The organism is Streptomyces sp. JN8, from assembly GCF_055808075.1.
Genome location: NZ_CM147852.1, coordinates 1 through 56,713, shown reverse-complemented (window position 1 = coordinate 56,713; position 56,713 = coordinate 1). Strand labels below are relative to the sequence as shown.

The 56,713-nt window shown below is 69.1% G+C and carries 53 protein-coding genes, 1 tRNA gene and 7 pseudogenes (1 of these 61 cut by a window edge); 46 read left to right on the top strand and 15 right to left on the bottom strand.

Going from position 1 to position 56,713, the window contains the following annotated elements:
* A protein-coding gene (locus ACY0MR_RS00305) for a hypothetical protein (protein WP_473558113.1) crosses the window boundary here: on the bottom strand, positions 1–711 show its 5' portion. The gene continues 309 nt to the left of window position 1, outside the view; 711 of the gene's 1,020 nt are visible here — the first part of the coding sequence; the start codon lies at positions 709–711; the stop codon falls past the left edge of the window.
* Between the two features lie 357 nt (positions 712–1,068).
* On the opposite strand from ACY0MR_RS00305, the gene ACY0MR_RS00300 reads away from it, so the two are divergent.
* Complete coding sequence (locus ACY0MR_RS00300; RefSeq protein ID WP_473558110.1) at positions 1,069–1,950, top strand: SMI1/KNR4 family protein; 882 nt, start codon at positions 1,069–1,071, stop codon at positions 1,948–1,950.
* Positions 1,951–2,044: 94 nt separating this feature from the next.
* Here ACY0MR_RS00300 and ACY0MR_RS00295 read toward each other — a convergent pair whose 3' ends face one another.
* The gene (locus ACY0MR_RS00295; protein WP_404080470.1) at positions 2,045–4,084 is read right to left on the bottom strand and encodes a hypothetical protein; all 2,040 of its coding nucleotides are present in this window, start codon (positions 4,082–4,084) and stop codon (positions 2,045–2,047) included.
* 694 nt (positions 4,085–4,778) lie between these two features.
* Between ACY0MR_RS00295 and ACY0MR_RS00290 the strand changes: the two genes are divergently transcribed.
* Entirely contained in the window at positions 4,779–5,366 is a 588-nt protein-coding gene (locus ACY0MR_RS00290) for a S1 RNA-binding domain-containing protein (RefSeq protein ID WP_403314802.1), read from the top strand.
* An 859-nt stretch (positions 5,367–6,225) separates the two neighbouring features.
* Here ACY0MR_RS00290 and ACY0MR_RS00285 read toward each other — a convergent pair.
* Positions 6,226–6,846 carry a hypothetical protein gene (locus ACY0MR_RS00285; RefSeq protein ID WP_473558106.1) on the bottom strand — a complete coding sequence of 207 codons (621 nt, stop codon included), beginning with the start codon at positions 6,844–6,846 and terminating at the stop codon, positions 6,226–6,228.
* Between the two features lie 1,032 nt (positions 6,847–7,878).
* Between ACY0MR_RS00285 and ACY0MR_RS00280 the strand changes: the two genes are divergently transcribed.
* The 4 genes from ACY0MR_RS00280 (at position 7,879) to ACY0MR_RS00265 (ending at position 13,029) form a co-directional block, all read left to right on the top strand.
* A complete protein-coding gene (locus ACY0MR_RS00280; protein WP_473558104.1) occupies positions 7,879–8,205 on the top strand; it encodes a PH domain-containing protein in 327 nt (108 codons plus the stop codon).
* Between the two features lie 513 nt (positions 8,206–8,718).
* Positions 8,719–9,042: a hypothetical protein gene (locus ACY0MR_RS00275; protein WP_404087019.1), complete on the top strand. Its 324-nt coding sequence runs from the start codon at positions 8,719–8,721 to the stop codon at positions 9,040–9,042.
* Between the two features lie 490 nt (positions 9,043–9,532).
* On the top strand, positions 9,533–12,820 hold the full coding sequence (locus tag ACY0MR_RS00270) for an RHS repeat-associated core domain-containing protein (RefSeq protein ID WP_473558102.1): 3,288 nt from the start codon (positions 9,533–9,535) through the stop codon (positions 12,818–12,820).
* Positions 12,821–12,846: 26 nt separating this feature from the next.
* Positions 12,847–13,029 (top strand): hypothetical protein, encoded by a 183-nt coding sequence (locus tag ACY0MR_RS00265; protein WP_392864242.1) that lies wholly within the window; start codon positions 12,847–12,849, stop codon positions 13,027–13,029.
* 184 nt (positions 13,030–13,213) lie between these two features.
* Here ACY0MR_RS00265 and ACY0MR_RS00260 read toward each other — a convergent pair whose 3' ends face one another.
* Complete coding sequence (locus tag ACY0MR_RS00260) at positions 13,214–13,609, bottom strand: hypothetical protein (protein ID WP_392864241.1); 396 nt, start codon at positions 13,607–13,609, stop codon at positions 13,214–13,216.
* Between the two features lie 1,112 nt (positions 13,610–14,721).
* Between ACY0MR_RS00260 and ACY0MR_RS00255 the strand changes: the two genes are divergently transcribed.
* The 8 genes and pseudogenes from ACY0MR_RS00255 to ACY0MR_RS00220 all read left to right on the top strand — a co-directional run bounded on the left by ACY0MR_RS00255 (position 14,722) and on the right by ACY0MR_RS00220 (position 20,582).
* Positions 14,722–15,231, top strand: a complete 510-nt coding sequence (locus ACY0MR_RS00255; RefSeq protein ID WP_473558098.1) for a DUF6924 domain-containing protein — start codon at positions 14,722–14,724, stop codon at positions 15,229–15,231.
* 3 nt (positions 15,232–15,234) lie between these two features.
* On the top strand, positions 15,235–15,654 hold the full coding sequence (locus tag ACY0MR_RS00250) for a transposase (RefSeq protein ID WP_473558096.1): 420 nt from the start codon (positions 15,235–15,237) through the stop codon (positions 15,652–15,654).
* Positions 15,655–15,670: 16 nt separating this feature from the next.
* Positions 15,671–15,968: pseudogene (locus ACY0MR_RS00245) on the top strand (transposase); the annotation flags it as partial.
* 167 nt (positions 15,969–16,135) lie between these two features.
* Positions 16,136–16,306, top strand: a pseudogene (locus ACY0MR_RS00240) (transposase); the annotation flags it as partial.
* A gap of 271 nt (positions 16,307–16,577) precedes the next feature.
* Positions 16,578–17,456, top strand: a pseudogene (locus ACY0MR_RS00235) (erythromycin esterase family protein); the annotation flags it as partial.
* A gap of 44 nt (positions 17,457–17,500) precedes the next feature.
* Positions 17,501–17,923, top strand: a complete 423-nt coding sequence (locus ACY0MR_RS00230) for an erythromycin esterase family protein (protein WP_473558093.1) — start codon at positions 17,501–17,503, stop codon at positions 17,921–17,923.
* Positions 17,924–19,033: 1,110 nt separating this feature from the next.
* Positions 19,034–19,558, top strand: a complete 525-nt coding sequence (locus tag ACY0MR_RS00225; protein WP_392864238.1) for a peptidylprolyl isomerase — start codon at positions 19,034–19,036, stop codon at positions 19,556–19,558.
* Between the two features lie 274 nt (positions 19,559–19,832).
* On the top strand, positions 19,833–20,582 hold the full coding sequence (locus ACY0MR_RS00220; protein WP_473558091.1) for a hypothetical protein: 750 nt from the start codon (positions 19,833–19,835) through the stop codon (positions 20,580–20,582).
* On the opposite strand, the gene ACY0MR_RS00215 is transcribed toward ACY0MR_RS00220, so the two are convergent.
* Positions 20,534–20,917, bottom strand: coding sequence for a transposase (locus tag ACY0MR_RS00215; protein ID WP_473558089.1), 384 nt, complete (start codon positions 20,915–20,917; stop codon positions 20,534–20,536). The two genes, ACY0MR_RS00220 and ACY0MR_RS00215, sit on opposite strands and share 49 nt — an antisense overlap.
* Before the next feature lie 74 nt (positions 20,918–20,991).
* On the opposite strand from ACY0MR_RS00215, the gene ACY0MR_RS00210 reads away from it, so the two are divergent.
* From ACY0MR_RS00210 to ACY0MR_RS00180, 7 genes are all read left to right on the top strand, one after another.
* Positions 20,992–22,941 carry a hypothetical protein gene (locus ACY0MR_RS00210; RefSeq protein WP_473558086.1) on the top strand — a complete coding sequence of 650 codons (1,950 nt, stop codon included), beginning with the start codon at positions 20,992–20,994 and terminating at the stop codon, positions 22,939–22,941.
* A 227-nt stretch (positions 22,942–23,168) separates the two neighbouring features.
* On the top strand, positions 23,169–23,330 hold the full coding sequence (locus ACY0MR_RS00205) for a hypothetical protein (RefSeq protein ID WP_473558084.1): 162 nt from the start codon (positions 23,169–23,171) through the stop codon (positions 23,328–23,330).
* Between the two features lie 49 nt (positions 23,331–23,379).
* Positions 23,380–23,467, top strand: a tRNA-OTHER gene (locus tag ACY0MR_RS00200).
* Positions 23,468–23,664: 197 nt separating this feature from the next.
* Positions 23,665–24,657, top strand: coding sequence for an RNA-binding protein (locus tag ACY0MR_RS00195; protein WP_473558081.1), 993 nt, complete (start codon positions 23,665–23,667; stop codon positions 24,655–24,657).
* On the top strand, positions 24,644–24,952 hold the full coding sequence (locus ACY0MR_RS00190; RefSeq protein WP_473558079.1) for a hypothetical protein: 309 nt from the start codon (positions 24,644–24,646) through the stop codon (positions 24,950–24,952). Before ACY0MR_RS00195 ends, ACY0MR_RS00190 begins: the two co-directional genes overlap by 14 nt.
* Positions 24,953–25,196: 244 nt before the next feature.
* Complete coding sequence (locus ACY0MR_RS00185) at positions 25,197–25,967, top strand: tyrosine-type recombinase/integrase (protein ID WP_473558077.1); 771 nt, start codon at positions 25,197–25,199, stop codon at positions 25,965–25,967.
* A gap of 48 nt (positions 25,968–26,015) precedes the next feature.
* A complete protein-coding gene (locus ACY0MR_RS00180) occupies positions 26,016–26,255 on the top strand; it encodes a recombinase (protein WP_473558074.1) in 240 nt (79 codons plus the stop codon).
* Between the two features lie 14 nt (positions 26,256–26,269).
* Here ACY0MR_RS00180 and ACY0MR_RS00175 read toward each other — a convergent pair whose 3' ends face one another.
* Positions 26,270–26,644, bottom strand: a complete 375-nt coding sequence (locus ACY0MR_RS00175) for a hypothetical protein (RefSeq protein ID WP_473558071.1) — start codon at positions 26,642–26,644, stop codon at positions 26,270–26,272.
* A 108-nt stretch (positions 26,645–26,752) separates the two neighbouring features.
* Here ACY0MR_RS00175 and ACY0MR_RS00170 point away from each other — a divergent pair, with 108 nt between their 5' ends.
* The 7 genes and pseudogenes from ACY0MR_RS00170 (at position 26,753) to ACY0MR_RS00140 (ending at position 32,050) form a co-directional block, all read left to right on the top strand.
* Positions 26,753–26,956, top strand: coding sequence for a hypothetical protein (locus ACY0MR_RS00170; RefSeq protein WP_392864760.1), 204 nt, complete (start codon positions 26,753–26,755; stop codon positions 26,954–26,956).
* A 30-nt stretch (positions 26,957–26,986) separates the two neighbouring features.
* Positions 26,987–27,349, top strand: a pseudogene (locus ACY0MR_RS00165) (hypothetical protein).
* Positions 27,350–27,657: 308 nt separating this feature from the next.
* Positions 27,658–27,912 carry a DUF6332 family protein gene (locus ACY0MR_RS00160; protein ID WP_473557202.1) on the top strand — a complete coding sequence of 85 codons (255 nt, stop codon included), beginning with the start codon at positions 27,658–27,660 and terminating at the stop codon, positions 27,910–27,912.
* A gap of 39 nt (positions 27,913–27,951) precedes the next feature.
* Positions 27,952–28,751, top strand: a protein-coding gene (locus ACY0MR_RS00155; RefSeq protein ID WP_473561965.1) for an IS5 family transposase whose coding sequence is annotated in 2 segments (ribosomal slippage) — positions 27,952–28,297 and positions 28,297–28,751 — 801 coding nt in all. Because the reading frame shifts where the segments join, the coding sequence is not laid out codon by codon here.
* Positions 28,752–29,825: 1,074 nt separating this feature from the next.
* Complete coding sequence (locus ACY0MR_RS00150) at positions 29,826–30,458, top strand: RNA polymerase sigma factor (protein ID WP_403319558.1); 633 nt, start codon at positions 29,826–29,828, stop codon at positions 30,456–30,458.
* Positions 30,455–31,447, top strand: coding sequence for a CU044_5270 family protein (locus tag ACY0MR_RS00145; RefSeq protein ID WP_473558069.1), 993 nt, complete (start codon positions 30,455–30,457; stop codon positions 31,445–31,447). The genes ACY0MR_RS00150 and ACY0MR_RS00145 overlap by 4 nt, the downstream gene beginning before the upstream one ends.
* A gap of 165 nt (positions 31,448–31,612) precedes the next feature.
* Positions 31,613–32,050, top strand: coding sequence for a peptidase inhibitor family I36 protein (locus ACY0MR_RS00140; RefSeq protein ID WP_473558066.1), 438 nt, complete (start codon positions 31,613–31,615; stop codon positions 32,048–32,050).
* A 1,659-nt stretch (positions 32,051–33,709) separates the two neighbouring features.
* Here the strand turns inward: ACY0MR_RS00140 and ACY0MR_RS00135 are convergent.
* The gene (locus ACY0MR_RS00135) at positions 33,710–34,369 is read right to left on the bottom strand and encodes a GlxA family transcriptional regulator (RefSeq protein WP_473558064.1); all 660 of its coding nucleotides are present in this window, start codon (positions 34,367–34,369) and stop codon (positions 33,710–33,712) included.
* Positions 34,370–34,543: 174 nt separating this feature from the next.
* Here ACY0MR_RS00135 and ACY0MR_RS00130 point away from each other — a divergent pair, with 174 nt between their 5' ends.
* The 5 genes and pseudogenes from ACY0MR_RS00130 to ACY0MR_RS00110 all read left to right on the top strand — a co-directional run bounded on the left by ACY0MR_RS00130 (position 34,544) and on the right by ACY0MR_RS00110 (position 39,108).
* A complete protein-coding gene (locus ACY0MR_RS00130) occupies positions 34,544–35,569 on the top strand; it encodes a hypothetical protein (protein WP_473558062.1) in 1,026 nt (341 codons plus the stop codon).
* Positions 35,570–36,304: 735 nt separating this feature from the next.
* On the top strand, positions 36,305–36,595 hold the full coding sequence (locus ACY0MR_RS00125; protein WP_451061770.1) for a hypothetical protein: 291 nt from the start codon (positions 36,305–36,307) through the stop codon (positions 36,593–36,595).
* Between the two features lie 67 nt (positions 36,596–36,662).
* Positions 36,663–37,111 (top strand): annotated as a pseudogene (locus tag ACY0MR_RS00120) (zeta toxin family protein).
* Positions 37,112–38,161: 1,050 nt separating this feature from the next.
* On the top strand, positions 38,162–38,488 hold the full coding sequence (locus tag ACY0MR_RS00115) for an FG-GAP repeat domain-containing protein (protein WP_451060670.1): 327 nt from the start codon (positions 38,162–38,164) through the stop codon (positions 38,486–38,488).
* 119 nt (positions 38,489–38,607) lie between these two features.
* Positions 38,608–39,108 carry a hypothetical protein gene (locus ACY0MR_RS00110; protein WP_473558023.1) on the top strand — a complete coding sequence of 167 codons (501 nt, stop codon included), beginning with the start codon at positions 38,608–38,610 and terminating at the stop codon, positions 39,106–39,108.
* Here ACY0MR_RS00110 and ACY0MR_RS00105 read toward each other — a convergent pair.
* Positions 39,091–39,582 carry an NUDIX hydrolase gene (locus ACY0MR_RS00105; protein WP_473558026.1) on the bottom strand — a complete coding sequence of 164 codons (492 nt, stop codon included), beginning with the start codon at positions 39,580–39,582 and terminating at the stop codon, positions 39,091–39,093. The genes ACY0MR_RS00110 and ACY0MR_RS00105 overlap by 18 nt on opposite strands.
* 545 nt (positions 39,583–40,127) lie before the next feature.
* Positions 40,128–40,526, bottom strand: coding sequence for a hypothetical protein (locus ACY0MR_RS00100; protein ID WP_473558028.1), 399 nt, complete (start codon positions 40,524–40,526; stop codon positions 40,128–40,130).
* Between the two features lie 422 nt (positions 40,527–40,948).
* Between ACY0MR_RS00100 and ACY0MR_RS00095 the strand changes: the two genes are divergently transcribed.
* Together ACY0MR_RS00095 and ACY0MR_RS00090 are read left to right on the top strand one after the other, a co-directional pair.
* Positions 40,949–41,707: a DUF6426 family protein gene (locus ACY0MR_RS00095; protein WP_403319658.1), complete on the top strand. Its 759-nt coding sequence runs from the start codon at positions 40,949–40,951 to the stop codon at positions 41,705–41,707.
* Entirely contained in the window at positions 41,701–42,780 is a 1,080-nt protein-coding gene (locus tag ACY0MR_RS00090; RefSeq protein WP_473558031.1) for a Fic family protein, read from the top strand. Before ACY0MR_RS00095 ends, ACY0MR_RS00090 begins: the two co-directional genes overlap by 7 nt.
* A gap of 526 nt (positions 42,781–43,306) precedes the next feature.
* Here the strand turns inward: ACY0MR_RS00090 and ACY0MR_RS00085 are convergent.
* The 4 genes and pseudogenes from ACY0MR_RS00085 to ACY0MR_RS00070 all read right to left on the bottom strand — a co-directional run.
* On the bottom strand, positions 43,307–44,011 hold the full coding sequence (locus ACY0MR_RS00085) for a hypothetical protein (protein WP_473558034.1): 705 nt from the start codon (positions 44,009–44,011) through the stop codon (positions 43,307–43,309).
* The gene (locus tag ACY0MR_RS00080; RefSeq protein WP_473561991.1) at positions 44,008–44,628 is read right to left on the bottom strand and encodes a hypothetical protein; all 621 of its coding nucleotides are present in this window, start codon (positions 44,626–44,628) and stop codon (positions 44,008–44,010) included. The genes ACY0MR_RS00085 and ACY0MR_RS00080 overlap by 4 nt, the downstream gene beginning before the upstream one ends.
* Before the next feature lie 51 nt (positions 44,629–44,679).
* Complete coding sequence (locus tag ACY0MR_RS00075) at positions 44,680–44,886, bottom strand: hypothetical protein (RefSeq protein ID WP_473562001.1); 207 nt, start codon at positions 44,884–44,886, stop codon at positions 44,680–44,682.
* Between the two features lie 94 nt (positions 44,887–44,980).
* Positions 44,981–45,675: pseudogene (locus tag ACY0MR_RS00070) on the bottom strand (transposase); the annotation flags it as partial.
* Positions 45,676–46,161: 486 nt separating this feature from the next.
* On the opposite strand from ACY0MR_RS00070, the pseudogene ACY0MR_RS00065 reads away from it, so the two are divergent.
* Together ACY0MR_RS00065 and ACY0MR_RS00060 are read left to right on the top strand one after the other, a co-directional pair.
* A pseudogene (locus tag ACY0MR_RS00065) lies at positions 46,162–46,333 on the top strand (IS5 family transposase); the annotation flags it as partial.
* Positions 46,334–46,405: 72 nt separating this feature from the next.
* Positions 46,406–46,732 carry a hypothetical protein gene (locus ACY0MR_RS00060; RefSeq protein WP_392864217.1) on the top strand — a complete coding sequence of 109 codons (327 nt, stop codon included), beginning with the start codon at positions 46,406–46,408 and terminating at the stop codon, positions 46,730–46,732.
* Between the two features lie 51 nt (positions 46,733–46,783).
* On the opposite strand, the gene ACY0MR_RS00055 is transcribed toward ACY0MR_RS00060, so the two are convergent.
* Together ACY0MR_RS00055 and ACY0MR_RS00050 are read right to left on the bottom strand one after the other, a co-directional pair.
* A complete protein-coding gene (locus tag ACY0MR_RS00055; RefSeq protein ID WP_473558037.1) occupies positions 46,784–47,248 on the bottom strand; it encodes a hypothetical protein in 465 nt (154 codons plus the stop codon).
* Positions 47,235–47,387 (bottom strand): hypothetical protein, encoded by a 153-nt coding sequence (locus ACY0MR_RS00050; protein ID WP_473558039.1) that lies wholly within the window; start codon positions 47,385–47,387, stop codon positions 47,235–47,237. Before ACY0MR_RS00050 ends, ACY0MR_RS00055 begins: the two co-directional genes overlap by 14 nt.
* A gap of 197 nt (positions 47,388–47,584) precedes the next feature.
* Between ACY0MR_RS00050 and ACY0MR_RS00045 the strand changes: the two genes are divergently transcribed.
* The 9 genes from ACY0MR_RS00045 to ACY0MR_RS00005 all read left to right on the top strand — a co-directional run bounded on the left by ACY0MR_RS00045 (position 47,585) and on the right by ACY0MR_RS00005 (position 56,034).
* Positions 47,585–47,965 carry a hypothetical protein gene (locus ACY0MR_RS00045; RefSeq protein WP_473558042.1) on the top strand — a complete coding sequence of 127 codons (381 nt, stop codon included), beginning with the start codon at positions 47,585–47,587 and terminating at the stop codon, positions 47,963–47,965.
* A 146-nt stretch (positions 47,966–48,111) separates the two neighbouring features.
* The gene (locus tag ACY0MR_RS00040; RefSeq protein WP_451059959.1) at positions 48,112–48,777 is read left to right on the top strand and encodes a hypothetical protein; all 666 of its coding nucleotides are present in this window, start codon (positions 48,112–48,114) and stop codon (positions 48,775–48,777) included.
* 492 nt (positions 48,778–49,269) lie between these two features.
* Entirely contained in the window at positions 49,270–50,991 is a 1,722-nt protein-coding gene (locus ACY0MR_RS00035) for an acyltransferase (RefSeq protein ID WP_473558045.1), read from the top strand.
* Positions 50,991–51,590 (top strand): hypothetical protein, encoded by a 600-nt coding sequence (locus tag ACY0MR_RS00030; RefSeq protein WP_473558048.1) that lies wholly within the window; start codon positions 50,991–50,993, stop codon positions 51,588–51,590. Before ACY0MR_RS00035 ends, ACY0MR_RS00030 begins: the two co-directional genes overlap by 1 nt.
* A 523-nt stretch (positions 51,591–52,113) precedes the next feature.
* The gene (locus tag ACY0MR_RS00025; protein WP_473558050.1) at positions 52,114–52,242 is read left to right on the top strand and encodes a hypothetical protein; all 129 of its coding nucleotides are present in this window, start codon (positions 52,114–52,116) and stop codon (positions 52,240–52,242) included.
* Between the two features lie 303 nt (positions 52,243–52,545).
* A complete protein-coding gene (locus ACY0MR_RS00020; RefSeq protein WP_473558053.1) occupies positions 52,546–52,734 on the top strand; it encodes a hypothetical protein in 189 nt (62 codons plus the stop codon).
* 502 nt (positions 52,735–53,236) lie between these two features.
* Positions 53,237–53,830: a hypothetical protein gene (locus ACY0MR_RS00015; RefSeq protein ID WP_473558056.1), complete on the top strand. Its 594-nt coding sequence runs from the start codon at positions 53,237–53,239 to the stop codon at positions 53,828–53,830.
* Complete coding sequence (locus ACY0MR_RS00010; RefSeq protein WP_473558058.1) at positions 53,824–54,693, top strand: ATP/GTP-binding protein; 870 nt, start codon at positions 53,824–53,826, stop codon at positions 54,691–54,693. Before ACY0MR_RS00015 ends, ACY0MR_RS00010 begins: the two co-directional genes overlap by 7 nt.
* 894 nt (positions 54,694–55,587) lie before the next feature.
* Positions 55,588–56,034 (top strand): hypothetical protein, encoded by a 447-nt coding sequence (locus ACY0MR_RS00005; RefSeq protein ID WP_473558059.1) that lies wholly within the window; start codon positions 55,588–55,590, stop codon positions 56,032–56,034.
* Positions 56,035–56,713: the final 679 nt, after the last annotated feature.

Below are 56,713 nucleotides of genomic sequence, written 5' to 3'. Positions count from 1 at the left end.
CGACAGCCGCAGCGCCTGCCGCTGCGTCCGCAGCACCTCCTCCACCCGCGAGCCGGAGGCGTCCCCGGCAGCGGTGCGCACCCGCTGCGCCAGCCGGGTCAGCTCGGCCAGGCGCTGGGCGATCTCGTACTGCTGGGCCGGCAGCGTCACGTCGTTGGCGATGTCGTCCAGCAGCCCGTCCCGGTCGACCTGCGACCGGAGTACCGCCGTCACGGCGGCCTGGGCGCGCTCCATCCGGCGCAGCGGCGAGTGGCCCAGCAGCTCGCGCAGGGAGTCGTCGCCGAAGTCCTCGGCCAGGTAGTAGCGTCCGTGGCGCAGGCGGGCCACCCGCTGCCGCTCGTCGGTCCCGCAGCCGAGGACGACGATCAGCAGCCAGGCCAGCAGGTGCGCGCCCACGACGGTCAGGACGAACACCTCGAACCCGAATCGGACCCCGACCCAGATCAGCCCCGCCTGCGCCGCGAGCCCGACGGCCAGGCCGGGCCACACGCCGATCAGAGCCCACAGGATCGTCACCGGCAGCGTCGCGCACACCGCGGAGGCTCCCAGGGCCGTCCAGATGTCCGCCTTGGTACGGCCGCCCAGCCCCGGCTCCTCGGGCAGCGGCAGCGTGGCCGGGAAGAGTCCGTGGGCGGACTTCTCCAGCAGCGCGCGTTCCGCGTCCTCGAGTGCCGGATCAACCACCGGCCGCAGCGCCATGTCCTGCGCCATGAGCAACACCCCCACAAGTCGGGGGAGATCGTGACACACGCAGGAGGGCCTGCCCCCGCCACCCCTGTTCCCGGCCGCCGACTGGGACGGAAACCACCGCAGCCGTCGGTCGATCCGGTACGCGGGCACGGCATCCGGCCATGCGGCGATCACCGCAGGCAGGAGCTTCGGTTCAGGCCGCCGACACCGACACGGCCCTCCGGTCACCGCTCGGACACCCGGGGAGCAAGTAACCGCGGTGAGGTCCTGAGGGGTCCCGGTCCGCCAGTCCCGCTACCGCGACCTGTCACCCCCGCCCCTGTCACCCCCGCCCCTGGCATCCTTGCCCGGTATCCGCCCGCCAGGAAAGGGACCCCCGTGACCGTCACCGTCCACATCCCCGAAACCCTCCGCGACGAAGCCACCGCCATCTCCGCCGGCGCCGCCTACGCCCTGAAGACCCTGGCCCTCCAACTCGCCGAGAACCCCCGCCTCGGCACCCGCCACGGCCGCCTCGGGCTCTACCAGGCCGTCATCGACCACGAGGCCTTCGACGACTGCCCCGAACTCACCATCAGCTACGCCTACGGCCCACCCCTCACGGCCCTCGACCACGTCGAGATCCGCGGCCTCGAAGCCCATGCCCCCCAGCACGCTCCCCGCCCCGCACCGGCGCCGGTCCACCTCGCCGACCCCCGCACCGGCGAGCCGGCCGCCCGCGAAGTCCGTGCCGCCTTCGCGAGCATCATCTCCTGGCTCACCCGCAACGCCCCGGCCACCCACCACTCCCTCCTCCCGCCGGTCACCGACACCGAGCTCTACGACCTGAAGGCCGACCTCGGCGTGCACATCCCCGCCGACCTCGACGCCCTGTGGTCCCAGTGCGCCGGACAGCGCGACGAACCCGGCACCGGCTTCCTCCCGGAACACGGATGGGCCCTCATGCCCCTGGACTCGGTGCGCGAGGTCTACCACCGGCAGATGGCCTGGCAGGCCGAACACGCCGACGAAGCCCCCTTGTGGAAGCCCTCCTGGGTGCCCTTCGCCTCGTGGACGGCCACCGACACCAGCTACGGCCTCTACCTCGACACCGAAACCGGCGAGATCGGCTCCTGGGACAAGACCGCCGCCCGTACCGCCCAGGCCCGCACGCTCACCATGCTCCTCGAAGAGACCGCCGACCGCCTGAGCCGTCCCACCCTCCACCCCGGGCCACAGCCTCGCGTCGAGGGCGGCGTCCTCATCTGGGACAACCCCTGAGCGCCTGACCACACCCGCGAACAGGCCGAAGGCCCGGACAGGAAGAAACCTGTCCGGGCCTTCGACACACGCAGAGGCGAGCGCTACATGGGCCCTACTTCTGCTTCCACTGGCACGTCGTGGCCACGCCCGTACAGTGGTTGAACCCGGGGGTGTCGATGAAGAACCCGTCCCCGTCGGTCAGACGCCAGAGCTGCGGCTGAAGCTTGTGGAACGCCCCCTGGTTCTCCGAGGCGTTGATCGCAGCCCGCCCGCACCGCTCGGTGCCCTGCGGACCCTTCGTCGCGGTGCGGATGTCCGCGAACAGACCGAACGACGTCGAGCCGTCACCGACCCCGTTGAACGACCAGTCCGTATAGAGCTGCGCGCACTGGTCGCCGTTGGTCACCTGGTTGACGCCGCCGGGGAAACCGCCGGACTCGTGCGTGGAGGCGGGGGCGTACTCGTCGCAGTCGGTCGCCGGGATCACCGGATCGGCCGCGTGCTTCGTCCACGTCGTCGGGCACACCACCTTGCGCGAGTCGGTCGTCGACCACGGCTGCCCGGACGCGTTCTTCACCTTCGTGTCCGTACCGAGGTAGTGCACGAGGCTGTCCCACTTCACGGAACCGGCGTGGTCCGGCATCATCTCCTGCATCAGCCAGTAGTAGCCACCGGCCGACGGGTAGGAGTTCGTGTCGACGGTGAACGTCGGCTTGAAGTACGGCAGGACACAGCCAGGGGTCACCGAACCGCGCGAGATGTCGTCGCAGCGCGGCGCCAGCTCCTGCACCGCGGGTATGCCGGAAGACCCGAAGTCCGCGGTGGCATCCACCGAGTCGGACGCGTCGACGGTCGCGGTGATCTTCCACTCCAGGTCGATGGTCTCCTTGCCCGTACCCAACCAGCGCGTCACCACGGTGCCCCACGCACCCCGGTAGTCCTGGGCCGCGTCGTAGTCCCAGTTCGCCTCGGGGATGGGGTTGGCGCCGTCGTCGGTCCACTGCACCGGCGCCACGTCGCACGCCGAGCAGGAGGAGTCCACGTCCCAGGTCATCGTGACCCCTTCGAGGGCCTGGTCGATGAACGTGGGGATGATGACGAGCTGCTGGTCGAACTCCGCGAAGTCGCTCTGCGACTCGCTTTTGTTGCGGTAGGTCTTGATCCGCTGTTCGAACAGGAAGGTGCCCCTGCCGATCGCGGGCTTCTTCGGGTCGGCGTCGAAGAACCACAGCTCACCCTCGCCCAAGGTCTTCAGGCAGGCCTCGGTGCGGTTCATGTAGTCCTTGCCCTCGGGCGCATCGGTGCACCACTTGACCAGGTCCACCGCCTCGTTGCCGCCCGGCGTCCCCGCGGCGGCTGCGGCACCGACCGTGCCCTTCGCCGCCTTCTTCGACACCGGGGCGCCGTCGTCACCGTCGAGGTCGACGGCCGTCTTCCTCGACTTCCCCGGCGCCGGCGCCTTCGGGTCCCTCGGGGCATCCGCCTCGGACAGGGTGAAGCACACCGTCCTCCCGGAGCCGTCGACCTTCGAGCAGTCCTCCTTGTCGAAGTCGGACAGCTTCGGCTCCTCCTCCGCGGAAGCCGGCGCCGACGGGGAAGCGGACTTCGCGGCCGACGCCGCAGCGGGGGTGGCCGAGCCGTCCGGGTCGGTCCGCGTGAACTCGATCGGCTGCTGCTCGGTCGAGTCGATCGGCGCGTCCGTCATCCCCGAGGGGAACATGACGTACGGCTCGATGCGGAACTTCGCCCACGGCGACCAGGTCGTCTCGTACAACGACCCGTCGAAGGCGTTGGTGTGGAACAGATAGTCGGTACGAGGCTTGAGGACGCCGTAGTCGACCTGCATCTTCGCCGTCGCACCCGAGGCCGTGTACGGCGAGACGAGCACGCCGTAGGGGTTGGCGTCGGTGAGCTTGACCTTCGTGTCCGGTGTGCCGTCCGCCTTCGCCGTCCAGACCTCGAACGTCAGCGTCGACTTGTCCCCGTCCGCGTCGGTCACCGTGTTCTGGAGGACGACCTCCGGCGCGATGACCCGCCACGTGGATCCGACCTTCTTGAACTGCGGACCGGCCGACGGCGCGGTACCCGACTTCGGCCGCGACCCGGCCAGAGCCGCCCGCGCTCCCTTCTGCGCCTTCTCCGGCCCGTGCACCTGCGGGGGCGCCGGAACCTCGGTGGCCGCCTGAGGTGCGGCCGTGGCGGTCGTACCGCCTGCCAGAACGGCAAGGACGGCACCGGCTGCGAGGCAGCGTAGTGTCGTCGTTAAGCGTTGGCGTCGCAACGATCCTCCTGATGAGGTCATGACAATATCGACGCCAAGATCATCACGAGGGGACCCGCCGGCCAACCCACAAGATCACCATGTTGCGCGGCCCGCACTCGTAGAGTCACACAACAAGCCCGGCAGACCTCACCTGTTGGCCAGGAGGAGGCTGCCAGCGGCAAGACCGGACTCGACGACGCCGACGGGGGCGAGGGTCAGGACGAGGGAACCCGCCGAGCCCGGAGAAGGGCGACCGGAGCTCCGTGCAGGCCACGTGCCGGTGCTCGCAGCCGGCCGTCCTCCGGATCTCGCTTACGGCCCGTACCGGCGGAAAACATGTGAGGCGACTGCATGCAGAGAGAGGTGCACTGTTCCGGAGTCCGGAGACCAGCTGACCATTTCGAAGTCGAATGATCCGGAACGTGTCGCCCTCGCCTTCCGGCAGTGATCGACTGGCTGGGCACTGCATGGCACCTGCCAGGACTTGTCCGGCCGCTCATGGGTCCGGCTGCTGGGGGCCCGGCGGGGCTTCAGTCTGTCGAGCTCATGGTCGGCCCGCGATGTCGTGTGCCAGGGTGACGGTATGGATGGGCAGTCTGAGAGCCCGGAACTCTGGGCATTTTTGGAGACCTTGCACCGCGGCGACATCTTGTCCGGCACCGTTGCGGCGATCGAGCGGTTCGGGGTCTTCGTGGCGCTGGACGACGGACCTGCCCATCCCCTCTTCCCCGGTGCCGGGTTCATCGTCATCCCCGAACTGTCCTGGCGCCACATCGACGCTCCCACTGATGTCGTTCACGTAGGCCAGAGGGTCTCGTGCGAGTTCCTCCAGTTCGACACCTACAACCTGGAGGCCAGACTCTCCTTGAAGGCGCTGGAGCCCGACCCCCTGCGGGCTTTCGCCGACCGCACGCCGGTGGGTCAGGAAATCCGCGGGACAGTGGAGAGGACAGTTCCCATCGGCGTCTTCGTCGAGATCGAAGACGGGCTCGTCGGGCTCATCCCCTCCAGGGAGATCGACGGTCGGCCCGCGGTGAGTCCGGTGGAAGACTGCGAGGCCGGAGAGGAGATCACCGTCGTCGTCACGGAGATCGACCTGCCGACCCGCCGAATCCGTCTTTCCAGGCCGAAGAACGCCCAGTACGAAGGTGTCGTGCATGGGGCGGGGTGATCCGAGTGATGCCGAGTGGGAACGGCTGCGGCCTTCCCGCCGATCGGTAACGGGCGTTGTGGCCGCTGGCGGGATCACCGACAGGTGACCGACGGGAGCCTGCACCGGGTGCGGACCGGAGTGCGGTGGCGTGACCTGCACCTGGGAACGTCTCCTCCAGCAGGTCCAGGCGGTGGCCGACGCCGGAAGCGAGATCCACTGGGACATCTCGGTCGACTCCACCATCGTGCGGGCGCACCAGCATGCGGCGGGCGCTCGCACCGACACACCGACGGAGCCCGGGTCAAAGGAGGTCGAAGAGCCAGAACATCAGGACGAAGCGCCGTGGCAGACGCCCGCCTGGTGGAGGTGGTACGGGAGGCGAGGGCCTGTGCCCCTCGCGCGGCGGGTTCACCACCAAGCTCCACCTGAGTGCGGGCGGCCGCTGTCGCCCGATGTTCCTCATCGTCACACCGGGTCAGCGAGCTGACTGCACCTAGTTCATCGCGGTGCTGGAGAAGATCCGAGTCCCCAGACCGGGCCTGGGGCGACCACGCAAGAAGCCCGAGAGCCTTGCGGCCGACAGGGCCTACAGCAACGGTCCCGTCTGCGAGTGCCTGCGCGGCGGGGCATCCGCCACACGATTCCGGAGAAGAGTGACAGCCGGGCCGCCCGCCTACGCAAAGACGCACGCGGTGGCCTGGCGAAGAGCCCATCGATGATCCTGTCACCGGCGACAACGCCGTTCACTGACCAACAGGAACGGCCCCAGCCGTTCCCACTCGGCATCCCTGAGATCACCCCGCCCCATGCCCACAGGAACGAGTCGGGCACGGAGCAGCCAGTCGGCTCCACCCCGCGCGAAGCTGCGGCAGCAGGGTCAGGCCCGCGTCTGCCGGGCGGGGTCGGCGTGCGACAAGAGGAACTCGGTCGCCCCGGCGATGGCCTCGGCGGAGGAGGCGTGGACCGCCTCGGACTCCTTCTCCTGCTGGTCCGCGGCAGTGGCGGTGAACCACCAGGCGCCGGCATCCGGGTCATGGTCGATGACGGCGATGCCACCCGCGTACTGAAGCGGAACGGACTCGCCGGCAGCCTTCTTGGCCACTGCGTGCGGCCACTTGAGGCGGGCCGACTGGCGCTTGATGCCGCCCCAGGCCGCGCCCAGCTGCGCGTAGTTGGCTCCGCTGCGGCCGGCGACGGTGGCTGCGCTCTCGGCCAGGCGGTCGACGGACAGTTTGGCTTCGTACAGCGACCTCAGCATGGCCAGCTGCACATCGGGAGCGGCCATGAGCGCGGTGTCGAAAGGCTTGCCGGCGTCTCGATAGGCGAGAGCGCGGGTCGAGATCCCCTCTGCCAGCGCCCGGACCGCCACCAGCACCTTGTCGTCCATGGCGAACGAGTCGCCCTCGGCGGGCTCGGACCATGCGGGCTCTACCAGAGTCATCACGGCGGTCCAGAAGTTCTCGTCGTTCCTGTCAGGGGTTGGGATCACATCGTCCATGCGACAAGAATAACTGTCGAGATCTGAAGTGACAAGCAAAACTGTCGATGTTCGATGTGGGGATGCTCAGGAGGAATCTCCCGGCGACAGGCCGCCTCGCCCCTCTGGTCGATGCGGGCGGCGGGGCCGGGAGTGACTCCGGCTCCAGCATCGGGGAACGTAGGTTCAGCAGCGCCTTTCAGATGCACCACGACCAGGGTGTGAGGCCGCTGACCCGATTCTCGTACCCGTGGGTGGGCTTTGCGCAAGGCCGGAACCAAGGTGAGCCCTGGCCGCGTCGTCGAGTGACTGGCATTGGGGGAGGGGCTTGGTGGGGTACGACGGGGAGGGAGCCGACACCCTGGACCCCTTCCTGGCCCGCCGGGTGCACGGGAACATCGACGACTCGGTCCGCTGTCCGGCGAGCGCCTACGGCGCCCCTCACCTTGCAGGCCCACGCCGCCCTCGCCCTCTCGCATGGCGGCCGGCCGCTTAGTCGACCCGCCGGAGACCGCCTGATTCTCGGAATGTGCCCTGGAAGGTACGGCGGCGTGGGTGTCCCCGGCGTGGATGCGGACGAACGGGCGGGACCGGCGACTCCTCAGCTGTGGGCGGACCGAGTTCACCCCTGCTGTGCGCGACCGGCCGCCCGCCCTCGCACAGGAACGACGGCACCCATCCGGGACCCGCCGACAGCGGTGGCACGGGACGCAACGCGGCCAAGGGGGTTTCCACCCCCTCTCTCTCAGCTCCCTGGGGTTGACAGCTTGCGAGGCAGGGTCCGGGGCACCTCCCTGACAAGGCGCAGCCGCCAGAGACTCGCACCTCTGATAGGGACGGACTGGTCCCTGAGCCTATGAAGGTGAAACGCCTACAGGGTGTACAGGTCACGGCCTAGGGTCAGGGCATGGATTCCACGCCACCACCCTGATACCGACTCAAACCCTCCACGGACCGGGGCAGCGCATAACCCTGTTCACCGTAGGGAGTGTCTTTGCGCTGCTGGGCGCGGGAGCGACGATCAGCGGGAGGGTTGCTGCGGATCCTGCAGGCTTGGTCATCTACGCGGTGGTTCTTGCCGGCGGTGCCTGGATGGCGTTCCGCAGTTGTGTCATGGGAGTGCGGATCGATTCCAAGGGGCTCACCGAACGAGGCCTGGGACGCTCGAAGGTCGTTCCGTGGTGCGTCATCAGTGCGATCAACACCGCCGACGGCTTCGGCCTGGCCCCGGCTGAGGCTCCCGGGTTGATCCTCAAGAACGGTGAACACAGGAGCCTCGCCGCCCTGGCCTCGTACTCCAGTGGTGCCGTCGACTCCGACTACACCCTGATCAAGTCCGCGCATACCAACCACGTTGCTGCGTGCCCCGACTGCGCGTGACGCTGCTCTCGCCCAGGGCCGCCCGGACCGCCGGAAGGGGGCTGGCTCGCGGTGGTCGACTGCCCGGCCCAGGCGGTATCCGGCGGATCGCGAGACCGACGGGCACGAGACGGGGTGGCAGCATGAGCTGATGTCCGGCTTCCTGCGTGAACTCTGGCTGCGGGGCCTCGCCTTCCATCCGGCGGCGCCCTCCGATGCGCTGATACGCCTGATGGATCAAGCCGCCGGCGAGCTGGGCCAGGTGATGTGCAGGGACCGTGACTTGCCCGACGCGGTCATCGACGCAGCTCTGCGCCGCCCCGACTGGCGGATCCGTGGCGCGCTCGCCCGCAACCAGCACGTAGATCCTTCGCGCCTGGGCGCCCTTGGCGACGGACCCGCCAGATCTCGTTCGCGCGCGGCTTGCCAACCCCCACCTTCACCCGTGGCCGCGCTGGGTCCGACCACTACCGGAGGGCATGGACCGGCTGGACCGCGATCTTCAGTGGGACCGACACGGAGGTCGGCCGCCTGGTGCGTAAGGAGGGCTGGGATCAGACGGCCGGACGGCGCTGGTCGTCGATCCCCGACGAAGCCTTGCGTGCGGTGACGGACTGCGAGGACTTCTCCCACCTGGAGCGAGCCGATCAGGTCGTGGCCGCGGTGCCTGGTGGCGGGTGGAAGGTGCACTGGAAGGACGAGGGCCCGGGTGGAGCGCCGCTGACGGAACCGGTGCTGGCCTGGTTGATCACAGCGCAGGGGCGGGCGACGGCGATCACGGTCGATGCCCAGGGGCATGTCGAGGATGCCGATCTGGCTGACGCCTTCCTCCCACCCGGTGAGAACCCGATGCCCTGATCACGGCCGGTCAGGCCATCGGTCGGTCTGCACGACCACAGACCTGGCCACCCGGGGAGCCGCGAGGGGCACCAAGATCCCGGCGCTTGCCCTCGATGCTGCCCTCGGCGAAACGGGCCGTCACGCTGCTCGTCGTCCTCGAGACCACGACACCGACGGGACAGCGGGGGAGAGGGAAGCGAGAGCGGCAGGGCACTTTGCGCCTGCAGTTTTCAGCCTCGCTGTGCGCCCCTCGCTGTGCGCCCCGCCCCTGCCCGCGGCGCCCCCGGGGCCCGCTTGTCCCGGCCTGCGCGCCCCACGAGCAGGACGCCGAACTCGGCCGATTATCGTCCGTGTGTTCGGCAAGATCGCGGGCAGGCCCCGTTCCCCGTGAAGAACCTGTGGCAGCGTGTGCGTCTCCGGTGGCCGCTCTGGCCGCCGTGGCGAGTCTTCTCGTGGGGGGAAGCGTATGCATCCGCGTGCCTCGGGCACGTCTCTTCGACGTGCCCGCATGTCCGCAAGAACCTCTTTCACCGCGGTGGTGGCCGCGCTCGCGCTGGGGGCGGGCACCTTGCCCGCGCTCGCCGCGAACTCCACCGACCCTGCTCCGGGTTCGGCCTGGGGCCGCGCGGCCGAGCCGTTGGCTGTCCCGCCGGTGAAGGTGGGCGTCACCAAGCCCGTCGCAGGCGAGCGGGCCGCTGTGCCTTCGGCCGACGAAGCCGCCTGGCGCGCGCAGCAGGAGAGGCGCGCGACGCCGGGCGGCGCCAAGGCGGCTCGTTCCGCCGTCGGCGTCCTGTCCTGGATACCCGAAGGCCAAGGCGCCGTGCCCTGGCACCAGTTGTCCGACGTGCGGATCACCGACAACCTGGTCGCCCGGATCAACCTCTCCAACGGCAATCTGATGCTGGCCGCGACCGACTTCGAGATCGCCGGTGTGGGGAAGTCGCTGCGTCTGGCGCGCACCTACAACTCGCTCATCGGGCCGTACGGCAAGGTGTCCGACCCGTGGTGGCAGGAGTATGAGCGCTATCTGAGCGCGTTCCTCACCGACGAGGTCGTCGTCTACGACGCCACGGGCGCCTCCGTCCGCTTCGCGAAGAACGCCGACGGCTCGTTCACGACGCCCAAGGGCTACGCCAAGGACCTGAAGAAGAACGCGGACGGCACCTACACGCTGACCGACCGCAAGTCCGGCCTCAAGGACACCTACGACGCGAACGGCACACTGACGAAGGTCACGGACCGGAACCACGGCACGGTCACCGTCGACCAGCACGACGAGAGCGGTGAGAACAAGGGGTTCAAGGTCACCGAGACCCGTTCGGGGCGATGGGTGGATCTGGTCAAGACGTACCCGAACCAGTGGCAGGCCAAGGACCACACCGGCCGGACCGCCGTGTTCGACCTGGACGCCGACGGCAACCTGACGCGTACGGCGGACACCGAGGGCAAGGCCACCCAGTACGCCTACGACGCCGACGGCCGCGTCACCAAGGTCATCACGCCCGAAGGCCGTGTCACCGTCTTCACCTACGACGCCCAGGGCCGCGTCACCTCCATGCTGCGGGCGACGGCCCTCGGCGGTTCCGGGCACACGGGTCCGACGTTCACCTACGCCCACTCGGCCGCGTCGCCCTCCGCTGCGGGCACGACGACGGTGACCGACCCCGAGGGGCACGCGACGAAGCACGAGCACGACGCCGACGGCCGGATCACCAAGGTGACCGACGCGCTCGGGCATGTCCGGGCGAAGTCCTACGACGCGAACAACAACGTCCAGACGGCCACGGACGCCATGGGCACCGGCGGAACCGGCGGCAACGTCACCGCCTACGGGTGGGACGCCCGTTCCAACCCGACGTCGGCGTCGCTGCCGACCGGCGCGACCGCCTCCCTCACGGGCTACCAGACGCTCTCAGGGGCCGATCTGCCCGGCTCGATGACGTCCATGGACGGCGAGAAGACCGACTACACCTACGACGCGGCCGGCAACACCACCTCGGTCGCCGTGACCGGCACCGGCGGCGGCACGCAGACCTTCGACCACAACCCCGCCACACCGACCTGCGGCGGCTTCGAGGGCCAGCGCTGCAAGGCGACAACGAAGATGAGCACCTCGAAGTCGGTCTCCACCGCCTTCACCTACGACGCCAAGGGCAACCTGACCAAGGTCGCCCCGCCCTCCCCGCTCGGTGTCACCACCTACACCTACGACGGCCTCGGCCGCCCGGCCACCGTCAAGGACGGCCGGGGCGTGACCACTCTCTACGAGTACGACGAGCGCGACCGCGTGGTGAAGGTCGACACCTCCGGGTACGCCACCGTCACCTACGCGTACGACGGCGACGGCAACCTCACCCAGCGCTCCGACGGCACCGGCGTCATCGACTACGCCTTCGACCCGCTGTCCCGCGAGACGGTGCGCACCCTCCAGAACGGCTCGCAGACCCGGCTGACGTACACCCCTGCGGGCAACGTCGACACCTACGAAGACCCGGCCGGCGTGACCGACTACACGTGGAACGGCGTCGGCAACCTCACCCATCTGAAGGACCCGTCGGGCAGGACCACGACCTACGCGTACGACAACAACGACGCCCGCACCACGACCACCTACCCCGGCGGAACGGTCCAGAAGGTCACCCTGGACGAGTCCAACCGGCCCGAGCGGATCAAGGCCACCTCGCCCAAGGGCACCCTGGTCGACCTCGCCTACACCTACAGCAACGCGGGCAAGGACGGCGCCAAGATCCGCACCAGCACCGACGCGGTCGGAGGGCTGAAGACCAGCTACACCTACGACGACGCCGGACGCTTCTCCTACGCCAAGGAGGAGAAGGGCACCACCCTCACCTCCTCCTGGCAGTACTGCTACGACCTGGCCGGCAACCTCACCTCGCAGGGCGTCGACCCGGGCTGCCCGCGCGGCACCACCTACACGGTCAACGACGCCCAGCAGATCACCGCGAAGAACGGCTCCACGACGGGCTGGTCCTACGACAAGCTGGGCAACGAGACCGCCGGCGCCTCCACGCCCGAGGGCGCCCGGACGGCCGCGAAGTGGTCCGACCACTCGCAGATGACCTCCCTCACCGTGGGCGGCAAGACCTACGCGGGCCAGTACGGCTCCACCGACCAGAGCGAGCGGATCAAGCTCGGCGACACCTTCTTCCACAACGGCCCGCTCGGCCTGTCCGCGCAGAGCACCGGCGGCGTGGACACGGGATTCAACCGGGAGCCCGGGGGCACCCTCAACTCCATGACCACCGGGGGGAAGTCCTTCTACTACCTGACCGACGCGCTCGGTTCGGTCGTCGCGCTCGCCGACGAGTCCGGCACCAAGATCAACAGCTACTCGTACAGCCCCCGCGGTGTCCAGCGCTCGTTCACCGAACAGGTCCCCCAGCCCTACCGGTTCGCCGGCGGCCACCAGGACCCGACCGGGCTCTACCACTTCGCGGCCCGTTACTACGACCCCAACATCGGCCGCTTCACCAGCCCCGATCCCTCCGGCCAGGAGAAGAACCCCTACCTCTACGCCGAGGGTGACCCGGTCAACCGCATCGACCCCCAGGGAACCCTCAGCTTCGGAGGCATCGCGGACTTCCTCGACGACACCAACGACATCTGGGGCGCCGTCACCGGATGCGTCGGCGGGATCGGGGCCGCGGCCGAGACCGGCGTCATCGCCACGGCCAGCACCTTCGGCCCGTGGGGCACGGGAGCCGCGGTCGTCGGAAGCTGCGCCGTCGGCGGGTTCCTCGGCTACAACAACGCGGACCTCATCACCTACGGCTGACAGACGCCAGAGCAGGAGCACGAGCAGTGAGCGCCAAGACCAAGATGCAGCTCTTCATGGGCGTCGTCGCCCTGGTGACGGTCCTCGCCCTCATCCAGGGACTCATGGCGGAGGGGTCGGGCAGAACCGTTCCGCTCGTCGTCGCCGCTCTGGGCGCCCTCTCGCTCGTGATGTGGGGCATGGCCCTACGCGGCTCACGCCGAGGCTGACGCCCCGGGCGGTCAGCGGCCCCGCGCTTCCCCGGCACCTGCCGGGGAAGCGCGGGGCCGCGGGCGAGGTCCGCCGCCGAAGCGGAGAATCAGGCGACAGTGCTGGCGGTGTCTTCCACCACGCCTCGACCGAGTCGCCGTTGCGTTCTGCTGGGACGGGGCCGGGGTGTGAGGGAGGGCGTCACTACCCGCCGACCCACGAGAAGGGCGCCACCGCCGCTGCCAACACGAGACCGGCCCCGATCAAGAGCCCAGGGGTCTTCGGGTGTCGCCGCGGGTCCGAGAGCGCTGCGAGGAGCAGCAGAGGGGCCGAGGGGTAGAAGACGAGCATGCCGACCCAGGAGCCCAGCAATGACCACGGCAGCAGCACCGCCGAGATGATCCCGGCGGTCCACTGGAAGGCGGAGGGCCGGGCATAGAGGAGCAACGGCACGGCGGTCAGCGCCGCGGTCGCGAACACTAAGGGGAGCAGGAAGAACGGCTCCCCGGAGGCGGTGACGAGCACCAGCGGGGTGACCACGGCACACGCGGCCAGGCCGATCTGCCACGGATAGACGATGTCTCGCGCGGCGACGCGCATAGCCCCCTCCTCGATCCAGCACCTTGAACGCGTTCAATTTACCATGACGCCGAGCCCCGACGCGGTCTCTCGCAGGCCAACTGCCGGTGCCGCAGCGGGATTCCCACCCGCGACCGCACCCGCCCCTCCCAGACACCCGGGGCCCGACTTGGCGCAGAAGACCGCGTCGAGCGCCAGCGCAGCGACGCTCGTGGACGGCAAAGCTCCCCGCCGGCTCCCGCTCCACGCCCTGGCATCCGGGGCATCGACGGCGCCGCAGCCGGGGGCTACGCCCACGCGGGCCGCCGGTCGAGCATCCAGCCGGGAGCTGAGCCGCCGGGCTCGGCGTACCGCTGTGGAGCCCATCGGCCCTGCACCTCGCAGGAGGCAGCTGCGTGCTCATCAGCCCGGGCAGGAAATCAGGCAGGTGCAGGCCCGTCGCTCGCAAGGCCAAGGGCGGTGGGCCGCGAGCGGAGCGCTCTGATCGACACACACCCTGGAGGGCCCCTACCGTCCCATTCACTAACGACACAGGGGACGTCGCCCTGAGGCGACTCAGGCCGCGCTGATAGGTGTGGCCGCCTTTCAGATCAGGGTCAGGGCAGCTCGGGTCAACTGCTGCCGATGCCATCGAGCAGAGACAACCCCTCTACAGCTCTCCGCCCACCCCGAGGACCGGCGCAAGGTCACCTTCCGCCCTCGGGATGTCATGGCGCGCCAGCCCTCCCGCGTCCGCCGCCCTCTGGACCGGGCCGGCCGGCGCCTGGTTGATGAGGCCTTCTGCGGTCGGCCAGTTCCGCCCCTCGTCTCCGCTCGGCTGATGGGGGCCAGGGCGTCGAGCCCGCGCAGCGTACGGGCAGGTTGGTCGGTCGCGGGCGGCGCGTGCTCCCACGGAGCGCGGAACCCGAGCGCACTTCCAGCGCACAGTCCGACTCTCGTCCAGCGGTCAGCCGGTCCGACCGTCCGCCACTGCTTTGTGCGATATGCGGTAGACGATCGAATGGCGCCTGTCACACCTATGACCTCCGCGACCGGATCGCCAAGACGGACACCTCCGGTACGGCACTGGGGGGTTTCCTCTGGACCACTCCCGAGGGAGCTAGTTGTCGGTGAGGCGTGGGAGAGTCCTGAGCATGGAGATGCCGGAGGGTCTTGAGCGAGTGCTGCCTGAGATCGTCGGACGCGACATGTTCGACGCTCTCGTCATCAGGGCCGACTTCAGCGACGACGAATCGTTGACTGCGGTGGTCGGGGAGCTTCGCCGGCCCTGGGGGCCGGACGGCGAGTTTCCCGCACGGGTGCAGGTGGTCGACGCGCCCGATTGGTCAGGGGCGACAGCTGATGAGGTTCTTGCTGCGGTGGACGAAGACCAATACTTGAGTGTCGTCATCGTCGCCGACCGCCACACGATGGAGTCGGCGACGCGAGGTGTGCTGGCTCTGTCGACGGTCTGGGAGGACGACGGTGACCTTGATCCCGTCTACTACCAGGAACTCATCGAGTCGCCAGAGCCTCGGGAGTTCCGAGCCGCGCCCGCCGAGGTGCACGCGGTCCATGTGAACGTGACGCTTGGCAACATGGGCTTCACCGAATTCGCCGCGGCCGCTTCCGCAGAGCCTGATCAGGTCCTGCGGCCCGTCTGACGGGTGCAGCGGGCAGCCGTTGCCTCGGAAGGGCGGGTCGTTCGTCGGGGCGTGTCGTTGAGTAATGCGCAGTGGGCGCGGATCGAGCCGTGGTTGCCGGATCGGACGGCGAGGCGGGGCGGGCGCTGGTGGGATCACCGGCAGGTGATTGACGCGATCGTGTTCAAGTACCGCACGGGGATCCCTGGACGGCCCTGCCCGAGCACTTCGGTTCGTGGGAGGGCGTCCACAACCTGCTGCGACAGTGGGCGGCCGACGACACCCGGAAGAGAGTCTTCACCGCGTTGCGCGCCCGAGCCGATGCCGAGGGTGATCTCGACTGGGTCGTCGCGGTCGACTCCACGGTCGTTCGTGCCCACCAGCACGCGGCCGGAGCCCGCAAGACGGGGGCGCTGGCCGGCGAGCCGGACCACCATGCGCTAATGCGTTCGCGTGGCGGGTGACGATGAAGATCCGGGTGCCCCGTCCGGTCGGCAGGCCGCGGACGACGCCTCATGTGGTCCTTGCGGACAGGGCGTACTCATCCCGCGCGATTCGCACCTACCTGCGGCGTCGTGGGATCCGGGCGGTGGATCCCCCAGCCCGTCGACCATACAGCGAACCGCAAACGGCTCGGCCGTCGTGGTGGGCGCCCTCCAGCTTTCGAGCGCGAAGCATACGAACAGCGATACACCGTCGAACGGTGCATCAACAAGGTCAAGCAATGGCGCGGCCTGGCCACCCGCTACGACAAGACCGCCACCGTCACGGAACCAAGATCCGACCCGCAGGGACAACACCACTCGCCTGATCATCGCCATCGTCACCCTCATCACGGGCAACGCGGCGGGCTGGGTGATGGTCGGCCTCGCCGTCATCGTGTGGGCAGGCATGTTCCTGTTAGGGAGGAATCCGGTGCCAAGTCTGGCGAGGGAAGCACAGCACGTCGCACAAGCAGGTTCGGGCCCGGGTCGAGCACGTCTTCGCCCGCATGAAGACCTGGAAGATCCTCCGCGACTACCGCCTCAAGGGCGACGGTGTCCACCAGGCCGTGCTCGGCATCGCCCGGATGCACAACCTCGCTCTCGCCGGATAGGACGGCGGGCCGGGGCGACGAACCACGCCCGAGACGACGCGAAGGTCATAACGGGACAGCTCTCAGTCAGCAGCACTCTTGGAAACGCCTTGTCTCCGGCTGGGAACGGCACTGTTGGCGCAGCAGATCCGTCTCGTGGCGTGGGGCGCTGCCGTGCGGTTGTCCCGGATGACTCTGCCGCCGGGTGTGGTGGGCAAGATGGCCAGGCTCACTGAGGGCATGGCGGTATGGATAGTGTCGTCAGGCGCGGCGGCGACGGAGGGGGAGAGCCATGTCTGATGAGGTGACGAGTTGGTTGGCCCGGAACGCCTTGCCTCTGAGCAGCCTGACCGCGGGCATGCCCACTGCCGACCTGCAGCCCCTGAAGAGCGTCCTCGACGGCGTGCGGATTGTGGGCTTGGGGGAGGCTACCCATGGGACGAGTGAGTTCTTCCGGCTCAAGCACCGCCTGCTGGAGTTTCTCGTCGAGGAGATGGGTTTTACGGTCCTGGCCATGGAAGCCAGCGCATCGGCAGGCCCCGCAGTGGATGCCTACGTCCGTCAAGGCGTCGGTGACGCCGCGCAGGTGCTTGCCGGACTTGGGTTCTGGACGTGGCGGACCCGTGAGGTGCTCGGGGTGATCGAGTGGATGCGCGCGTACAACCGGGGCCGCCCAGAGGGTCAGAAGGTGCGTTTCGTGGGCATCGACCCACAACGGTGCGACAGATCCCTGGCTGTAGTCGGCTCCTTCCTGCGTAAGGTGGCACCGGATCGCGAGGCCGGACTTCTCTCCACGCTCCGCGTTCTGGCCGATGCGTATCAGGGATCGCAGCCTGATCCTCAGCGGCGCCTGGTGAGGGATGCGGAAGAACTGCTGGCGTTCCTCCGTGGACACGGACCCGGAGCCGCCGACGCTATCCGGCATACCCGGATTCTGTTACAGGCCGCCGACTTGGTGACGCGAGCCAGGCAGCACACTGATGCAGAGCACACTGTCTTCGCCGCGCGCGACCGGTTCATGGCCGAGGCTGTCGAGGAACTTCTCGATGATCCATCCACCAGGATCGCTCTGTGGGCGCACAACGGGCACATCGCCAAGAGCCGTCACGGTGACGCGATACCGGCGATGGGGCAACACCTGCATGCACGGTACGGCGACGCCTACTACGCACTCGGTCTGCTGTTCGGTAGCGGTTCCTTCCGTGCCCGTCGGATGTGGCCGGCCCTTGGTCGCGCCCCCGCGCCGGCGCCCCCGTCGCCAACAGAGTCGGCCCTGCCCGCCCCGGCACCGTGGAGGCCTGGCTCGCCGCCGCCAGTCCGGGCGATCACCTCGTGGACCTGCGCAGCGCAGCCACCGCGCCGAAGGCAGTACGGGAATGGCTCAACGGTGCGCATCACATGCGAAGTTTCGGCGCCATGGTGCCGCGCTGGTCTTACCGCTTCAACGTGAGCCCAGCCACCCTGGCCGAAGAGTACGACGGGCTGGCCTACGTCGCGGTATCGACCAGTTCTCAGCCTCTCTCGGCCTCCTACACGCCCTGTTTCCGGCCGGAGCGAGCTCGCAGCCGTCTGCGGAAGCAATGCGGACCGCTGATCTGCTGCCGTGACTACTCGAGGGCCCGAAGGGCTGCCAGGTGAGGCATGCGTGTGCGGGCTCGCGGGGTTCCTGTCCACCGGGGCGTTGAGGCGGTGGAGGTTCATCGCGGGGCGGTGAGCTGCTGCAGCCGGGCCTTGGCTAGGCCGTGACAATGCATCGCCGCAGGCAGAAGGCTCGCACTCCCTGGGAGATCGTGCCGTCGATACCACCCGGTGTGCGTCTCACTCCTTGCACTCCGGGAGGTCTGCATGCGCTCGCGCCTGCTGGATGACCCTTTGCTTCGTCTGCGAGCGCAGGGTGGTTCGGCGCCCCATGGCCCACTTGCCGGCGGCGCGAGAGCACTGCGCTCGGGCCGTGCAGGGACGACAGGCGGCCGTCGGAAGCTGTGCCCGGACCGCGGTCCGAGCGTGCTGAGGGTGGTTTTCCTGCCAGCGGTTTGTGGTAGTGCCATGGGGCCAGGTCACCTGGCAGGTGACCTGGCGGGTCTCCCTGCCGACCGTGAGGTCGGCTGGGAGAGTTGCCGCCGTCCTTGGTCTGCCAGCTGGTGGAAGCGAGGATCGGGCCCACCAGGAGAGTCGCGAGTTCGAGGCCGAGATGATTTCCGGCTACGAAGATCTCGCCAGAACACAGACGAGTACGCCGACATCACGACCCCAACCACGTCTGCTCTCTGCAACCTGCGGGGATGGTGCCGTCTGCGGCTGGCTCGCCGCTCCGGCGCCGTCCTGCCCTCTGCATGCGCTGGACGTCCGAGGCGGGACGGTACCGACTTCGGCATGGGGCAGCACCTACGGAGCGTGCAGCGCGGCCTGGCCGCTGCTGGTGGCGACTCCCGCTACCTTCGCCGATCGACGATCCCGCTTTCCACCGTCCGCTCCCGCGAACCGGTTCGGCGTCCTAGGCTGCGATCGTTTCCGAACCGGGTGAGCATGGGGAGGGCGTTCGAGATGAGTCGATTACTGATGAGCGTGTTCGCGGCCGTGGCATTGGTCGTGTCAGGGGGGAGCGTTGCCGCAGCTTCCTCGAACGCGGCTCCGCCGCGCACCACGCACGGTCCGTGCCAGTACACGCAGACCCCGGACGAGCCGTCCGCCCGTCCCGTTGGACTGCCGCCCGACCCGCGGCGCACTCCCAGCCGCGGCACAGTCGCCGTGGCCGTGCCGACCAGCCAAGGCCAGCTCCCACTTCGGCTGGACCGGGCCAAGGCGCCGTGCACCGTCCAGAGCTTCCTGCACCTGGCCCGCCACCGCTTCTACGACCGCACGGTATGCCACCGCCTGACGGCGTATCCGACACTGAAGGTCCTCCAGTGCGGTGACCCGACCGGCACGGGGGAGGGCGGGCCCGGCTACAAGTACAAGGATGAACTCCCGGTGGATCTGCCGCCTGCACCGACCGATCCGACCGGCACGCGCCGTGTGTATGAGCGCGGACTGCTGGCGATGGCCAACGCCGGCCCGAACACGAACGGCTCACAGTTCTTCGTCGTCTACGGCGACTCCGCACTGCGGCCGAACTACACGGTGTTCGGCACCGTCGGCCCCGAAGGCCTGACAACCCTCGACAAGATCGCCGCCGCAGGCATCGCACCGACCACTGAGGACCCGGCGCCTGTCGACGGCACCCCCGCACTGCGTACCGAACTGCTCCGGGTCCGGCCGTCCTGCCCCCACTGACGCGCCACCACGAGACGACGGCCTCGCCGCATGCGACTCGCACCCTGCCGGCCCCCGCAGCCGACGGCCGTGGGCTTGCCCCCTGATTCCCCGCACCGGCAGGGATGGTGCGTCGCTTCTTCCGCCATGGTGCGGTAGGCCGGGATGTTTGCGGGTCGGCTGATGGGCTGGTAGCGGTGTGGCACGGTCGGGGCTCGGCAGTCTGGGCTCTGTGGAGTTCGGATCGTGCGGTGTTCTCGATGCGTTGTCGGTGCCTGCGGCTAGCGTGCACGCCATGAGTGTTTCGCGTCGTCCCGTGTCGGAACTTCCGGGCGATCCGGCTTGTTTGCGGCTGGTCTACACCCACGACCGTCCTGTGATCCCCTACGACTTCGAGGACACCCTCGAGCGCTGGGGTGTTTCCGCGCGCTGGTTCCACGACGAGGACGCGCAGTGCGCCGGAGGCTGCACGCAAGCTTGTGAGGGGGCGAAGGACGAGGGCAGCGAGGTTGGCCGCCTGAGCCTGTGGCGGTTGCGGGACCATACCGGAGCGGATCGCGGGATGGTGGCCGATGCCGAATCGGGCGGCCTGGGAGGCATCGTCTCGACGGTTCTGGACCGTGACGAGTACTCGGCAGCCTTCGAAGAGGCCATCGAATGCCCGGTGGGCGATCTGCTCATCCTGGACCGTGTCTTCCTCGCCGAGCCGTGGCGAGGGTTCGGCCTTGGCCCCGCGTTCGCCGCTGAAGCCGTCCGCCGGCTCTCCGGCGGCTGCTGCGCGGTCGCAGCAGAACCCGGGCTGGGGGAGTGGCCCGACAACAGAGACGACATCACCGACGCCTACCGCGCAACCGCAACGAAGAAGACCGCCGCTCTATGGGAGTCGATCGGCTTCCACTCCTTCCGAAACGGCGTACACCTACTCGACACCAGCCTGCAAGAGCCCGACGACCTGCTGCGCCGGCGTCGGAACGACCTGATGGAACTCTCCGCCGCCTACCGACAGCACGCCGCCGGCGGACCACAGCTGCAAGCCCCGCCGTAACTCTGCCTTCGCCGGCCGTTGGACCGCGCCGAAGCCGGACAGGCCAGTGTGAAGCCGGCCGCGGCCGTGCCTGTCGTCCCCCTCCCCGCACGATCGTGGCATCGATCGGGACCAGCCAGTCCACTTCCGCCCGGGACTGAGCCGCAGCGAAGAGGCGGTCGAAGGTTCCCTCGACGGCCCAGCGGGCGAAACCGTCCGTGGACGGTCTGCCAGAGTCCGAACCGCTTGGGCAGGTCCCTCCAGGGCAGACCGGCCCGGAACCCGAGCACGATGGCTTCTGCCACCTGGCGGTGATCCCGCCGCCTGCCACGAGCCCGACCGGCAGGTGGCAGCAAAGGCGTTCATCACTTCCCACGCAGCGTCAGAACTCGGCGGCAGGAACCGAAAGAGACGGCATAGGCTCCGTGCCATGGACGTACGGGGGGCCGGGCCGGTGGCCTGGCATGTGCTGGAAGGCGTACCGGCGGGCAGCGAGGAGACACCGGGCCTGCTGCGGGGACTGGTGGCCCCCGGACACCGCCAGAAGTCGTGGCTGCGGTTGGAGCACAGGCTCGGCTGGGACAGGGACACCCCGCTCTTCGCCCACACGGTCACCCACCTCCTCGCCCTGCTCCCACAGCTCGACGATCGACGCTTGGTGCAGGTCCTCGACTTCCTCGCCCGACGCGGCCACGGCGCCTGCCGCAGCCCCGTCGGTGTGCACCGCGAGGCGTACGAGGTGTTCACCCGGGCCTGGCCGCAGGTGCTGCCCCTGGTGGGGCACCGGGCGCCCGGCGTACGGACCGGCGCGGCCTGGGTCCTGCGCTCGATCCGCTGCACGGATCCGTCGGCGCTCGATGCGCTGCGGCAGCGGGCCGCCGTGGAGGACGATCCGTCGGCGCTCGTGTCCCAACTGCTGGCCGTGGGGATGCTGGCGCAGGACCGGGAGTGGCTGCTGTCCTGGCTGGAGCACACGCACCCGCTGGTCGCGCTGGCCGCCGCGAGGGGTGTACTGGCCCGGGGCGGCGCACATCCGGCGACTGCGGGCCCGGCCGCCGTGGACCCGGCCGACGGTGCCGCGGGTTGGGCCGTGGCCCGGGGCCTTGCGGCCGCCGGGAAGCAGCGGCTCCCGGACGTACCGTGGTGGCCGCTCGGCTACGAGCCGGACAAGCGCTTCGCGACGCGGTCGGCGCCCCACCCGCACGCGTCCGCGGCACTGGTCGAAGCGACGGCCGGCCATGTGCGCGTGGAACTGCGCCGCGTGGCCGTGCTCGCCGCCGGCGCCCGGCTACGGTACTCGCGCGACCCCGCGCCGGGACTCTGGGAGACCGTCGCTGGTGGACTCGACGACGAGCGTGAGGTGGCATCCGCGTCGGTCGAGGTCCTGGCCAACGGTGGCACCGCGGCCGCCCCCTGCGCCGACAGGCTGGTCCGCCACGTCGAGCGGTCCGGGGGAGCCGCCGTCGCGGACGATGCCGACCTGGCGCTGCGGGCCCTCGTCGGCATGGCCGACGACCGAGCCGCGGACTGGTACGCCGCACGCCTGGGACGCCTCTGGCTCAACACCCCCGCCCCGCTGCCCGCGCGCTGGGCCCCGCGGCTGCTGCCGGCCTTCCGCCGCACCCTCGCTGACGGCGGCGGGCGCCCCGACACGACGGCCCGGATCCTGCACACCCTCGCCCTGTGGGGCCCTGCGGCAGCGCCCGCGGTACCCGATCTGGTCGCCCTGCTGCACACCCCGGCCGCCCGCGCCGCAGCCGAGGCGCTCGGCGCGATCGGCCCGGCCGCCGCCACGCGCAAGGCGGTCAAAGGGCTCGGCGCGCTCGTCACCGCCGAGCCCGGCCCGGGCCGCCACCCCTGGCACGGCGGCGCGCAGACCGCCGCCTGGGCGTACTGGCGACTCACCGGCGACCCGGAACCGGCCCTGCGGGTCTGCGGCGCGGCGGCCCGCGCCGGCCTCGGGCAGCCCGTGCTGCGCCACCTGGCCGACCTGGGCCCGCAGGCTGCCCCGTACGCCGACGCGGTACGGCCGCTGCTGACGTGCCCCGGCGCATGGAGCCGGGTCGGCGCCGCCGAGGCCTGGTGGCGGATCACCGGTGACGCGGCGCCCGCCGTGGCGGCCCTGCTGCCGCAACTGGCGCCGCTGGCCCAGCACACGACGACCCCGCTGGTCCTGCGGACCGTGCGGATCCTGGGCGCGGTCGGCAGCCCGGCGGCTGCAGCCCTGCCCGTCCTGCACGAAGTCACGTCCTCGTCCCGCCGCTACGGCAGCATCCCAGTGGACGAGGAACTCCACCGCGCCGCACGCCAGGCACTGACCGCCATCGCCCCGCCCCCGACCCAGGCGCGCGGAACCGGGCCTGAGACTGACCTACCTTGATCCGCCGGCCCCCAGCGGCATCTCTTTCTGGTCCTGTCGGGCCCGCGCCGCCCGGCATCGCATCTCGCGGAGCCGTCGGAGCTTGCGAGTACGTCCGTGGGTTCTGTCCATGAGGAAGGACAGCGAATGGTCACCACTTTGGGGAGACCCGAGATTCGGACAGCCCGCAGCCCGCAGCCTGCAGTCGATCAGTACAGAGCGTTCAGTCCTACCTACTCGTTGCCAGTGTGCCAGTGCCGCGCCGGCCGATCGCCGAGAAAGTCCGCCTGCTCCGCGCGGCCGCCGACGCCGCCCTCCCGGGCTTCACCGGCGCAGACCTTGCCGAGCAGGCCCGCGCGATCAGCATCGGCGCCCGGTACGAGCTCCGAGTCCGCGTCACCGGCCCCTGACCCTACAACTCCGGTGCGACGCGGGACCTGCGCCGCCTAGGCTGCCGGGGGCTCCTCGTCGTCCAGTTGGCCAAGGCCACCGACCGGTCGCCAGTTCGCCGGAGCCGGAAACCCGGGTTCGAATCCCGGCGAGGCCATCCGCACGCCTGCCTCCAGCACCGGTCAGGCGATCACGGCGCGAGTCTGCTTAGCCTCAGGTCACAGCCGAGGTCTAGCGATTCGTCGTCGTTTGTGGCCTAGCACAGCACGTATCTGGGTTGTCTCGCAGTGCGGGTCGACGTCCCTTCTCTCAAATCCGTGGCACTTTCTCAGGGCAGCGCTGGAGGATGTCGGTGTGCAGCTCTCCCACGTCTATCGCGTCACCAAGTACGACCCCGCAGACCGTGACGATCACGGGCACTACACGGGTGTCGAGGACGTGACCAGCGATCATGGCAAGGCCGAGGCGGCCTACCTTCAGGCGGTTCGGGCAATCGCCGTTGATACAGGCGTCGACCGTCTGTCTGTGCGCGAGCCGGAGGTCTCGTCGTTCGTCCACTTTGGCGTCGAACCGCCACTGGATGGCTTCGGTCTCGGCACGCTTCTTCCGGGCGGTCTTGCCGGCTTCCACGACGGAGCAGAGGTGCCGCTGGACACCGGGTTGGAGCTGGTGCGGCTCATGCTGAGGGACAGTGGCGCCTGGTGCCGGCTGGAGGCCGAGGGGGCGTTCGCCGTGCACGTCGGATGGGACCAGTACGTCTACATCGGCAGCAGCCGGCCCTGCCACGGGGCACTGGCCCGCACCCGCGAGCTCGGACTGTTTCCGGAACGCCTGGACGCTTCCCCCTACGACTTCGAGCCCGACGAGGACGGCGTTCGACGGCCGGGTGACGACGAATTCTGGGACAGCCTGCACATGGCAGTTGCCAGCGGCCGCGCGGGACTCCTGGAAGAGATCTACGTCCAGAACGCCTCACGGTGGCATCGCCTCACCAGCGCCACCATTGACACGGTTCGCGCCGCCCTCGCTCCTCGCGCGCGTCTGGCCGTGTGGCCAGACCTTTCCTACGACACCTCCGCCGTCCTCGACGCCCTCCCCACCGAGGGTCTCGTCGAAGGTGTCTGGCAGGACACGGACGGCCAGATCCACAGCGCCGTCGCTGACGAAGATGAGTTCCCGGAGCTGGCTGCCCGAATCACCAGCGCGCATGCTGCGGCGCTTCTGTCTATGTACGCCGAGGAACGCGTCCCCCTGCTCTCCGCTGTCATGCCTGACAGCGACGGAGTCGTGCGGGCCCGCTGGCAGGCTGAGTCATCCCTCAGCGATTCGGCTCTTGACGAGACGTAGAGCGGAGACGGACTACGTCACGCTGGAAACCCTCACCCGCCATCTGAGCGGCCTGTTCTGGTCCGTGATCGAGGAGCTCAACCCCGGGCAGAGGGACCTGCACCTGAGCCAGGAGCTCTACGACCAGTGGCGGGCCGAGATCCACTACTGGCGGAAGGACGGCAAGACCGACCGGACCGGGTTCCTCAACGACATCGCGTCGGTTCTGCTGAGCGTTCGCAGCCTCTACGTCGATTCCACAGCTGGGCCATCGCGGAACCGGAACGGTGGGCCCAGTGGGTCGCGCCCTGCCTGATCATGCCGCGGGACCTGAAGGGGTTCAGCAAGCGGTTGCGTGACGTCAACCGGCGGATGGCCGACCGCGCCCGCGTCCGCCAGCCCTTGCTGCCGGTCCTTGTCCGGCATGTCGAGGACCGTTACGAGCGTGTGGCCGGTCTGCTGGAGGCTGCCCGGGAGGTCCCGCTGGGGGAACCTTCGAGCACGAGGGCCGCCGCTACAGCCGCACCGACTCCCGGGAGGACCGCCGCCGAGCGAAGCTCGTGGCCGAACTGGCCGTGAGGGTCGTCGACCACGAGACGGGCAAGGTGACCCACGTGACCATGGCCGAGGAATCAGCGTTCTGGGAATGGGCGTCCGTCGAGGTCCTGCGGCACAGCGGCATCCGGGTCGAGGAACTCGTCGAACTCACCCACCTGAGCATCCGGCAATTCGAGCGTTCCAACGGCGAGGTTATCGCCCTCCTGGTCGTCGCCCCCTCGAAGACCGAGCGCGAGCGTGTCACCCCGATGTCCACCGAGCTCTTCCACGCCATTGCCCAGATCATCCGGCGCCAGACCCCCAATGGCCGGCCCATCCTCCTTCTGACCCGCTACGACGGTCACGAAAGGACCTGGTCAGAACCCATGCCGTTCCTGTTCCAGCGGCGTCGGGGCAGCATCCGCACGGTCACGTCACCCGGCACCGTGCTCGAAATGCTCGGACGCACCTGCGAAGGGATCGCCGAGAAAACCCGCTTCGCCGGGACCAAGTTCAATCCGCACGATTTCCATCGGCTCTTCGCAACCGACATCGTCAACGGCGAGCTGCCGATCCACATCGGCGCGGCCTTGCTCGGACACTTGAACCTGCGGACCACACAGGGCTACGTCGCGGGCTTCCCCGGCTACATCATCAAGCGCTACCAGGAGTTCCTGAACCACCGCCGGACTCTGCGTCCCGACGACGAATACACCGATGTCACGACCCAGGAGTGGGCCGAGTTCGAGGAACACTTCGACAAGCGAAAGGTCGAGCTCGGGAACTGCGCTTGACCCTACGGATCACCCTGCCAGCACGAGCATGCCTGCATCCGATGCCCGATGCTCCAGGTAAACCCCAAGATGCTGCCCAGCCTCGCGGAGATTGAGAGGGACCTGGTCCTCCGCCGCGAACGCGCCGAGGAGGAACAGTGGCTCGGCGAGGCCGAAGGCATCGATCTGACCCTGACCTTCGTCCGCTCCAAGCAGGCCGACGCCGCGCGACTCGCGCAGCGGTCACCCGTCGCACTCGGCATCCCGACCACCCGCCCCAGCTCGGCTACTGGCGAATGTCAGCGATGATCGCCCATCCGAGGTCACGCTTGGGACAGGACCTCTGCGCGAAGACGCTCGTATTCAGCGCCGGCAGTTGGCTCGCCGTCGAAGTAGTCCTCCCAGAAGCCTGGACGCTGCCATTCCTTGGGAGCGAGCGTCACCTGGCCATCCTTAAGGCCTGCGACCCAACAGTCCGGCAGCTGACTGCTGACCACGGTGAACATGGCGGCATCCCACAGCCCAGGGGTGTCTCGCTCCACCAGGACGTCAGGCCGCTCAGGAATCCGGAAGAGGACCCGGCCTGTAGTCGTGATGACCTCCAGAACTGGATACTCGGCGTCAACCCGAACCCCTGGATGATCACTCACCACTTCTCCGCTTGTCGGGCTGATGATCTGGAAACACTGAACGATCATGCGGGCACCCTACGCAAGCTCCAGCAGTGCCCACGCCTCAGTTTGACTTAGTGCAGAGAAACTACGCCAAGGCTAAGGGCGCCGTCGCCGCGAAGCCCCTTCACGCTCCTGCGTCAGGCCCTCAGCCGCACCGACAAGGTCGCTGCGGTGAAGTACGCTCTGCGCGGCCGCGAGCGCCTCGGTCTCCTGCGCTCGGTCGGCGAGGCCCTGAGTATCCAGGTGTCGGCGTACGGACTTTTCTCCCCAGTTGCGTACGGACCAACGTCCCCAGCTCTGACCGCGGGCAGCAGTCCGGCAGGGGATCTCGGTTGAGGTCGATGCCCGACCATGGACACTCGCGCGATGAGCCACAGCACATCGTCTGAACCGATCGAGCGAGAGTGGGACGGGCCCTGGTATCGGGTCCGTAGCGAGGGTTTCGAGGCGTCGTTCCTACCCAGCGACGGCGAGGTCTGCAACGTCGATGTCTTCGTGGCTTTGAAGGATGGGTCTCGTTAGACCGCGACCGTATGCACCGTCGCGGAAGTCGAGCGCCTGATGAAACTCTGGGCAGGGACCGACGAGGCCCTCGGGGGCCGGTACTTCTGGGTCTCGGACGGTCTGATCGTCAGGGATCCCGGCCTCGACAGCATGACCGGCGTGATCGCCGGACTGATCGAGAACGGCGAGTTGTCCGAGATCTTTCAGCGGGCGATCAACAGGTGACCAAGTGCTCGGCCGCCGGAAACAACATGGGTCGTCAGGACACGTCGTTGTCCCGCTCGATCGCCTTGAGGCGGTTTTGAGCCGTTACCTGGGGCAGGCGCACGGCCATCAGCCCGGCCGTGACGACAGTCCGCAAATGGCGAGATCTGCTCCGACGCCAACGAATCGCTCTCCGAGGGACTGGTCGAGAAGTGCACGATCCGGTACCCGGTGTGCGTCAATTCTGTCGACTTAGAAGCCATCTCAATTGGTTGGCACGTCTCGGCGATGCCTTTCGGCGAGCTTGACCGTGATGCGAGACTTGCGGGATGGACATGGGACGTGAGTCTCGGTGGGAGAAGGACGCCATGACGGTGGAGATCGTTTTCGCTTTGGTGACTGCCGTCGCGCTGGCTGCGGCGGTCTTTGCCGTAGCCCTGCTTCCTGCCCTGGCTCTCGGGGTCTCTAGTGGAGGGGGAAAGGCCACGCTGACAGGGGGTGCCCTGCTTGGAGCGTCGGCCGGAGTGTGGCGTTTGGTGCGGGTACTGCTCCGCTTTGACGCGCAGCGCCGTAAGGGGCGCTGAGTGCGGGTCTCCTTCGGTCGCTAGCCTGCCGACGTGGGGATTGTCGAACGGTTGGTGCCTGACGAGTTGTGGGCGTTGTTCCAGCGGGTGGTGCCCGATGCTCCTGTCCGGCCTCAGGGTGGTGGGCGACGTCGGCACGGCGACCGGGAGGTGCTGGCGGCGATCGTGTTCGTGGCCACGTCGGGCTGCACGTGGCAGCAGCTGCCGACAGCATCCTTCGGTTTGTCAGGGGCGACGGCCCACCGACGGTTCAGTGAGTGGTCGAAGGCCCGGGTGTGGGCCAAGCTCCACCGCGTGATGCTCGACGAGCTCGGTGCCCGCGGCGAGCTGGACTGGTCCCGCTGCGCGATCGACTCGGTGAACATGCGGGCGATGAAAAGGGGGATCTGACAGGTCCGAATCCTGTCGACCGGGGCAAGTACGGCTCGAAGATCCACCTGATCACCGAGCGGACCGGTCTGCCCATCTCCGTCGGAATCTCGGGCGCGAACCTGCACGACAGCCAAGCCCTGATCCCGCTGGTGAAGGGCATACCCCCGATCCGCTCCCGCCGCGGCCGACGCAGACGCAAGCCCGGCAAGCTCCACGCCGACAAGGGCTACGACTACCGCCACCTGCGGCAATGGCTCTCCGGCCGAGGCATCCGCCACCGCATCGCCCGCAAAGGCATCGAGTCCTCTCAGCGGCTCGGACGGCATCGGTGGACCATCGAGCGCACCATGGCCTGGCTCGCCGGCTGCCGCCGCCTCCACCGACGCTACGAACGCAAAGCTGACCACTTCCTCGCCTTCACCAGTCTTGCCTGCACCCTCATCTGCTACCGCAGACTCACCAAATGAGATGACGTCTTAGAGGTGCGCTCACGGACCCCGCTGCCGGCTCCACTGGGCGAACCTGCGGTAGACCGTCTGCCTGGCCGGTCCGAACACTGGCGGCAACTGCCGCCGCGTGCACTCCGACAAGGTCAGGCGGGCAGACCCGCCCGTCTGTCACATGGCCTGTCATACCGACCGGCCCGGCCCTTGTGACGCTCTTGCCTCCGGGCTGTCCAGGGCAAAGGCTCGGACGGCGCCACCGTTCGATGGGGCCGTAATTGCTGCCAGCCGTTCTGTCAGCATGTTGCCGTGACTGCCACACATGATCAGCGTCCCGCCGAAGCAACTCTCGACTTCTTGCGCTCCGCGTTCCCGTCGGAATGGCGCGAGCCGGCGCTCGGTCATGAAACCGTTGCAGTGTGGGAGGCGGAGAACGGGGTGGTCCTCCCGGCGCCGTGTAGGACCTTTGTTGCAGAGATCAGCAACGGTTCGGGCCTCGGCCCGGCCGGTGACGGTGGTCTCCTGCCACTAGGTTGGCTGCCTGACACCTGGCCCGACCTTGGCCTGCGGCAGCCAGGCAAGCCGTTTCTCTGCAGGCGGCCTGGCACTGGGAGGACGACGAGGACGTCGACCCCGAGGACCCGCGGATAGAAGCCGCATTCAACAACGGATCCGTCGTTCTCGGCTCCGAGGACGGGCAGTCCTTCTGGCTCCTGCTGACAACGAGCCCTCGACGCGGCGAGGTCTGGATGGTCGCCGACGTCGGTGCCATCCGGACGCCTTGTAACCAGGCATGGGGCTTCGAGGAGTGGGTGCATCGCTGGCACACCGGAGGCGACTGGTGGGACTGAAGGCGCCGTCCTACGCGATCGGGGCATAGGCACCGTTCGATTCCTTGGTGCTTCCCCTGCTTCCCGGAGTGGCGAACCTCTGCTGCCCGTTCCCATGCTGGTCAGGAGTAGTTCCTCCCTGTTGGACTCAACAAGGAGGGACTAGCTGAGGCCGACTCCATCCCGCCCGAGCACGACGGACCTAGCCCCGCCCTGTCAATCACGGGAGAGAGATGGAACCGACGGAGCTGTGCGGACACTTCTTGTTGTGGAGCTGCCCTTGAATGAACGAGTCCGGTCCGGAGATCGGGCGGGGTTCGCTGAGATCTTTGACGAGCATGCGCGTGTCGTCTATGCCCATGCCGTGCGAACGATGGGTGACTGGGCCCTTGCTGAGGACGTCATGTCGCTCACCTTCCTGGAGGCCTGGCGGTTACGCGACAAGCTGCGTGAGGAAGTCAGAAGCGTCCGGGCATGGCTGTTGGGTATCGCGACCAACGTCATGCGTAACACCGCTAGGTCGGCCCGCCGGCATCGGGAGGCGATGGCACGTCTGTCTCCCCCGGAGACGTCGCCCGACTTCTCGGACGAAGTCGTCGGGCAGATGGCCGACGCGCAGCGGCTGGCCGCCGCGGCCCGGGCGCTACAACGGCTGAAGCGGACGGAGCGCGAGGTCTTCACGCTCGTCGTCTGGTCCGACCTGGGATACGCGGCGGCCGCTGAGGCGCTGGGGATCCCGGTGGGCACCGTACGGTCCCGTCTCTCTCGCGCGAGAGAGAAGCTGCGCCGGCTTGTCGACGAGGAGTTGGCGGCAGGTGTGGAACCGCAGACCGGCAGCGGACACATACCGGGTAGCGGAGTGGCGGCAGTCCGCGCTTCCCACAGGAGGGGTACGCGATGAATCCGGAGCAGCGGGAACAGGCAGAGCGTGAGCAGGCGAGGCGGACGCTGCCGCCGGCTGACTACCCGGAACCTGCGCCCGGGCACACCGAGGCCCGCCGGCGGCACCTGTTGAGCGAGATCGACCGGCAGACCCACGCCCGTCCTCGCCCTGCATTGCGGCCGCGGCGGCGCATGGTTCTGGTGCTGGGCGCGGCAATCGCCGCCGGCGCGACCGTCGTCGTCCTCAGCCTCGGCTCCGGGACCACCGGCGGTCCGTACAACGCGCCGCCGGCCTCGGCCGCATCGGTTCAGGTGCTGGAGAGGGCCGCCTTGGCCGCCCACGGGACGTCGCCGACGAAGGTGATCGCCGGGCAGTACGTGTACCTCAGGACGGTCGGCCACACGTCGGTGCTCTCCGAGAACAGGGACGGCCAGACGGAGCTCCTACGCCAGAACGAGGCCATGGAGCAGTGGACGTCGGTGGACGGCAGCGAGCGCACATTGCAGCGCAAGGGCGGCAAGGACAGCCTGCTGCCAGAGGCGCCTGGCACCCTGAACTCGCCGACGTACAACTTCCTCGCGGCCCTGCCGACCGACCCCGAGGCCTTGCTGAAGCAGATCCGTGACGACGCGGTGCGGAACCACGGAACCGGCTCGGGCTCCACCACGGGGCCGGACCACGAGGCCTTCGTCACGATCGGCGATCTCCTGCGCAGCGGAGTGACTCCTCCGGCGACCGCGGCCGCGCTTTACCGCGCTGCCGCCCTCATCCCCGGCGTCGATGTCGCCCCCGACGCTGTAGACGCCGCTGGGCGCCGCGGGATCGCGGTCGCGCGCGTGCACGACGGCGAACGAACTGAGTGGATCTTTGACACGAGCACGTCCCGGCTTCTCGGCGAGCGTACGGTCCTGGTCAAGGACAACGCCTGGGGCGAGGCCGGCGACGCCGTCACCTCTGTCGCCCTTGTCGACAGTGGCGTAGTCGCCGAGGCCGGACAGCGGCCGTAAGGCTGCTGGCGCAGGTTTACCGCGTGGGCAGAGACCACGCACGATCGAGCATGAGGACGCCGTGATCGAGAACTCGACATCCTCGATCACGGACACGTCTTTTACCCAGAGTTTGCTGTGGGATTCCTGTGAACCATCCGCACAACCCACCGCGGGAGACCCCGCATGCGTCTCGCACGCACTCTCGTCCAGGTCGTCACAGCCTTCTGCGCCTTGACCGCGGGCGTGGCGACCGCGTCCGCTACGCCCGAGCCCGCCGTGAAGGGCGCCAAGAGCTCTGGCGTCTCGGCGAAGGAGAGTGGAGAGCTCGGTCCCGCCGCGCTCGGCGACTGCGTCTATGGGTGGGTGTGCCTGTGGGAGCACTCGAACTTCACCGGCCGGCGGCTCCAGTGGTCCACCAAGGGCACCAAGCAGCTCGCAGACTGGGACTTCAGGGACAAGGCCAGTGCCGGCTGTGCCACCCGCAGCATGGGCGGCGCGCTCGTCTACGACGCCCGCACGGGAATGACCGACCCGTACCTGGTCATGGGCAACCTGTACTGCTACAACTTCGCCACCGCCGACTACTGGACCGGCGGAACCTGGAACGACAAGGCCGACTAAATGGAGATGTAACCGCCTGGGAGCACTGCCCCGGCGCGGCAGCCGTCCCCTTTCCGTCGTGATCCGTTGCCGTACAGAACGTGCGCTGCGTCGTTCCCCGGAGCGAGCGTGCTGGACCCCGCACCGGAGGTGCGGGGTCCAGCACGACTGCCGATGGCGACTGCGAGCAGGGGACTGCACTCTCTAGGGGGAGTCCGATCGAAATTCCTGAATCGGGTGTCAGGCCAGGCCAGAGCGGGCGAAGAGAGTGTTCAGCGGGGGTTTGGACTGAAGTGGGAGACTCATGGGGGAGACGTCGGCGCGTGACCGGCTGGCCGAAGAGCTGCGGAAGCTGAAGATCCCCTCAAGCTTGAGTACGCCCAGATCGAGAGCTTGGCGACCAAGCAGGGCCGCATGCTGAGCTTGCCGTTTGCTATGCGCGCTGCCGCTTCGGCCGAGCAGGTGCTCTGGGGCAGGACCTGACAAGCTTCGCGGCGTGGAGCCCTGCGAGAGTCCCGAGAAGAGCTTGCTGAGCCTGGTGGATGTCTGTCCTGATCTCGTTGGCGAGATGGTTGCACTACTGCGAGATTCACGTCCTGGAGACCCCATCGCGGACACGATCTCGAGCCTGCCCTTTCACGGGATCTGTCGCAACTACGTGTTGACGGCTCCAGAGGGGACGCCCTCGCCGTGGGGCATCGTGCTGGAACGTGAAGCGGAGACGGTGTTTCTGCTGGGTGTTGATTCGTCTCGGGCTGTAGTCACCTGGGTTGATGTAGTGGACGGGCGAGATCCGCCTGCACCGTTGTTGCGTCGTTCGTGACGCGTCTGGGTCTCGTTCCCTTTTGGTTGTGGGTTGGGCGATCAGCAGGATCAGCGCGTGGGCGGGACCGAACCGGCCGGCAGCGCTGTCCGGGGTGTCGTCGGCGGGCGGCCGGCACAGCCACAGGCCGCTTCGGGCCCGGTCGGCTCAGGGGGAGAGGGGCCATGGTGGACAGGACTCCGTCCTGACGGCCGCCGCCGACGGCATGCCGGGCCCGTACCACTGGTAGCAAAGTGCCGATCCCGCAGGGCAGTTGGCCCTGCTCGTGCAAAGCGGGCTGCGCAGCCCATGGCCTTCCACGCCCCCGCACCGCGCAGACGCAGACGGGGCCCTCGCCGACTCCGGCGAGGGCCCCGAGTGAGCAGGGAGAGAGATGAAGTGGCAGTCGGGTTGGATGCAGGCGGAAGGGGCCAGGTAGCGCTCCGCGACCCACCCCACCGTCCCGGCACGGATCCCGGACCGCGACCGCTCCGAGAGCGTCACCCGGTACCACCCGCTCTGTTTCCGGCTCACAGGTGGGCGCGAAGTGCCGATGAGGGTGCTGACGCTGACCGGCGCGGACGCGGTGCTGCTGCCTTCCCGCACCGAAGCCCGGGGGTAGGTGCTGGACCCCCGGCTGCCGCGCGGCGTTCATGCTGAACGGCTACAGGCAGGCACCGCGGCCCGGGGCTCCGGTTTCGGTGTCGTGCCAGCGTTCGAGGAGGGCGATGCGGATGGCTCGCTCGACGTGGTTCGCGACGTTCCGGTGGCCCGCCGCGTCGGGGTGGACCAGGGTGGCGCGCTTGTCGACGACGGCGCAGTTCAGCTCGCCGATAGCGGCGGGCCAGTAGTCCTCGGCGTCGCCGCAGCGGCCCTCGCTACGGGGCGGACGCCGTCCGGAACCTGGCCAGATAGGCGGAGGGCGTCACTCCGAAGTGCCGGGCGAACGCCCTCCGCAGGCTCTCGTCGCTCCCGAGCCCGCTCTGCGCTGCCGCCCCCGTCACGCTCGCCCTGCCCGCCAGAAGCATCCGCGCCGCCTCCACCCGCACCCGCTCCACGTACCCCGCCGGCGTCGCCCTGACCTGCTCCCGGAACAGCCGTGCCAGATGCCGGACGCTCAACCCCGCCCGCCGCGCGAGCACACCGGCGCTGTGGTCCGCCGCCGGATCCGCCGCCACCGCGTCCAGCAGCGGTCGCACCACCGTGTGGCCTGTCGGGGGAGTCCGCGAGGCCGCCGAGAACTGCGACTGGCCGCCCGGCCGCTGGAGGAACACCACCAGGTCCCGCGCCACCGCCCGGGCCGCCGCCGGCCCCCTGTCCTCCTCCACGAGCGCCAGGCACCGGTCGATCCCGGCCGTCACCCCCGCCGAGGACCACACCGCCCCGTCCCGCACGTGGATCGCGTCCGGACACACCTCGACCGCCGGAAACCGGCGGGCCAGCGCCGCCGCGTGCTCCCAGTGGGTCGCCGCCCGACGCCCCGCGAGCAGCCCGGCTGCCGCCAGCGCGTGCCGGGCGGGTGGGGGCTGATCGTGCACGATCGTGCGCCCCGACGGTTCCGCCGACGAGGAGGCGGACAGCTTCCTGCGGTCGTACGAGGGGCCGGGTACGCAGAAGACTTTCGCGTACTACCTGGTTGGACCACCTACGGTGGAGGGCTCGTGGGAGGGCCACGAGGGCCGTTGTCAGAGGTCATTGGCAAGGTTGCGGCCATGAAGGTCACTCCTGTCACTCCGCCACGGCCGATCGACGTTGTCGCGGTCTTTCCCCAACTGGCCCCGCTGGTCCGCACGGCGACCCGCCTGCACCCCCGCCCCGGGGCGCCGACGTGGCACGACAGCTCGATCGGCGGGCCGCTGCTGTGGCCCACCGAGGAGCCGTGGCCGCACTGCGAGGAACCGCATGTGGTGGATGGCGTCAACCCAGCTCTGTCCCCGGCGGATCTGAGGCTGGAACGACGGACCTTCGCCGCCTCCCACGGCCGGGAAATGACTTCGGAGGAGCGGGAGACTCTGGCGCGGATCCGGCCCCCTCAAACGTATCCGGTAAAGGTGGCGATCCAGCCGTACGAGGGCCCCATAGCGATGCTGCCCGTCGCGCAGCTGTATGTACGGGATGTGCCCGATCTGAGCCCGCCGGAGGGCAAGGACCTGCTGCAGGTTCTGTGGTGCCCTTTCGATCATCCGATCATGCCCAGGACCCTGCTCTTCTGGCGTTCGGCAGCCGCCGTCACCGACGTCCTCGACGCGCCCCCCGAGCCGCCCGCAGTGCAGTTCGACGGCTATCTACCGGATCCGTGCGTACTCGAACCGGAGCAGATCACCGAGTACCCCGACCATCTGGAGCTGAGCGAAGAACTGCGGAAGCAGATCGAGCAGTGGAGTGTGCCGCAGGCAGCAGAGGAAGACCTGACCCCGGATACGTACTACGACCTTGTGCTGTCCAACGCGCCCGGCTGGAAGGTGGGCGGCTGGGCCGGCTGGAGCTCTACCGACCCCAGCCCGCAGCACTGCTCCGAGTGCGGCACCGGCATGGAGATTCTGATGACCGTCGCCACGTTCGAGGAAGGGGACGACGTTGCGAACAGCTGGTCACCGCACCCCCACCCAGGCGCTGGACCGTACCCTGGCCACCGCGGCTACAACGCGACCGGCGTCCAGATAGGTAGTGGCTACCGGCAGCACCTGTTCGTCTGCCCAGCCGAGCCCGAGCATCCGCACATCGAGTTGATGACGTAGCCCGTCCGCAGTGTGCAGCCGGGGCATCACGGTGCAGACATGCCGTGACGCCCGGTGGCCACGAGGCGCAGGGTTTCGAGCAACCGACGGAGTCCGTTGACCTGGAGGAACGTGACTTTTGACGCATGGAGTTCCCGCGCAGGTGGGCCAGCATGCCTTTCCACGAAGGTCGGTAGGACACGAACGTAGGCACATCCTGACGGTGCCCGACCGGCCCCTGCCTGCGTTTCGTCACTCGGTAAGGCCCACTTCTTCGGTGCCGCACTGATCCACAGGTCTTGACAATTACTCGGTGGCTGCCCTGGGGGACCTCATCGTGGTCGACGCCGTCGTTTCCCCTCGGATCGTTCGCAGCCAGATCAAGGATGCGGCGTTCGAGTTCGAGCGGGCATCCCGGATGCCTGGAGATCGAGCACTGGAGAGCCAGGCACGCAGGCTCTACTGCGAGTCGAACCAGCTCCTCGACCAGTGTGCCGCGGCCCGTGGACGCCAGGATGCGGCCGCAGCGCTCGGCTTCCTCTTGGCTTTGGTTCAAGCGGTCGAAGCGGCCCGACGCTGGCACGACGCACAGCAGCACCGCGCTCAGACCCATGCTTCTGGGAATGCTGGCCGACTCCTGCGTGAGGCGGTGGAGGTCACGGTCGGCGGGTTCTGGCAGAGTCGTGCGTACACGTCCCGCGGCGGCCCCGCTGTCGCGGCATCGTGCGTGACCGACAGGGACAGGGGAGCATCGCGATGGAGCAGAACACCGTGCTGGGGAACATGGGGGCGGCCAACTGGTCGGCGGAGGACGGCACCGCTTACGAAGTGGCTCTGGAAGGCATCAACCACGTCGTCGGCGCCTACTCCGGCCTGATCGCTCAGGCCGAGGCAGCCGGTGACACCGAGCGTGCCCGGACCCTTCTCGACGAGCAGGGCGACTGGGCGGCGATGAGGAAGGGGCTGACCCCGGCGGACCGCGCCGGCGTCGACACGCTCACTGCCGAATGCACGGCAACCCTGAACCGACTGCGGGCCGAGGCATGACCGAGGTCGACCGGACCCGGAGGCCCTGCCGGAGACGGAGAACGAGCGGATCTTCCGCGAGCGGATCGTGCCGCGGACACTGGCCGGCACAGCGCAGGAGCAGCCGATCGCGGTCATCGTCTCGGGGCAGACCGGCGCGGGCAAGACGGCGGTCACCTCGCTGGCCACCGCGGCGCTGACGGCCCGCGGCGAGCCGGTCAACATCAACCCCGACACCTGCAAGCCGTACCACCCGAAGTTCGGCAAGCTCATGGCGGCGGACGACACCACCGTCGGCTCCTACACCAGATCGACGGCCACAAGTGGTTGGAGAAGGCCGAGGCTTACGCCATCGAGCAGAGCTTCGACATCGTCCTGGAGTCCGCGATACGCAACCCCCGCGACTTCGAGGAACCGGCCGAGAGACAGCGCGCGGCCGGTTCCGGGTGGAAGTGCCTGTGGTCGCGGTGCAACGAGTCCAGGGCGAGGACGCGCCGCGGACGAGCAGTCCCCAACCCCAGCGGAAGCGCGGCTTGAACCGCTGACCCTCCACGAGTGGAACGGGCATTGTGAGCCTGCCTGCGAGGCCTGACGGAACAGGGCCCCGGGACATCGGTCCGGGGCCTGCCACCGGCCTCGGGGAACATCGGTACAGCGGTGATCGGTGAGAACGATCATGGTTCGGGAGGTGAGGGTGCTGACGCGGTTCTCGTACTCGCGGCGGGCCTTGCACTGGGCCGGAATAGCCGGGCCGCCCTGGCCGCCGTCGAGCGGCTAGCAGCGGGCGAGGAGCTGGTGCTGCAGGGCCGCCCCCGCGCACGCCGCCACCCGGGCCCGCCGCACGCCCTCGTGGGCAGCGGCGCGACGAGCCGAAAATCTCGTACAACCATTCGGCTAGGTCGTGAGTCTGGCCTGCCGCGGCACACCCGTGTCCGCTCTTCCTCGTGGGGTTCCACCCTGCAGCACCGCGCCACCGGCCGGCGTCTCGCCCTGGCCGCCGCGGCCGTCGCCTCCGTCACGGCTCTCGGCGCCGGCACTCTGGCCACCGCTCCTCCCGCGCGCTCGCGGCCACCGCGGCGGTCCCGCTCACGAAAGACCAGGTCGAGGTCCCCGCCGTCGCGGAACTCGACAAGACCAACGGCCGGGTGACGATGGAGTGGACGCTGTCGCGCGCCACCGCGGACCTGGAGGTCACGATCACCCACGTCGCCACCGGCAAGAAGGCCACTCAGCGACTGGCCGCCGCGAGCTCTGGCACAGTGTTCTCCCTCACCTGGAAACCGAGGTTCGACGAAGAGACCCCCGACGAGCTGGTGGAGGTGGACGCGCCGAACGGCGCCTACACCATCGCGGTGAAGGCGACGCCGGACGACGGCGTCGGCGCCTTTGCCTCGAAGAGCTCGCCGATGAGCATCGTCCGCGCGTTCAACCCGCACGATTTCAACGACAACGGTTCCACCCGACGTCCTGTCCCGCGACAGCGCAGGTGTGCTGTGGCGCACCGACATGCAGGACCGCCCGTACTGCAACGAGTTCCGCATCGCCAAGACCACCCGGATCGGCTAGGGCTGGGGGGTGTACAAGTAAATCGAAGCCGTCGGCAACATCGCCGGCTCCAAGCACGGCGACCTCGTCGCCCGCGACGCCTCGGGCATCCTGTGGCTCTACCAGGGCCGCGGCGACGGCGGCTTCTCCGGACACGTGCAGATCGGGGGCGGCTGGGGCGGCTTCCGGCAGCTCGTCGGTGGAGGCGACCTCGACAACGACGGACGCCCCGACCTGATCGCATACGGGCCCGGCAACCCCTACGGCGCGTACGTCTACCGCTCCACGGGCGTCGTCAACTCTCCGTTTACCCGCCGGATGACGGACCTGTACAAGTACAAGGGCAGCAGCCACAGCATTGTCGCCTGAGACCTGCCCCCAGATGCCCCGGCCGGCTCCCCCGACGTCCGGGGCACCAGCTGATCCCTCGGCCTCCAGCACGGGGGGCCGAGCGCGTCGACCGGCGCCGGGACCAGGCCCTGGAGGCGGTGACCGCGCTCGCCTCCGCGCTGGCCACCCACCGTCGGGCCCGGTTCGTTCGCGAGGAGCTGCGCCTGGCCGGCGCAGACGAGGCACGCGTCGAGGCGGCCCGTGCCGAGCTGCACGCCACCCGCTCCGCGATCGAGACCCCCCGCGTCCTGGTCGCGATCCTCGTCCCCGTCCTCGCCCCGGCCGCCGACGCGGCCGCGCAGGCCTCCTACGCCCTGCGCGGCGCTCCGGACGCCGACACCCTCGCCGCACTCCGGCAGGACGCCGACGGCCACCAAAGCCTTCGTGGCTGCCGCAGCCCACCACTTCGCCTGACCGCCGCGGCCCGGGGGGGCGTCACCCACGACGCCACCAAGTTCCTTGCCGACGGCGTTCCGTGCCCGTGTCGGCTGTCGAGTCCCGGGGCGAGGTGCTGGAGACGCGGAGAGCCCGCCGTCTCCGGCGGGCTCTCACGACGTCTGCCACCGGTGGAGCTGGGGTTCTCAGGTGCCGCCGGGTGACGGCGGAGAGAAGACGTACTGGGCTGCCTGCTCGCTGGACAGGGCGGCTGCGATTCGCTTGCGGATGTCGTCTGACATCGGAGGCAGGGCGTTCAGCGGGAACCAATCGACAGCTGTGTTCTCGCCGTCGGCGGGATGCGGAACCCCGGACTGCCAGCCACAGCGGAACACCAGGTCGAGATACTGCGTCTGGTCCCCGTTGTCATAGGTGACAAGGTCCGTGACGTGAACCATCACCAGCCGCTGCGGAACTGCCAGGATGCCGGTCTCCTCAAGGATCTCCCGGGCTGCGGCATCCGCCGGTTCTTCCCCCGGATCGATGATTCCAGTCACTGGCGTCCATTCGCCGTTATCTGCGCGCTTCGCCAAAAGGACCTGTTCATCCCTGACGACGACCGCGGTGACGCTTGAGAGCCACAGCGGATCGTTTCCAACTTTCCTGCGCAGCGCGAGGATGAAATCTGGTGTTCCCATCAAGTCACGATAACGACCCGGCGCTTAGGCGTGCTGCCCACCCTCCAAGCTGGTTGATCACCAAGCTTCAGAACACTTCAGTCAGCTCGGATCGTCGTCGCTGGTGTGCTGGAGTGTTGCTGCTGTGGTGAGAGGATGCGTTCCCAGGTGCGGGGTGTGCCTCCGTGCTGTTCGGCGAGGTTGGCGGCGATCCGGCCTTTGGGTGTGCTGTCGGCTGTGGTCAGTGCTTCGCGGGCGGTTTCGAGGCGGGGGTCGTTCTCGTAGGGGTGCTTTCTGCGGGGGCCTTGGGGTTCGCCCGGCTGCCATGGTGGGCTTTCACGAACACAGACGGTCTGCTGGGGTGGTGCCCTCGAAGGGTGCTGGCCTGTCGGTTCAGCGGAGAACCCCTGAACGCTGTCGCTTCCGAACTTAGCGGACGCCCGCGAAACGTTCGGCTGGGAAGTCCCAGCCGCTCGCTCTGCTGCACTGCTGCCGCGACCCATCACCCGTCTACATGAGGCTATGACTCATGGTCGCTGTCAGGCGCGGAAGTGAAGTGCCGATACTTACTGACCCCGAATCCGTGCTCTCAGGTCTTCGCTCAGCACAACATCATGCGGTAGCCCCGCCAGCTCCTGCGCTTCCGCATCCACGCCCTGACGGGCCAGGATGCGGGCCAGGAAGCTCCAGTGGCCGGCGGCCATCTGCTCGTGGGTTTCGCTACCGGTCGGCTCGTCCGGCCCAACCACCATCCGGGCCTCCTTCTCGACGTCCTCGGCCGAGATCTGTGGCCGGGTGGCTGTGGGAGCCGATGAGGTCCAGCTCCACCCCCGGTCGTTCAGCAGCACCACGCGGCGGTCATCTACGAGTACAGCCGCAAGCCGCGCGGTCACCGACGTGTGCTGAGCGCCGATGACAGCCTCATCCAGATCGACATATGTGACTAAACGATTCACGGCAGCCACTTTGCCCCCTCTCAGCTCACCAACTTCTGGTCGAGCCATCGCGCTGGATGGTCACGGTATCCGGCCCCGGCTTCCGGCGCACACGTCCGCGTTCCGGGCCGGACCAGCCTTCGTCAACAACCGAGCACCATCTACCCGACGTCGCGGAGTTGCGGCGCAGGATGCTCCAGACACAGAACGCGGACCACGTCTACGGGCTCTGCCGGGTCCGTCCCAGACGCCCGAGGAAGCTCCCTCAACCTGGGCCGGGCAACAGCTTGTGCGGTGGCCGGGGGCGCCAGGTTATGGACCGACCGGTTGTCACCACCCATCACCACTCACTGTTTGGGTAGTGACTTGCGTACTTCTACGGAGGTGACCGGGTCTGCCGGGCGGCGAGGCTGTGGTCCGCCCCATCCGATCCGCTGCAGACCGGAGGAACCGTGAGACTTCGACGGATGATGGTCGCCGCCACCCTCGGCGCGACCGTGCTCACCGCCGTACCGGCGGTGACCGCCTCGTACACCGCATACGCCTGCGAGGACAACCAGACCAGCTGTGACCACGAGGACGAGGAGAACCCCTGGCCGGACGACAACCCGGGCGGCTTCCCCGGCGGTGACCCCGGTGACGGAGGCTGGGGCGGCGGAGGGGACGGCGGCGGCACCGGCGGCTCGTGGGGCGAGATCGACATGTTCAACGGCGTCGTCGGCCAGCCGGTCAACGGCACACTGCCCCAGGTCGTCGTCGACGGCACCGCCACCCGACCGCCCACCCCGATGGACCCGGCGCTTCCGCCCATGTCCTGGGGCTGGGACAGCGGCGCGCCGGCCAATGGCGCGGGCCCGATCCAGGCCGGAGCCAAGACCGAGGTGCCGACCGACTGCCACCGCAACGCCAACTCCATGCCCATACGGGTCAACAGGACCGTCAAGTACCAGGTTTCCTACCAGGTCAGCGCCAACATCACGGCCAACGCGGCCACGGTGCTGTCCTCCGCGCTCGGTGCGCAGCTCAACACCCAGATCGAGCAGTCGTACTCGGTCGATGTCACGCTGCAACCGGGCCAGTCCTGGGCCTTGTTCGTCGAATACCAGACCTTCAGGTACTCCGTCACCTCCTCGAACTGGCTGGGATACACCACCACCGAGTACGTGGACGTGGTGCGGCCCACCGGGAAGGTGACCAGCCGGTGGTGCTGAAGGCCCCACGCCCCTCGGGCACGGCGGTACGACGGATCGCCCCCGTCGTACCACCGCTGGACGCGGAGGCGATCTCCCCGGCGGAACGGCGGGAGGCGATCGCCGCGCTGGCCGAGCTCTCCGACACCACCGGCCGTCACCTGGACAACCCGGACCTCTTCCACCGGCCCCGGTTCCGCACGGCCGTGCACAGCCGGCATCTGGCCCGCACTCCCGAGCCTCTCGTCACCGGCCGCATCGCCGCGGCGGCCGAACGACGGGCCGAGGCCGGCCTGCTGGCCGCCGCCTCCACCCGCGCCGAGATCGCGGAACGGCCCGACTGCAGGCCCTGCTTCACCCCGGCCGCCCTGAGCGAACTCCATACCCTGATCGTCGCCGGCGACCCCAGCATCCCGGGCCCCGGCGGCCTGCGCCGCTCCACGGCCAGGATCACGTGGGCCGACGGCCAGGTCTTCGCACTCGCGGTCGCACCCGGCAGGGAACTCCGAGACCACGTAGAACGCTGGTACCGCTGGAACGTACACACCACGGCCCCCAGCCTGGACGCGGCCGCCCTGTCCATGGCACGGCTGTTGACCGTCCACCCCTTCGCCGACGGCAACGGCCGGACCGCGCGCCTTCTCGCCCAGTGCGACTTGCTGGCGGCCCGACTGCTGCCCGGGCTGCTGCTGGACCTGGACGGCTGGGTCCACACCCACCGCCGTGCACACGACGAGGCCCTCGCCGCGGCTGCCGAAGGATGGTGGGCGCAGTGGGGCTCCCTCTTCGCTCGTGCGGTCACCGAGACCGCCCGGCATCGCACCGCCACCATCACCCGCTACAGCACCCTCCTCACCGAGGCGGCCGCACTTCTCCCCGACGACCCGGTTACTGCGGCCGTCCTCACCCATCTGCGCTCGACGCCCGCCGTCTCCGCCGGCTGGCTGCGCGACCGGATCACGCACGCCCCGGAGCCGGCGCTGGCCCGGCTGACGGCGAAGGGCATCCTCAGCCCTCACCCCCGCCTCCCCGGAGCGCTGATACACCCCCCGTCCCTCACAGTCCTCGACGAGCCCTGGACCCTTGTCTCCTAGGACGGCGGCCTTGCCGGAGTCGAGGAGGTGAGTGTCCTTTCGCGGCAGGGTGCGGACGGCGTAGCGGTAGAAGGTCGGGGGCAGACAGGTTGTCGGCCTCGTGGTCGTGGCGGAGCCTGACGCCGGTCTGGGCCGGCAGCGCCTTCTAGCGGCTGACGGCGAAGGCGTCCTGGGCGACGGCTTCGGCGAAGGCAGGGGCGGACAGGGTGCCGGTGATGTTGCCGGGTTCGGGTTCCTGCAGGGGCAGCGGCGGCAGGGTGGAGCGAGCGGACCCGGCGCGCAGGGACGGCGAGCTCGTCTGTGCCCAGGCGGCCGACGACTCCGTGGTGTCCGGCCCCAGTGGGCGAGGGTTGGCTCGTTGGTCGCGGCAAGCGCGGCGTCGCCGGCGGCGTGCCTGTGGGTGTCGCTCAGCCCTCTGCAGTGGTCGGGCCGGAAGCGCGCGCAGGTTCCTAGATTCCGGAACGTTGCTGGGCCGGAACTTGTGTGCCAGGTGGTGGCTGCGGCGTTCCCGCGCACGGGTTCCGGCTCAGCTGGCGGGACCTGAGTTGCGAGCGCTGGCCGCGCCGTATCCGACTGGCCGGCCCGCAGGCCAATGCGGGTTCGGCGTGCCGTCATCGCTCATGTGCGCCCGCTGCCAGATCCCGTTCCAGTTGTACGGGGTCTCCGGGACCAACCGATGCCGCTGCCCGCACGGGCATGGCGCCAGCACCCACGCGCACCCACGGCACAGCTCCACCCGGCCGTGCCCTGTCGAGTTCGACTCCGGCGGTCTCTCGTCCCCGCAGGCGGGGCAGCCCGGGAGGTCGGCGCCGTCCAGAATCGCATTCTGTCGCCGGACGTACTCAGGCAGCAGCAGCGGCGGATGGCGAAACGGGTCTTCGTACCAGGCGCGGTTCGGTCCCTCCCACCGGCTCCGCAGCCACCACGGTCGCGGGTTCACTACAGCCCGCCGCCCCGCCCGCTTCTCCGCCCGGCGTTGCGCGGCGTACTCCTGCACTCGCGCGAGCCACAGCACCCGCGCCTCATGCAGTTCCTCGACCGCCCGCACCAGCGCGGCCGGGTCCGCTTCCAGCCGCCGGGGGATCGCAGCGCTGAGCGTGAGGTGGTGGTACGTCGCCCGGAAGCCGTACGGAGCGAAAAGGGTGATGCAGGTCCGCAGCGCGCTGTGCCGGCGGCGGAGCGGGAGACGGGCGTCGTGCACGTGCGCCCGGTGGGTCAGGAAGCTGGTCATTGTGCGGGCGCCAGGTCCAGTGCCCGTGCCAGGGCGGCAGTGACGCCGGCGGCGTGTGCGGGCAGGTGTTGCTCAGCCCAGTTCCCGGCACGAGCGAGGAAGGCCTGCAGATCCTGCTGGACGCCCGCGACAAGCCTGCGTGCCTGGTCGACCGGCAGCTCGATCACCGGGCTGTGGTCCGTGCCGTAAGCGTCGAACGTCAGCCGGACCATGGTGCCAACGCGTTCGGCCATCGACGACGGATCGTGGCCGAAGGAGGAGCAGCCGGTGCCGTCGAGCACCTCCAGCCAGTCCCGCCAGGTCTCCAGGCCGTTGCAGCAGCCCGGGTCGACGAAGACGATGCCGGTGGCGCTGTCGGTCACCCGGAAGCCGCCGGCGGCGAACAAGTCAGGCATGGTGAGCAGCCCGTGCAGGAAGGTGCCGAGCGGGTCGGTCGGGCACGGTCCGTGTTCTTCCTCCGGCTCGAAGTCGTTGCAGGCTGCTATCTGCCTGACCGCTGTGCCGACCTCTTCCGGAGTGAGCTCCCCGTTCAGCACAAGGTAGCCGTATGAACCGTGCTCGCCAACCGGCCAGAGTGCGAAGTCGGCGGCGGCGGAGATCTCCAGAACGGCTTGCATCACGATCACGTGAGGATGATGCCGGACCCACTGCTGCACCGCCACGGGCTTTCAGCCGGCATCGGCCTGGGCGAGGGGGAGGTGCTGCTGGCCGAGGCGGATCTCGCCCGTGCGGTCGCCGCCGGCGATGTCGGATTCGTTGGTCCACTGCCACATCGGCAGGATCTCCTGTCGCAAAGAAGCGGCGGCGGGGAGCAGGTGGCTCAGGCCGTCACCGCCGTCCAGGGCGCACGTCTTCGGTCCGCCGCTGGTGCCCACACGGCACCAGTCCGCCGTTCTTGTCGAAGACCTCGGCGTCATGGCCTCCGTTCACCCACACCGTGATGCCCTGGTCCTGCACGACCACGTTGCTGGGGTGGAGCCGTTCCCGGGAGCGTGCGAGGGGGTGCCGTAGAGGCGGGTGCCTGCGACGGTTTCGGTGTCCAGGGTGCCCCAGGTGTCGGGCTGTGCGAAGACGACCTCGCCGCCGTGCTGGGCGGGCGGCCCCTGGTGTGAGGCTCCCGCAGAGGTGTCGGCCGGCGCTGGACGCGGTCCGAGCGCACCCGGGCCGGCATCTGCACCGGCAGGTCCCTCAGTGGGAAGGCGAGGCGGGGCGCGTCGTATCCGGCGTCCGCGATGACGAGGACATTGGGGTCGCCGGTCTGCCGCTGACTTGCGGAGACCAGCCGCTCGACCAGGTCGCGCAGCTGCCGTGCGGTGGCGGTGGCGGTGGCGTCGGGCCGTAGCCAGCATGTGACGTCGACGGCCAGGACCAGCCGGCCGTCGACGGCTCGTGGCAGCGGCACCGAGGCCTGGGGCCCGCCGCATCCGGTCGGCGTCGACCCGGCCCTGGGTGAGGGCTGCGTAGAGCCCGCCATGCCCGCGGCGGCATGCGCCCACGAGCGACAGCTCGGCCAGCGACCTCACCGGACCGTCACCGCACGAAACCGGGTCCGCCAGCTCGAACAGGGCATCCGAATGATCGGTCAGACAGGAGTAGAACTCGCCTCGGAGGCGTGACAGTTCCGCCAGCGGATCTCGCCGGGCATGGTGATGCTGCAGACTCATCCTCACGGCCTTCGCGCTGGACGTGTGTGTTCCTTGGTCGGAGCACATGTTCAAACGAAGGCCGCTTCTACGTCCGGCGGATACCGAACCGACTGATCAAGTACGACGCGCCGTTCGAGGAGGGCTTCTACCGGCGCTGCAAGGACCCGGGCCCGCAACGAGTAGACCAGTCGCCGGCCGGTGACAGCCGCTCCCCACTGGCCTGGACGACGACAAGCCTGTCGTCTTCAACAGCGATTCGGTCCCCGGCAGCAAGGAAGAGCGGGCTCGCCAGCTCGAAGGCGTACCCGTCGTCAGTCTCGAGGTCCTTCACCAGTACCAACCGTGGGGTCGGTGTGGCTCCGTCAGCTACCAGGCGCATACCGAAATGGTCCCACGCAGTATGAGGTCGCCTCGCCCCCCTTTCAGCGGCTGGCCTACCGCCCAGACGTTAAAGATCAAGCTAGGCCGTGTTCTGGAAATCGGCTCTGTGCCTCGTCCCGCATCGCGGGCGGGCGGCCTCCGGTCTTCGACCGCGAGGACTGCAAAGCCCGGCACGCGGTCGAGTGCGGGGATCAACCGGCTGAAGCGCAACCGGGCGGTCGCCACCCGGTTCGACGAACTCGCCGTCCGCTTCGAGGCCACCGTCCTGATCGCCGCGATCGGCGAGTGGTTATGACCGGCCTGCGCTGTCGGGTTCTCATGCCATGCTGACCGAGACCAGGGCCGACAGGGTGAGGGAGAGACCGCGATGGGGGCTCAGTACTACGGCGCCGACAGCGAGAACGGCGACCGCATCGACGACCCCTCCGAGGACGCGCTGTTCATGCTGATCAGCGACCTCAACTCCGACAACACCTTCGTCGTCGTCCAGCCCGACGAGGACGACCCCCTCTGGTTCGTTTCAGTGGCCGTCCTGGACGAGGGCGGCTACGAAATCGTCCGCCGTGACACCACCCGCAACGAGCACGAGGTCACCACGGCGACCGGCATCAACGACCTCGCCCGTGACCTCACCATCTGGATGGCCGCCCGAGACTTCCCCGGACGACCAAACAGGCAGGTCAGCGCGTTCTAGAACACCGCCTAGCCGCGTCCTTGGGGGATCGACCCCAGGGTTCGCGCTGACTCAGGGCGAGACGTCCTGGATCGTGGGCGTCGTCGCCTCGTGGAGATGCGCCTCAACCGGACCCAGATGCCTGTCATAGGCCAGGACGATCTCGTCCGCGAGGTTGAGGACGCGGATGGCGCCACCGGGAAACTGGACGGTGATGCCGATGACGAAGTCGTAGTTGCCGTGCTGGTAGCGGATCTCCCGGACGGCGAGGGCTCGCTGGCCGACGAACCGGGCCATCGGGAAGTCGGGCAGGTCGTCCTCGACCGTGGTGTGGCCGTATTCGTTCATGTTGTATGGGCCGTGGGGCTGATCAATCTCCAGGGCCACCCCGTCGCCCGGGGTGTGGAACCGGACGGGGCCCAGGCCGTCCATGTGCAGCCACATGTGCAGGAGGGAGGGCTCAGTCTCCTGGTAGTGGTGCCAGGACGTCGTCACCTTCAGCTGGTGCCGGTCGACCAGGTCCTCAGCGTTGATCATCCGCCGATGCTGTCACGGCGCTCCACGATTCGGCATTGGTTTCCAGGAGGCGCCGGGCCGAGTCCGCATACCGCATGGCGGTCTTCTCGTCGAGCCCGAAGACCTCGGCGAGGTGGAGCGGGTCGGGGCCGTGGACCATGGCTTCTTCGAGTTGTCGGTCGACGCGGAGCCGCTCCAGCCTGCGGCCCGGCTACGCGTTGAGGCGCTGATCCAGTGGTTGCTGGCCCGGATGGTCCGGTTCGTGGTCTGGTTGTTGATCAGCAGGTGGAGGTTCGCCGTGTTCGGCCAGCGGGTGCCGGCCGGTTTCAGGAGTGGGCCGCCGAACGGGCGGTGCGGGTGGGGCACAGTGAGGCGACCCGGCGTGACCGCCTGGAGGCCGTCACCGCGCTGGCCGTGGCCGTCAGCGGTCACCGCCGGACCCTGTGGAAGTGCGGCGAGGCCATCCTCGAAGGCGGCGACGTCGACCTGGTCCAGGCGCTGCACGCCGAGAGCCAGGCAACCCGGGATGCGGTGGCTCGCCCGCTGGTGACGATGCGCGTGCTGATCACCGACCCGGCCGTACGGGAGGCGGCCGGCCGCATGATCACATTGACCTACGCGATCCGCGAGCCGCTCGACAACGCCCAAGCCCTGGCCGCCGCCCGGCAGGAGGCGGAGGCCGCGCACGACGAGTTCGTGGACACCGCCGCCCGCTACCTCACCACCCAGATCGCCTGATCTGTTCCTTGACGGCGATGACGAGTCCGGCGTCGGAGACTGCGCAACCTGGGCACAGCAAGCTGCGGTCGTGACGAACAGCGGGGGCTGCGCGACGGCACGGCGCTCTGTGCGGGGGGCCTTGCGTGCAGGTCTAGGGTGTGAGGGTGTCTGCTCGTGTCCACGCCCTGGCCCACAAACCGCTGACGGTCGCAGCTGTTGCTGACTTCATCGGCTACCCGTCCGAACCGCCGGTTTCTGAGGACGTTGTCGAGGAGGTGGTGCGACGGCGGGGATGGAGCTGGGAACACTCCCTCGTCTGCGATTCCATGGTCACCGATCATGGACATGTGCTGTGCAGCGAGAGCTACGTGCCCTTCGGGCAGCCCGACACCCGCCACCTGCTGGTCTTCGGTGAGGTCTACCCCGTCGACGAACACGATGACGAGATGTGCAACGGCCCGTGGCTGTTCCCCCTGCTGGAGGACTGGCGCAAGCAGCCGGGCTGGACCGGGAAACAACCGGCCACGGTTGAGGACTGCGAGAGCGTCCTGACGCGCGCGGCCCAGTCTGTGACGCGATGCATGGGCTCCGCCCCGGAGCGCACCATCGTGTCGGACGCGGCCACCGTGGTGGGCCCGGCCCTGACCCACCGCGTGTGGCGTACCCCCTCCCATGCCCTTGTCCTTGGACCACACGCCGACAACGGCCCCTACGGTTACCTCACTCACCTTCAGCTGTCACTGACACCGCTGGCATGTGCACCGGACCTGCCGGCAGCGGACGACACCGACACACTGAACCGGTGGATCACCGCCCACGTCGACTGGTGAGCCCGCAGCCCGTACCTGCGGGTCTGCGTGGCGTGGGGCTGGTGCCGTCGCCCACAGGACGCCGGATTGGCCGCGGGCCCAGCCCGGGTCCGATTCGGGACTGGCCGGTGAACGGGACGGCCATGTCGCCGATGTTCTGTGCGAGGAGGCCGACGCATCGGTCTTGGGCGTCATCAATGCGGCCGTAGACGTTCTACCGGTGCCGACCCGGATGCGGCAGGCGAAGGGCTTGTCGGTGAGGAGTTCGCGCTGCCGGTTTTGAGCGTGCCGGTCGCCTGCCCGGCCTCCTCTGGTGGGAGTGGCTCGCCCCGGCGTGTACATCCGTCAGGTGCGTGGAGCGCGGATACTCACCGACCGCTCTTGGTCCGCATCGGGTCGGGTCCGCGGGGCTGTGCCGCGGGGGCAGCCAGCCTGGCGGGCGAAGGGCCGAGCTGCCCGCCGCGTGACGCCAATCCATGCAGATATCGCATACGGGATACTAGGATCGCAATCATGATGGGTACCGAGGAAGTCCTCAGGCTCACGATCGCGGCGCTCATGGCGCGGACGGGCGAGCGACAGAATGACTTGGCTGCCGGCCTTGGGCAGTCGCAGGCGCAGGTGTCCCGGAAGCAGTCGGGCCGGGCGCACTGGTCGCTGGAGGATGTCGACCTCCTCGCTGCGCACTACCGGCTGCATCCGCTCGATGTGTTGGCCGGTCCCACGCATGCGGCCGGCGTGCTGCACGGCTCGCTCTCCAGCCTCCAGCCGGCAGGGGCCCCTTCGCCCCCCGCGGCCGCCGAGCGCCCGTCCCCGCCGGCGACCAACGTCCTCGACGAGGACGCCTCCACCGCTGCCGCCGTGGAGCGCGAGCGCGCGGGATCGGCCGACACCCTCGTCCGCACCACCGGCCGCACGCCCTCCGCCCCCGTGCCGCCGGAGCGCCCTGCCGCTGTGCTGGCGGCCGGGCCGTGCGTGCTGTGCGGGCAGCCCGCACAGCACGAACTCGACGGGTTTCCACAGCACTTGACCGCGGAGGAGTGCGCGGCGGCCGTCGCCGCCGCCAGCACCCCGCAGACCTCCGCCCCGGCCGCGGTCCCGGCCGCGGTCCCGGCCGCGGAGGAGGTCCCGGCTCCCGCTGCTCCCTTCGGCCCGCCGCCGGCGGTCGTCGAGACCCCGGCCGCTCCGGTTGCTGCGGCCGAGCCCGTCGTACCGGCCCCGGGCGCGCCCGCCGAGCCCGCGGTGGCAGCGTCGTCGGCGCCGCGGCGGAGTGCCCCTGGGTATGCCTCCGGGTCGCTGGTGGAGCAGATCACCGGCCGCGTGCACGACGTGCTGGCGTCGTGCTCCGGTGACATGGAGGCCGCGCGGGCCGAGCTGATCAAGATGGCCATTCCTGACGTGATGACGCTCCTGAAAGCGTCCCGGGTCGGCGGCCGGTACGAGCATTCGGAATTCCCGCCGACGCAGGAAATCCTGAAGAAGAAATCGCAGAAAGGCGCGGACGAGATCTGGGAGGGCCGTCCGAAGTGGCGCAACCCCGAGCTCTTCGCGGCGGCCAAGCGCGGCGAGGAGATCGAGGTGACCGCCCTCGACATGAACGCCGCCTACCTGTCCGCGATGAAGGCGTGGCTGCCGATCGGCCAGCTGCGCGAGGACACCAGCGGCGTCCACGACCCGAAGAAGGCCGGCGTCCACCTCATCACCCCCGCCGACTGGGACCACGCCGACCTTCCCAACCCGCTGGGCAACCGCATGGAGCCCGGGGAGCTGTGGGTCAGCGAGTCCACGCTCCGCCTGCTCCTCGACTGCGCCCGCCAGGGCCTCGCGGACGCCCCGGTGATCCACCGCTCCCTCGTCTCCGGCGCCTCGGAGGCATTGCTGGAAAAGCTCCGCCGGGCTCTGGCCGAGTCCCGGAAGACCGCTCTGGCCGCGGGTGACGATCTGACCGTCGCCTACGTGAAGGCCATGTACTCCAAATTCGTCTCCACCATCGGGGAGTCCAGTGCGAACCGGGAACTGCGCCGCCCGGACTGGATGCACATCATCCGAGCGAAGGCCTTCGCAAATCTGTGGATGAAGGCCCACAAGGCCCACAAGGCGGGACTTCAGGTTGTTGAGATTTCCGGCACCGACGAACTCCACGTCGTGGGAGACTGGCGCCCTGTATTTCCCGAGGGCCGAGAGCTGAACCAGGTCAAGGAAAAGAACACCTATGTTCTGGGAGGTAAGCGCTGATGGCAGGGTCGCCCGACCTGTGGTCCCGATGGGGAGAATTCGGCAAGTTCAACACCCGGGGCATGAAGGGCGGAGAGGCTCTGATCCTGGAGCTGAACCGGATCGTCTACTCCTCCGGTATCGCCTCGCCCGTCACCTCCAAGCGAGGCCTCAACGCCCGTCTGCGCTACCTCGACAGTCCGGCCGGCCGCGAGGCGCTGAGGGAGCAAGGTGTCACCGCCCGCACGATCCGCTCCTGGATGCGCGGCAAGTCCACCCCCACCCCGGCAAACCGCGAGCGCATCGACAGCGCCTACTGGCACCGCCGCCGGGAGAACCTGATCCGCTCCGGCTGGCTCAAGCGCCACCTGGACAACGACGGCCACGGCCGCCGCATGGAGATCTACCCCGTCGACCAAAGCCACGTACCCGCCGAACGGCTCCGCCCCACCCTTCAGCAGCGCTCCATCACGGTCCGGTACATCTGGGGCGACCTCGTCGACGCCTGGGCGAGCCAGGACTCCGACACCGTCGACGAGATCTGGGACGACGTCATCAGCGACCTCGACTCCGACTACAACGCCTACGCCCACGTCTCCTCGATCGGCATCGGCGCCTGACCCAGCTTCCCGCCCCGACCCGTAGCCGCCACTGGCCCCGCGGCCGGAGCAGCTGATCCCGCAGAGGAGACGGCCTCGGGCGTCCACGGCGCACTTCCGGCGAACATTTCGGCTCTACCCCTCCCCATAACTAAGGGGAGAGCGCGATCGGCGGGATCCAGGGGAGGGCAGGCGAGGCCTCCCCTGGGGCCCGGGGGAGGGGGTTGCGCACCTAGCCCCCGCATTCCTCATCCTCCGGACCGGCGACAGGTCCTCACCCAGATTCTTTGCCGGTTCTCCCTGTCTGCCGCCCAGCGCGCGACGTAAGGGCTGAGGCGGTGCTCTCGTACGCCCCGACCGCACCTCCCTGGTGCCCAGACCGCAAGGAGACGTCCATGTCCACCCCGACCCCGACCCCGATACCCACCCCCGACCCCACCCCCGACCCCGACCCCGCCCACACCACGACCGACCCCTCCACCTCCAGGCCGCGCACCCCGGCCCCATCCTGAGCACGCAAAGTGCCCTGGTCCTCCTCTACGCGATGGTCTTCGGCGGCATCGCCGGCTTCCTCAGCCACGCGACGACACTCAACCTCCCCGGCGCCGTCCTCGCGGGACTCACCGCCTGCGGCGCCTCGTTCGCCGTGCTGCGCACGGTCATCGGCCGGTAAGACGCCAGCCACCCCCTGCTCCGCCCCGATACCCCGGGGCGGAGCAGGGCCGTTTCCGGTCGCGCCGTGCCGGTTGCGGGGCTTGCCCATACCTATGCCTGCCGCCGGATTCAAGGCTTGCCCAGGACACCCGAGGCTTGCCCACACAGGCGAAAGGCCAGGTCAGACCAACCCAGTTCCCTTGAATGCGGCTTGCCCAGGCGTGAGTGTCCTCAGCAGTTGCACGGCTAACCCACCGCTCCCACAGAGTCCGGACCGCCGCGTCACCCGACCGGCAACCCACACACACCCAGGGGGACTCCCATGTCCACGACCACGCTCCTCGTCCTGCTGCTCCTCGTCGTCACCGGCCTGTGCGTGGTGGCCGTGCCCGGCTACCTCGCCTGGCGCCACCCCCGCCTCGGCACCCCTCTGACCGTCGCCGCCGCGTTCGGCGCCTTGGCCGTCACCACCGTCACCGCGGTCATCGGCGTTGCCGCACTCCGTACCTGAACCCCGGCCCGGGGCCACGGGCGCCTGCCGGGTCACACGACCCGTCACACGGCCTGTCACACAGACCCGCCCGTCACATCCGCGCCGAGCGCCGACCAGGGCGGCACCCTCCAGACCCCCGCCCCGGGACACCGGAGCGGGGGTCTGTGTGACAGACCAGTCGGCGGGCAAGCCTGCCGGGCGGAGGCCTCGGAGAGTTGCACCGGAGGGGGGCTGGAGGGTTGCTTGCAGAGGTGCACTAGGAGTTGCACCGGAGGTGGGACCGTGAGTGGGACCCCCACTTTCACGATCTTGAGCGTTATGCCTGGTCAGGGCCCGTGGGCAAGCCCCCTCGCCACGACGACACCTCTTTGTACGCGATAGCCGTACGAAGAGGTCCCGTCGTTCTAGCCGGGCGGCAGACCCGTGCTGATGACGGACTCACCCAATCGACTGTGACCAACCCCGCCGCGCCCCGTTACGTTGCTGGTGATCCACTCACGACCAGCCCCAGGAGCCACTGATGGTGACGGCCCGACAGACCCGCGCTGCAGCACTCGGCGGCGGCGCCCTGGCGCTCGCCCTCACCCTTGCCGGATGCGCCGGCGGGGACGACGGGGCGAAAGGGCCGGCCACCTCCGCCACCACGACGACCACGGCCGCGCCCGCTCCTGCCACGACATCGGCCGGCCCGCAGGAGGCGGAGAAGCGCGCGGTGCTGACCGCCTTCGAGGGGATGTGGGCCGAGAGGACGAAGGCGACTGCCAAGGCGGACTCGAAGGGAACGGCGCTGCGGAAGTACACGACCCTCGACGCGCTGTCGAAGATCGAGAACAACTTGGCCCGCATGCGGCAGTCCGGAATCGTCATCCGAGGCGAGCTGGGGCACAGCGGTACTGAGGTGGCGACGCTCGACCTGACCCCCAAGACCCCGAAGGCCACCGTGACCACCTGCGTGGACCTGTCCACCTACGAGCGCTACAAGACGAAGGAGAAGCGCGTGATTCCGCTGCCCTCGTCCCAGCCCGTGCGCTACCTGGCAACGACCACGCTGGAGAAGTGGCCGTCCGGCTGGATGGTCACCGACTACACCCCGGAAGGGGCCCGCACGTGCTGAGCCACGCGGCAGCCGCAGGAGTGCTCCTGGCCGCCGTGCTCGCCCCGGCCGCGCACGCCAGCGGACCCGACGGCGGCGTCTGCGAAGGCGGCGACATGGAGGTGACCGTCTGCGCCGAGGACGGGACGCTCTCCAGTGGCTCCGGCGGCGGCTCGTCGGGCCCTTCGGGCCCGACCACTCCGGCCGGCACTGGCACCGGCTCGTCGGCCGGCTCCGCGCCGCCGTGCACGTACGAGAAGCTTGACCCCCAACCCCCGCCGGAGAACCTGGCATGGGAGGGGAAGACCGCCGCAGACGGAGCGGTCTACCGAGTGAACTGCCCCGACACCGGGCGCATCGGCGTGCTGTTCATCCCATCCGGCGGTGCCGCCCCTGCGCCCCGGATCGATCCGGAAGTCCTGGCGCGCCGGGCGGTCGACTCGATGCGCCTGGAGGGCCCGTCTGTGGCCTCTCCGCGGGCCGCTGGGCGGTACGTCGTCGGTCTGCCGATGTGGGTGTGGGTCAGCCAGTCTCCGACGACGTACGGGCCCGTCAGCGCTTCGGCGGCCGCGGGCGGCGTCACGGTCACCGCGACCGCCAAGGTGTCCTCGATCCGGTGGGACATGGGCGACGGCACCACCGTCACCTGCGCCGGGCCCGGCACCCCCTATGACCCAGCCCAGGGCAAGACACCCTCACCGGACTGCGGCCACCGCTACAAGGCCCCCTCGACCGCTCAGAAGGGCGGGAAGTACGCCGGGACCGCCACCGCCACATGGACCGTGGAATGGACCGCGCCCGCTCTCGGCGACGCCGGCACCCTCACCGAGACCCGCGAGACGACCTTCACCGTCCACGTCGTCGAGGTCCAGGTCCTCAACTGACCACCCCCGGCCCCAGCGGGGGCCCTGTCCCATAAGGTCGGGCCTAGCCCGTGCCGATATGGCGTGCACAGGTGAGGCCCGGCGCCCAGACGCGCTCTGGGAGCAGTACCGTCGGGCCGCCCCCAACCCCTGCACGGGCAGCAGCCCTCTTGCCCAATTGGGCAAGAACGATCATGCCCCGCCCCGCCCCGACACACCGCGCCCTCGGCGGGCGCAGCTCACCGGCGGATCCGGGCATGCAAGAGGCCGGCACCTTGCCGCCGAAGCGGGTGGTACGGGTGCCGGCCAGCCGAAAGCCTCGAAAGGATTTCCCCTCCATCGTAGCCCCGCGCCACCCCGCACGGGCGCTCCCACAGCCACCACAACCCGTGGGCGCGCCCTAGGGCCAGAACAGGGCGCAGCTCGGGCGCAGCGTGCGGCAGGGCGCAGCCAAGCTCCTTCTTTCGCGGGGTAGGCGGGGCGGGGAGACACCGGCCACCGCCCGCCACGCGCCCGGGGCACGGGAGACCCCTGCGGGGCCTCCCTCGCGCCGCGCCCTGCGGGCGCGCCACGGCCCCTCGGACCGGGAGCCCGCTGCGCGGTCTCCCTCGTGCCCCCCCGGCCCTCAGGGGCCCGGGAGACCGCTGCGCGGCCCCCTCGCTGCGCGGCCCCCAAGGACCGGGCGCCCCACGTCCGACGCGTGCCGCACGGCGCCCGGTGTCTCCCCGCCCCGCTTACCCCGCGAAAAGACATTCCGCCACTAATTCAGCGCGGAAAAGAAACAACAAAATATATTCCCCGAAACGAGCCTTTATCTCGGAATCCAGGGCTATTCCTTGATAATGTTTCTCTTGCCGGAAGGGCGTGGTACCCCGACCGGCAGCCGAAAGAGAAACACTCGAAAGGAAAAGCTCCGTGGAAGACAACTCCATGCGCGCCCACATGCCCACGCACCGCGACGAGGCCCGCGCCTACGCCATGCTCGACCTCCTCGCCGCACGCGCCGGAGCAGGCGAGCACCGCGTCACCCTCCAGGTCACCGCCCCCTCCGGAGCAGCAACCCGCACCCTCATCTTCGGAGACGGGCCGTACTGCTCCGACACCGAGGAAGCCCTGGACTTCATCGACCTGCTCAAGATCGCCGTGTCCGGGATCTACCCGACCGCAGGAATGGTGATGCGCTCCACGGCCGCCGGGGGAGACCAGATCCGCGCATGGCGATTCGACCACGGCATCCCCGTCCCCATGGCCGCCTCCGACACGCGAGCGGCCTACCGCGTCCCGGTCTCCGTAGGCGCCCTGGGAGCCGCTCTCCAGGACCAGCCCGATGAGCACCTGACCGCCTACTCTCTCCTCGGCTAGTCGGATTTCGCATATGGCCTCGGGGGTTGTCTCCGGGGCCGTATGCGTTTTGTGTATGGGGGGTTGGTGGTATTCGGTTTTGGTATGCGGGGTGGGTGTGTGGTGGTTTCCCAGAATGTAGCCGGGCCCCTGTTATGAAACACCCTCACCGACCGGCCTCCGATGACTTCCTGATGTGTTCTCAGTTGCGTTTCTGGTATTGCGTTTTACGCATGTCGCCACTGTCCCGGGTTGCCTTTCCGGACGGCGCCGCACCCCCACCCCTCTTGCTGCGGCTTGTCCTTAGGTGTAGACCACCTAGAGCCGGGTATGTTCCTGTTGCGGCACTCAGGGTGACCGTTTCCTGAGCCTCTGCCAGGGTGGACAGTGCCCCTCCGGTACATGCATACTGTGACGGCAGGCAGGGTCCCGGGAGCGGGGCAGGGAACGGCCGGCCCCGCAGGGGCCGGTAGGATCCACCCCTCGCCCACCTCAACCACCGCCCACCGTCAGGGTTCTGAACAGCCAAAACATCCGCCGAAGGCGGATGGAGCACCACCCGGGCCCGCGCAGCGGGCCCACAGTCCCGGTCCGGCCGGGACCGTCCCGCAGTAGTCACCGAAGGTGACTGCCTCCGGGCTCACTCCGCCCGGCGTCGCGCAGCGGCGCAGTCCCCTTGGGAGTGACGCAGTCACTCCGC

Excerpts from the sequence above, each read along its gene's own strand:
- ACY0MR_RS00140 (WP_473558066.1), top strand. The coding sequence starts at position 31,613 with ATGCGTCTCGCACGCACTCTCGTCCAGGTCGTCACAGCCTTCTGCGCC.
- ACY0MR_RS00255 (WP_473558098.1), top strand. The coding sequence starts at position 14,722 with ATGGAGATGCCGGAGGGTCTTGAGCGAGTGCTGCCTGAGATCGTCGGA.
- ACY0MR_RS00025 (WP_473558050.1), top strand. The coding sequence starts at position 52,114 with ATGGTCTTCGGCGGCATCGCCGGCTTCCTCAGCCACGCGACGACACTC.
- ACY0MR_RS00180 (WP_473558074.1), top strand. The coding sequence starts at position 26,016 with ATGCTCCAGGTAAACCCCAAGATGCTGCCCAGCCTCGCGGAGATTGAG.
- ACY0MR_RS00055 (WP_473558037.1), bottom strand. The coding sequence starts at position 47,248 with ATGATCAACGCTGAGGACCTGGTCGACCGGCACCAGCTGAAGGTGACG.
- ACY0MR_RS00080 (WP_473561991.1), bottom strand. The coding sequence starts at position 44,628 with ATGCAAGCCGTTCTGGAGATCTCCGCCGCCGCCGACTTCGCACTCTGG.
- ACY0MR_RS00145 (WP_473558069.1), top strand. The coding sequence starts at position 30,455 with ATGAATCCGGAGCAGCGGGAACAGGCAGAGCGTGAGCAGGCGAGGCGG.
- ACY0MR_RS00175 (WP_473558071.1), bottom strand. The coding sequence starts at position 26,644 with ATGATCGTTCAGTGTTTCCAGATCATCAGCCCGACAAGCGGAGAAGTG.
- ACY0MR_RS00285 (WP_473558106.1), bottom strand. The coding sequence starts at position 6,846 with ATGGACGATGTGATCCCAACCCCTGACAGGAACGACGAGAACTTCTGG.
- ACY0MR_RS00260 (WP_392864241.1), bottom strand. The coding sequence starts at position 13,609 with ATGCGCGTCGCCGCGCGAGACATCGTCTATCCGTGGCAGATCGGCCTG.
- ACY0MR_RS00130 (WP_473558062.1), top strand. The coding sequence starts at position 34,544 with ATGAAGGTCACTCCTGTCACTCCGCCACGGCCGATCGACGTTGTCGCG.
- ACY0MR_RS00220 (WP_473558091.1), top strand. The coding sequence starts at position 19,833 with ATGAGTGTTTCGCGTCGTCCCGTGTCGGAACTTCCGGGCGATCCGGCT.
- ACY0MR_RS00290 (WP_403314802.1), top strand. The coding sequence starts at position 4,779 with ATGGATGGGCAGTCTGAGAGCCCGGAACTCTGGGCATTTTTGGAGACC.
- ACY0MR_RS00270 (WP_473558102.1), top strand. The coding sequence starts at position 9,533 with ATGTCCGCAAGAACCTCTTTCACCGCGGTGGTGGCCGCGCTCGCGCTG.
- ACY0MR_RS00015 (WP_473558056.1), top strand. The coding sequence starts at position 53,237 with ATGGTGACGGCCCGACAGACCCGCGCTGCAGCACTCGGCGGCGGCGCC.
- ACY0MR_RS00060 (WP_392864217.1), top strand. The coding sequence starts at position 46,406 with ATGGGGGCTCAGTACTACGGCGCCGACAGCGAGAACGGCGACCGCATC.
- ACY0MR_RS00105 (WP_473558026.1), bottom strand. The coding sequence starts at position 39,582 with ATGGGAACACCAGATTTCATCCTCGCGCTGCGCAGGAAAGTTGGAAAC.
- ACY0MR_RS00020 (WP_473558053.1), top strand. The coding sequence starts at position 52,546 with ATGTCCACGACCACGCTCCTCGTCCTGCTGCTCCTCGTCGTCACCGGC.
- ACY0MR_RS00030 (WP_473558048.1), top strand. The coding sequence starts at position 50,991 with ATGGCAGGGTCGCCCGACCTGTGGTCCCGATGGGGAGAATTCGGCAAG.
- ACY0MR_RS00125 (WP_451061770.1), top strand. The coding sequence starts at position 36,305 with ATGGAGCAGAACACCGTGCTGGGGAACATGGGGGCGGCCAACTGGTCG.
- ACY0MR_RS00210 (WP_473558086.1), top strand. The coding sequence starts at position 20,992 with ATGGACGTACGGGGGGCCGGGCCGGTGGCCTGGCATGTGCTGGAAGGC.
- ACY0MR_RS00050 (WP_473558039.1), bottom strand. The coding sequence starts at position 47,387 with ATGGTCCACGGCCCCGACCCGCTCCACCTCGCCGAGGTCTTCGGGCTC.
- ACY0MR_RS00085 (WP_473558034.1), bottom strand. The coding sequence starts at position 44,011 with ATGACCAGCTTCCTGACCCACCGGGCGCACGTGCACGACGCCCGTCTC.
- ACY0MR_RS00035 (WP_473558045.1), top strand. The coding sequence starts at position 49,270 with ATGATGGGTACCGAGGAAGTCCTCAGGCTCACGATCGCGGCGCTCATG.
- ACY0MR_RS00160 (WP_473557202.1), top strand. The coding sequence starts at position 27,658 with ATGGACATGGGACGTGAGTCTCGGTGGGAGAAGGACGCCATGACGGTG.